This is a genomic window from Pseudescherichia sp. AS216, assembly GCF_037152055.1.
Classification (GTDB): domain Bacteria; phylum Pseudomonadota; class Gammaproteobacteria; order Enterobacterales; family Enterobacteriaceae; genus Pseudescherichia.
In genome coordinates, this window is sequence record NZ_JBBCMV010000008.1 from 1 (window position 1) to 57406 (window position 57406).

The 57406-nt window shown below is 56.9% G+C and carries 52 protein-coding genes and 1 riboswitch; of the genes, 23 read left to right on the forward strand and 29 right to left on the reverse strand.

Translation table 11 applies throughout. The features are described from left to right. Window positions 1–265: 265 nt before the first annotated feature. Entirely contained in the window at window positions 266–1147 is an 882-nt protein-coding gene (murI, locus tag WFN61_RS18865; RefSeq protein WP_257759155.1) for a glutamate racemase, read from the reverse strand. Then, on the reverse strand, window positions 1092–2936 hold the full coding sequence (gene btuB, locus WFN61_RS18870; RefSeq protein ID WP_312273726.1) for a TonB-dependent vitamin B12 receptor BtuB: 1845 nt from the start codon (window positions 2934–2936) through the stop codon (window positions 1092–1094). Before btuB ends, murI begins: the two co-directional genes overlap by 56 nt. Before the next feature lie 65 nt (window positions 2937–3001). Next, window positions 3002–3179, reverse strand: a riboswitch (cobalamin riboswitch). Window positions 3180–3296: 117 nt separating this feature from the next. Between btuB and trmA the strand changes: the two genes are divergently transcribed. Next, on the forward strand, window positions 3297–4397 hold the full coding sequence (gene trmA, locus WFN61_RS18875) for a tRNA (uridine(54)-C5)-methyltransferase TrmA (protein ID WP_337039091.1): 1101 nt from the start codon (window positions 3297–3299) through the stop codon (window positions 4395–4397). Window positions 4398–4468: 71 nt separating this feature from the next. On the opposite strand, the gene WFN61_RS18880 is transcribed toward trmA, so the two are convergent. Together WFN61_RS18880 and fabR are read right to left on the reverse strand one after the other, a co-directional pair. After that, entirely contained in the window at window positions 4469–4828 is a 360-nt protein-coding gene (locus WFN61_RS18880) for a YijD family membrane protein (protein WP_042394669.1), read from the reverse strand. A 10-nt stretch (window positions 4829–4838) separates the two neighbouring features. Further along, window positions 4839–5477, reverse strand: a complete 639-nt coding sequence (gene fabR / locus WFN61_RS18885; protein WP_144818783.1) for an HTH-type transcriptional repressor FabR — start codon at window positions 5475–5477, stop codon at window positions 4839–4841. Between the two features lie 231 nt (window positions 5478–5708). Between fabR and sthA the strand changes: the two genes are divergently transcribed. Then, a complete protein-coding gene (gene sthA / locus WFN61_RS18890; protein ID WP_144818785.1) occupies window positions 5709–7109 on the forward strand; it encodes a Si-specific NAD(P)(+) transhydrogenase in 1401 nt (466 codons plus the stop codon). Here sthA and oxyR read toward each other — a convergent pair. The 4 genes from oxyR to argC all read right to left on the reverse strand — a co-directional run bounded on the left by oxyR (window position 7092) and on the right by argC (window position 11396). After that, window positions 7092–8009 carry a DNA-binding transcriptional regulator OxyR gene (gene oxyR / locus WFN61_RS18895; protein WP_144818787.1) on the reverse strand — a complete coding sequence of 306 codons (918 nt, stop codon included), beginning with the start codon at window positions 8007–8009 and terminating at the stop codon, window positions 7092–7094. The two genes, sthA and oxyR, sit on opposite strands and share 18 nt — an antisense overlap. Window positions 8010–8157: 148 nt before the next feature. Continuing rightward, the gene (gene argH / locus WFN61_RS18900; RefSeq protein ID WP_144818789.1) at window positions 8158–9531 is read right to left on the reverse strand and encodes an argininosuccinate lyase; all 1374 of its coding nucleotides are present in this window, start codon (window positions 9529–9531) and stop codon (window positions 8158–8160) included. 77 nt (window positions 9532–9608) lie between these two features. Further along, a complete protein-coding gene (gene argB, locus WFN61_RS18905) occupies window positions 9609–10385 on the reverse strand; it encodes an acetylglutamate kinase (protein ID WP_257759152.1) in 777 nt (258 codons plus the stop codon). A 6-nt stretch (window positions 10386–10391) separates the two neighbouring features. Further along, complete coding sequence (gene argC, locus WFN61_RS18910) at window positions 10392–11396, reverse strand: N-acetyl-gamma-glutamyl-phosphate reductase (RefSeq protein ID WP_144818793.1); 1005 nt, start codon at window positions 11394–11396, stop codon at window positions 10392–10394. Between the two features lie 88 nt (window positions 11397–11484). Here argC and argE point away from each other — a divergent pair, with 88 nt between their 5' ends. The 3 genes from argE (at window position 11485) to WFN61_RS18925 (ending at window position 17390) form a co-directional block, all read left to right on the forward strand. Next, entirely contained in the window at window positions 11485–12636 is a 1152-nt protein-coding gene (argE, locus tag WFN61_RS18915; protein ID WP_144818795.1) for an acetylornithine deacetylase, read from the forward strand. 237 nt (window positions 12637–12873) lie between these two features. Beyond that, window positions 12874–15525 carry a phosphoenolpyruvate carboxylase gene (gene ppc, locus WFN61_RS18920; RefSeq protein WP_144818797.1) on the forward strand — a complete coding sequence of 884 codons (2652 nt, stop codon included), beginning with the start codon at window positions 12874–12876 and terminating at the stop codon, window positions 15523–15525. A gap of 140 nt (window positions 15526–15665) precedes the next feature. Further along, window positions 15666–17390 (forward strand): phosphoethanolamine transferase CptA, encoded by a 1725-nt coding sequence (locus tag WFN61_RS18925; protein ID WP_337039092.1) that lies wholly within the window; start codon window positions 15666–15668, stop codon window positions 17388–17390. 46 nt (window positions 17391–17436) lie between these two features. On the opposite strand, the gene katG is transcribed toward WFN61_RS18925, so the two are convergent. The 4 genes from katG to metB all read right to left on the reverse strand — a co-directional run bounded on the left by katG (window position 17437) and on the right by metB (window position 24496). Beyond that, the gene (katG, locus tag WFN61_RS18930; RefSeq protein ID WP_312283135.1) at window positions 17437–19617 is read right to left on the reverse strand and encodes a catalase/peroxidase HPI; all 2181 of its coding nucleotides are present in this window, start codon (window positions 19615–19617) and stop codon (window positions 17437–17439) included. A gap of 189 nt (window positions 19618–19806) precedes the next feature. Further along, entirely contained in the window at window positions 19807–20697 is an 891-nt protein-coding gene (metF, locus tag WFN61_RS18935; protein WP_144818803.1) for a methylenetetrahydrofolate reductase, read from the reverse strand. Window positions 20698–20900: 203 nt separating this feature from the next. Beyond that, the gene (locus tag WFN61_RS18940) at window positions 20901–23333 is read right to left on the reverse strand and encodes a bifunctional aspartate kinase/homoserine dehydrogenase II (protein ID WP_312273729.1); all 2433 of its coding nucleotides are present in this window, start codon (window positions 23331–23333) and stop codon (window positions 20901–20903) included. 2 nt (window positions 23334–23335) lie between these two features. Continuing rightward, window positions 23336–24496: a cystathionine gamma-synthase gene (gene metB, locus WFN61_RS18945; RefSeq protein WP_103821662.1), complete on the reverse strand. Its 1161-nt coding sequence runs from the start codon at window positions 24494–24496 to the stop codon at window positions 23336–23338. A gap of 275 nt (window positions 24497–24771) precedes the next feature. Between metB and metJ the strand changes: the two genes are divergently transcribed. After that, window positions 24772–25089 (forward strand): met regulon transcriptional regulator MetJ, encoded by a 318-nt coding sequence (gene metJ, locus WFN61_RS18950; protein ID WP_012133855.1) that lies wholly within the window; start codon window positions 24772–24774, stop codon window positions 25087–25089. A gap of 119 nt (window positions 25090–25208) precedes the next feature. Here the strand turns inward: metJ and WFN61_RS18955 are convergent, their stop codons facing one another. Next, window positions 25209–25793 (reverse strand): TetR/AcrR family transcriptional regulator, encoded by a 585-nt coding sequence (locus WFN61_RS18955; protein WP_312273730.1) that lies wholly within the window; start codon window positions 25791–25793, stop codon window positions 25209–25211. Between the two features lie 89 nt (window positions 25794–25882). Here WFN61_RS18955 and WFN61_RS18960 point away from each other — a divergent pair, with 89 nt between their 5' ends. Further along, window positions 25883–26755, forward strand: a complete 873-nt coding sequence (locus tag WFN61_RS18960; protein ID WP_312273731.1) for an ABC transporter six-transmembrane domain-containing protein — start codon at window positions 25883–25885, stop codon at window positions 26753–26755. Between the two features lie 15 nt (window positions 26756–26770). Here the strand turns inward: WFN61_RS18960 and WFN61_RS18965 are convergent, their stop codons facing one another. The 3 genes from WFN61_RS18965 to rpmE all read right to left on the reverse strand — a co-directional run bounded on the left by WFN61_RS18965 (window position 26771) and on the right by rpmE (window position 28397). Then, complete coding sequence (locus tag WFN61_RS18965) at window positions 26771–27211, reverse strand: WapI family immunity protein (RefSeq protein WP_312273732.1); 441 nt, start codon at window positions 27209–27211, stop codon at window positions 26771–26773. 20 nt (window positions 27212–27231) lie between these two features. After that, the gene (locus WFN61_RS18970; RefSeq protein ID WP_312273733.1) at window positions 27232–27897 is read right to left on the reverse strand and encodes a hypothetical protein; all 666 of its coding nucleotides are present in this window, start codon (window positions 27895–27897) and stop codon (window positions 27232–27234) included. Window positions 27898–28184: 287 nt separating this feature from the next. Beyond that, window positions 28185–28397, reverse strand: coding sequence for a 50S ribosomal protein L31 (gene rpmE, locus WFN61_RS18975; protein WP_042394621.1), 213 nt, complete (start codon window positions 28395–28397; stop codon window positions 28185–28187). Window positions 28398–28603: 206 nt separating this feature from the next. On the opposite strand from rpmE, the gene priA reads away from it, so the two are divergent. The 7 genes from priA to rraA all read left to right on the forward strand — a co-directional run bounded on the left by priA (window position 28604) and on the right by rraA (window position 36599). Beyond that, entirely contained in the window at window positions 28604–30799 is a 2196-nt protein-coding gene (gene priA / locus WFN61_RS18980; protein ID WP_337039093.1) for a primosomal protein N', read from the forward strand. A 158-nt stretch (window positions 30800–30957) separates the two neighbouring features. Next, window positions 30958–31983 (forward strand): DNA-binding transcriptional regulator CytR, encoded by a 1026-nt coding sequence (gene cytR, locus WFN61_RS18985; RefSeq protein ID WP_144818811.1) that lies wholly within the window; start codon window positions 30958–30960, stop codon window positions 31981–31983. A gap of 93 nt (window positions 31984–32076) precedes the next feature. Further along, window positions 32077–33066 (forward strand): cell division protein FtsN, encoded by a 990-nt coding sequence (gene ftsN, locus WFN61_RS18990; protein ID WP_144818813.1) that lies wholly within the window; start codon window positions 32077–32079, stop codon window positions 33064–33066. 89 nt (window positions 33067–33155) lie between these two features. After that, window positions 33156–33686, forward strand: a complete 531-nt coding sequence (hslV, locus tag WFN61_RS18995; RefSeq protein ID WP_061706448.1) for an ATP-dependent protease subunit HslV — start codon at window positions 33156–33158, stop codon at window positions 33684–33686. Between the two features lie 9 nt (window positions 33687–33695). Beyond that, entirely contained in the window at window positions 33696–35027 is a 1332-nt protein-coding gene (gene hslU / locus WFN61_RS19000) for an HslU--HslV peptidase ATPase subunit (RefSeq protein ID WP_144818815.1), read from the forward strand. 67 nt (window positions 35028–35094) lie between these two features. Continuing rightward, window positions 35095–36021, forward strand: a complete 927-nt coding sequence (menA, locus tag WFN61_RS19005; RefSeq protein ID WP_144818817.1) for a 1,4-dihydroxy-2-naphthoate polyprenyltransferase — start codon at window positions 35095–35097, stop codon at window positions 36019–36021. Window positions 36022–36113: 92 nt separating this feature from the next. Then, the gene (gene rraA / locus WFN61_RS19010) at window positions 36114–36599 is read left to right on the forward strand and encodes a ribonuclease E activity regulator RraA (protein WP_042394600.1); all 486 of its coding nucleotides are present in this window, start codon (window positions 36114–36116) and stop codon (window positions 36597–36599) included. A 181-nt stretch (window positions 36600–36780) separates the two neighbouring features. Here the strand turns inward: rraA and zapB are convergent, their stop codons facing one another. Next, window positions 36781–37026, reverse strand: coding sequence for a septal ring assembly protein ZapB (gene zapB / locus WFN61_RS19015; protein ID WP_103821672.1), 246 nt, complete (start codon window positions 37024–37026; stop codon window positions 36781–36783). A gap of 389 nt (window positions 37027–37415) precedes the next feature. Here zapB and WFN61_RS19020 point away from each other — a divergent pair, with 389 nt between their 5' ends. The 4 genes from WFN61_RS19020 to fpr all read left to right on the forward strand — a co-directional run bounded on the left by WFN61_RS19020 (window position 37416) and on the right by fpr (window position 41751). Further along, window positions 37416–38264: an MIP/aquaporin family protein gene (locus WFN61_RS19020; RefSeq protein ID WP_222889131.1), complete on the forward strand. Its 849-nt coding sequence runs from the start codon at window positions 37416–37418 to the stop codon at window positions 38262–38264. 20 nt (window positions 38265–38284) lie between these two features. Further along, window positions 38285–39793 carry a glycerol kinase GlpK gene (gene glpK / locus WFN61_RS19025; protein WP_144818821.1) on the forward strand — a complete coding sequence of 503 codons (1509 nt, stop codon included), beginning with the start codon at window positions 38285–38287 and terminating at the stop codon, window positions 39791–39793. 107 nt (window positions 39794–39900) lie between these two features. Next, window positions 39901–40911: a class II fructose-bisphosphatase gene (gene glpX, locus WFN61_RS19030; protein ID WP_312777729.1), complete on the forward strand. Its 1011-nt coding sequence runs from the start codon at window positions 39901–39903 to the stop codon at window positions 40909–40911. Window positions 40912–41004: 93 nt separating this feature from the next. Continuing rightward, window positions 41005–41751, forward strand: a complete 747-nt coding sequence (gene fpr, locus WFN61_RS19035) for a ferredoxin--NADP(+) reductase (protein WP_312273549.1) — start codon at window positions 41005–41007, stop codon at window positions 41749–41751. Between the two features lie 32 nt (window positions 41752–41783). On the opposite strand, the gene WFN61_RS19040 is transcribed toward fpr, so the two are convergent. After that, window positions 41784–42203, reverse strand: a complete 420-nt coding sequence (locus WFN61_RS19040) for a DUF805 domain-containing protein (protein WP_144818827.1) — start codon at window positions 42201–42203, stop codon at window positions 41784–41786. Between the two features lie 110 nt (window positions 42204–42313). On the opposite strand from WFN61_RS19040, the gene WFN61_RS19045 reads away from it, so the two are divergent. After that, on the forward strand, window positions 42314–42901 hold the full coding sequence (locus WFN61_RS19045) for a DUF1454 family protein (protein WP_144818829.1): 588 nt from the start codon (window positions 42314–42316) through the stop codon (window positions 42899–42901). A 109-nt stretch (window positions 42902–43010) separates the two neighbouring features. Further along, window positions 43011–43778, forward strand: a complete 768-nt coding sequence (gene tpiA, locus WFN61_RS19050; protein WP_042394578.1) for a triose-phosphate isomerase — start codon at window positions 43011–43013, stop codon at window positions 43776–43778. Window positions 43779–43822: 44 nt separating this feature from the next. On the opposite strand, the gene WFN61_RS19055 is transcribed toward tpiA, so the two are convergent. From WFN61_RS19055 to WFN61_RS19080, 6 genes are all read right to left on the reverse strand, one after another. Then, window positions 43823–45295: a DASS family sodium-coupled anion symporter gene (locus WFN61_RS19055; protein ID WP_337039094.1), complete on the reverse strand. Its 1473-nt coding sequence runs from the start codon at window positions 45293–45295 to the stop codon at window positions 43823–43825. A 126-nt stretch (window positions 45296–45421) separates the two neighbouring features. Next, window positions 45422–46726: an SLC13 family permease gene (locus WFN61_RS19060; protein ID WP_337039095.1), complete on the reverse strand. Its 1305-nt coding sequence runs from the start codon at window positions 46724–46726 to the stop codon at window positions 45422–45424. Between the two features lie 101 nt (window positions 46727–46827). Further along, window positions 46828–47817: a sulfate ABC transporter substrate-binding protein gene (locus WFN61_RS19065; RefSeq protein WP_312273552.1), complete on the reverse strand. Its 990-nt coding sequence runs from the start codon at window positions 47815–47817 to the stop codon at window positions 46828–46830. A gap of 214 nt (window positions 47818–48031) precedes the next feature. Further along, the gene (pfkA, locus tag WFN61_RS19070; protein WP_144818837.1) at window positions 48032–48994 is read right to left on the reverse strand and encodes a 6-phosphofructokinase; all 963 of its coding nucleotides are present in this window, start codon (window positions 48992–48994) and stop codon (window positions 48032–48034) included. A gap of 201 nt (window positions 48995–49195) precedes the next feature. After that, complete coding sequence (fieF, locus tag WFN61_RS19075; RefSeq protein WP_257759132.1) at window positions 49196–50077, reverse strand: CDF family cation-efflux transporter FieF; 882 nt, start codon at window positions 50075–50077, stop codon at window positions 49196–49198. Window positions 50078–50235: 158 nt separating this feature from the next. Then, on the reverse strand, window positions 50236–50496 hold the full coding sequence (locus WFN61_RS19080) for a DUF1493 family protein (RefSeq protein WP_257759157.1): 261 nt from the start codon (window positions 50494–50496) through the stop codon (window positions 50236–50238). 85 nt (window positions 50497–50581) lie between these two features. Here WFN61_RS19080 and WFN61_RS19085 point away from each other — a divergent pair, with 85 nt between their 5' ends. Then, entirely contained in the window at window positions 50582–51001 is a 420-nt protein-coding gene (locus WFN61_RS19085; RefSeq protein WP_257759131.1) for a hypothetical protein, read from the forward strand. A gap of 205 nt (window positions 51002–51206) precedes the next feature. Here WFN61_RS19085 and cpxP read toward each other — a convergent pair whose 3' ends face one another. Further along, window positions 51207–51704: a cell-envelope stress modulator CpxP gene (cpxP, locus tag WFN61_RS19090; protein ID WP_144818843.1), complete on the reverse strand. Its 498-nt coding sequence runs from the start codon at window positions 51702–51704 to the stop codon at window positions 51207–51209. 150 nt (window positions 51705–51854) lie between these two features. Here cpxP and cpxR point away from each other — a divergent pair, with 150 nt between their 5' ends. Both cpxR and cpxA read left to right on the forward strand, forming a co-directional pair. Next, a complete protein-coding gene (cpxR, locus tag WFN61_RS19095) occupies window positions 51855–52553 on the forward strand; it encodes an envelope stress response regulator transcription factor CpxR (RefSeq protein WP_042394556.1) in 699 nt (232 codons plus the stop codon). After that, the gene (gene cpxA, locus WFN61_RS19100) at window positions 52550–53923 is read left to right on the forward strand and encodes an envelope stress sensor histidine kinase CpxA (RefSeq protein ID WP_144818845.1); all 1374 of its coding nucleotides are present in this window, start codon (window positions 52550–52552) and stop codon (window positions 53921–53923) included. The genes cpxR and cpxA overlap by 4 nt, the downstream gene beginning before the upstream one ends. Before the next feature lie 42 nt (window positions 53924–53965). On the opposite strand, the gene yiiM is transcribed toward cpxA, so the two are convergent. The 4 genes from yiiM to rhaS form a co-directional block, all read right to left on the reverse strand. Beyond that, window positions 53966–54643: a 6-hydroxyaminopurine reductase gene (gene yiiM / locus WFN61_RS19105; RefSeq protein ID WP_144818847.1), complete on the reverse strand. Its 678-nt coding sequence runs from the start codon at window positions 54641–54643 to the stop codon at window positions 53966–53968. A gap of 69 nt (window positions 54644–54712) precedes the next feature. Next, window positions 54713–55333 carry a superoxide dismutase [Mn] gene (gene sodA / locus WFN61_RS19110; RefSeq protein ID WP_042394546.1) on the reverse strand — a complete coding sequence of 207 codons (621 nt, stop codon included), beginning with the start codon at window positions 55331–55333 and terminating at the stop codon, window positions 54713–54715. A 129-nt stretch (window positions 55334–55462) separates the two neighbouring features. Continuing rightward, window positions 55463–56317 carry an HTH-type transcriptional activator RhaR gene (gene rhaR / locus WFN61_RS19115; protein WP_312176273.1) on the reverse strand — a complete coding sequence of 285 codons (855 nt, stop codon included), beginning with the start codon at window positions 56315–56317 and terminating at the stop codon, window positions 55463–55465. Window positions 56318–56397: 80 nt separating this feature from the next. Then, window positions 56398–57234: an HTH-type transcriptional activator RhaS gene (gene rhaS, locus WFN61_RS19120; protein WP_144818851.1), complete on the reverse strand. Its 837-nt coding sequence runs from the start codon at window positions 57232–57234 to the stop codon at window positions 56398–56400. Window positions 57235–57406: the final 172 nt, after the last annotated feature.

Sequence of the window (57406 nt, forward strand, 5' to 3'; positions counted from 1 at the left end):
TAAGAATCCATGTCTTCGAGTGCCCACACAGATTGTCTGATAAATTGTTAAAGAGCAGTGCAACGCGGCTTTCGCTCACCGTTGCGAGGTCCCGTATAATACGTTTTCCTCATTCAAAGTCAAGCGTTTATTTTTCGCTTTTCTCTGTCAGAACTTCCGGAGAAGTCCCGCTGACCCGGCGGCCTGTATGCCGTTGTTCCGTGTCAGTGGAGGCGCATTATAGGGAGTTATTCCGGGCTGACAAGAGCTAATTTCAAAAAATCTTTCAAGCGTCTCTTTTTTGTGCAAACCCGCTATCTGTTGCGAGTTTTTCAAGCGATTTGAAGCCGTATCGCTGCAAAACGGGCAGTAATTGTACAGTCTCCGGCGTTACGTCCATGCAGTATGCGATGTTTTCATCAGAGGATTTAGCATCGGGTGCATCATGCTCAAGCAGCCATGCGGTTCTACGCGCAATCGCCGCGCCGGAATCCACCAGCCGCGTTCCTTCCGGGAGCACCTGCAGCAGCTCCTCCTGGAGAAGCGGGAAGTGGGTGCAGCCGAGGACAACGGTATCCGGCGGCTCCGGCATCCGTAACCACGGGCGAAGAATACGACGTAGCTTGTCGAGAGAGACCGGTTCGCCATGCAGCTTCGCTTCGGCTATCTCCACCAGCTCAGACGAGCCCAGCAGTTCAAAGTGACATTCATTAGCAAAGCGCTGAATAAGCTCGTGCGTATAAGGACGCTTTACCGTGCCGCGAGTTGCCAGCAGGCCAACGATGCGGTTGGCGGTTAGGCGTGCCGCAGGCTTAATAGCGGGCACAACGCCCACCACCGGGAAGCCGAACTTCTCGCGTAGCGCAGGAAGTGAGACGGTGCTGGCAGTATTACAGGCAATCACCGCCAGAGAGAGCGGATAACGGGCCTGAACGGCGGTGACAATCTCCACCACGCGCTCAACGATAAATGCTTCTGACTTCTCCCCGTACGGGAAGGCAACGTTATCAAACGTATAGATGTAATGGAGGTCCGGCAGGAGACGCCGGATCTCATCATAGACGGATAGCCCACCGACGCCAGAGTCAAACACCAGCACGGTGGGTCTTGGGTCAGAAGGTGTAGCTGCCAGAGACGTTGTATTCTCGTCCTGCAGTATGGTAGCCATAAACTGTCTCGTAATCTTTATCGAACAGGTTAGCTATTTTACCACGAACGGTGAATTGTGAGGTGATCGGATACGATACTGCTGCGTCCCATAAACTGACGCCGCCCATCTTGATCCGCTGATAGGTGGTGTAGTCCGTATCGTAGCGCGTGCCCAGGTAGTGATAGGTTACGCTCCAGTCCAGATCGTAGACCTGCCAGTCGAGCTGATACTTCACCTGCTGCTTCGCACGGCGTGCCAGCGGCTCGTCAGTCACCGCATTACGTGAATCGACGTAGTCGTAGCTCAGGCTGTGTCCCAGCGGGCCGGTATCGAAAGATGCCGTCGCTTCCACGCCTTTAATGCGCGCCTTGCCCACGTTGTAGTACTTCATCGCGCCATCGTCATAATCGATGAGGTTGTCTACGTCGTTACGGTAGCCGGAGACGCGCCAGTTCACGCCCGCCGTCAGGCCTTCAAAAGCGCCTTCCCACTGCTTGCTCTCTTCCGGGTTGAGATCGTCGTTGCCGTAGAAGCCATACAGCTGACCGAGGTTCGGTGCTTTATACGCAGTACCGTAGGAGGCAATAAAGCGATAGCCTTCGATAAACTCCCAGCCGGCGCTGCTCTGCCAGGTACCGTGACGACCAAACTGCGAGTTGTCATCGCTACGCACCGCGCCTTCCAAAGTGAAGTCACCCAGCTGCTGTAGCGCGGTCAGGTAGACGCCGGTGTTGCGCTGATCGTAACCGTCGGTAACGTAGTTGGTGCCCGGCTCGGTGCTCTGCTTCTGCCAGTCGAAGCCCGCCCCGACGTTGCCCTGCCCGACGTCAACGGTATTGGCCCACTGTACGTTGTACTGCTTGATCTCATCCAGCGTGGCGTTAGAGTCATAACGCCCCAGATGCGGATCGTAGTTAAAGTCTTTACTGTGACCATAGCTGGTCAGCAACTGAGAGCGGAAGATATCGCCGTTAAAGCGCAGACCCGCGTCCCAGGTCTGGCTGTAGAGCTGGCGCGTATCTACCAACACGTCCGGCGTGAAGCTGCTGTAGTAGCCTTCGTAGTCGGTACGGTTGTCATAGCCGTAGCCGCGCACAAAGCCGCTCCACTGTTCAGAGAAGCTATGCTCCAGCGCACCGTATAGCGTCTTGCTCATAAACCCGTCGCGGTCAGGCTGCGCCAGGCCACCGGTGTTCCCTTCAGCACCGATATCAAAGCCTTTGGTATAGGTGTAGTCGCCTGCCAGCGTCACACGGGTGCTGTCTCCCAGATCCTGCTGCGTGCTGGCTTCGTAGTTCTGATAGCCTTTCGAGCCGATGCCTGCCGACAGCGTCGTGCCGTTTTTCTCGCGCGTAGTGATAATATTCACCACCCCGCCGATAGCGTCGGAGCCGTACACTGCCGAACGCGGGCCACGAATGTATTCAATGCGCTGTACTAAGGCCAGCGGAAACTGGCTGAGATCGGACGAGCCGCTGACGCCGGCCTGGTTGAGGCGCACGCCGTCGACCAGGATCAGCACATGGCTGGAGTTAGTGCCGCGCACATAAAGAGAAGAGATCTGCCCCAGGCCGCCGTTCTGCGAGATATCTACGCCAGGTAGACGACGCATCACATCGGTTACGGAGGTTGACTGCCAGCGATCGATATCCTGGCGGGTGACAACGCTGACTGGTGCCAGCACCGTTTTTACCGGCTGCTGAAAACGGCTTGCGGTAACGACCAAGGTGTCTGGATTGCTGTCCTGCGCCCAGCCGGAAAATGCTGTGACGGAGAGCGCCGTCATCAGCGAAGCTTTTTTTATCATTGTAAAAGCATCCACAATATAAGAAGGATGCCGCAGGCCCATCAATAGCTCGCGATGATGAAAGCCAAATGCGACGTATACCGGCAGGTCTTCGGGCTTGGAGATTTTCCGGAGTGATGACTTCCCGCCTTGCGGCAGTGTCTGCTTTTGCTATCACTCCAACTCTCCTTACCGCTGCGCGTCAGCCCCAGATTTTCACTGGATTCCCTTTTAACTCACAGGACCGGAGCGTGGATGCTACCTGTAGGTACTTATAGATGTCCAGACTGCTAAGAGAAGAAAAGTAAAAACGCTGGGACTGGACAATACGCACGCAATCCCTACAATCCCCGCGTAATCTATTTTCACTCAGGACGCATCATGACCCCCGAACACCTCCCGATAGAACAGTACGACGCTCAGCTGGCCGAAAAAGTGGTCCGTCTGCAAAAGATGATGACGCCCTTTTCCGCGCCTGCGCCGGAGGTGTTTCGCTCTCCTGTAAGCCATTACCGGATGCGGGCCGAGTTTCGTATCTGGCACGACGGAGATGACCTGTACCACATCATCTTCGATCAGCAGACCAAAAGCCGGATCCGTGTAGATAGTTTCCCAGCCGCCAGCGCTCTGATCAACCAGTTAATGGCTGCAATAATGAACAGCGTGCGGGGTAATAATGTTCTGCGTTTCAAGCTGTTCCAGATCGACTACCTCAGCACCCTTAGCGGTCAGGCTATCGTGACCCTGCTGTACCATAAAAAGCTGGACGAAGCGTGGCATGCCGAGGCGCAGGCTCTGCGCGCTGCGCTGCGGGAGCAGGGACTGGACGTGCATATCATTGGTCGGGCGACCAAAACCAAGGTCATGCTGGATCGGGACTACGTTGACGAGCGTCTGCCGGTAGCGGGCCAGGAGATGATCTATCGTCAGGTAGAGAACAGCTTTACCCAGCCTAACGCGGCGATGAACATTCAGATGCTGGAGTGGGCGCTGAACGTGACCGCAGGGTCAACCGGCGACCTGCTGGAGCTGTACTGCGGTAACGGCAACTTCTCTCTGGCGCTGGCACGCAACTTCGAGCGCGTGCTGGCGACCGAAATCGCCAAACCGTCGGTGGCAGCGGCGCAGTACAACATCGCCGCTAACCAGATCGACAACGTGCAGATTATCCGCATGGCGGCAGAGGAGTTTACCCAGGCGATGAACGGGGTGCGTGAATTTAACCGCCTGCAGGGCGTCGATCTGAAGAGCTATTGCTGTGAAACGATTTTTGTCGATCCGCCGCGCAGCGGCCTGGATAGCGAAACAGAGAAGATGGTGCAGGCCTACCCACGTATTCTGTACATCTCCTGCAACCCGGAGACGCTGTGCCAGAATCTGGAAACCTTCAGCCAGACGCATCAGGTTGAACGCCTGGCGCTGTTTGATCAGTTCCCCTATACGCACCATATGGAGTGCGGGGTGCTGCTGACCAGAAAATAAACCTACTGCCTGCTGAAAACGCCGGATAGCGCTACGCTTATCCGGCCTACTTAATAACCCTGACGCTTCGTCTACTCTGTCAGCTCGTACTTGCGGTTACGCATGCGGTAGCCAATCCAGAATACCAGCACCACCGACAGCACCGCAGGGACAAAGTTAGAGCCAATGGCCGGATACTCGGCCCGCACCACCGCGCTGTAGAGCAGCACGCCTAAGATAAAGCAGGCGGCGGCCAGCGCCGGCAGCCCCAGCGGCATAGTGCGGTTTTGATAGCGTTGATGCAGGCAGTAGACAGCCAGCACCAGCGAGATAACCGGGAACAGCGAAAACGGCACAATCGAGCTAAAAATCGCCGTAAACGTGCCGTTAATCGATAAGCCAGCGATCAGCGCCAGCAGCAACGTACCTTTATCTTGACCTGACTGTTTCATTACTCGTCCTTCACTCTTCGGGTTGGTGCGACATTCTTTCCTGCTCACGGCGATACCAGTAGTAAGCGCCTTTCGAAATCATCCTCAGTTGCAGTACCAGGCGCTCTTCCAGCTGCCTGCGCTGCTCCGGACCGACGTCCAGCGCTTCTGCGCCGGCGCTAAATACAATGGTGACCATCGCTTCGGCCTGTGCCTCGGTGAATGACCGCGGCATATGGCTTTCGAGTTCAAGATAGTCGGCAAGTTCCGCGATGAAGTGCTGGATCTCGCGGGCGACGGCAGCACGAAAAGCGCTGGAGGTACCTGAACGTTCGCGCAGCAGCAGGCGAAACGCGTTGGGGTTATTGCCGATAAACTCCATAAAGGTAGAGACGGAGGTGCGGATCACGCTCCCGCCTTTGGCAATGCGCTGGCGCGCCTGGCGCATCAGCTGGCGCAGCATCAGGCCGCTCTCGTCGACCATGGTCAGGCCGAGCTCATCGACATCGCGGAAGTGGCGATAGAATGACGTGGGGGCAATGCCCGCCTCACGCGCCACTTCGCGCAGGCTCAGGCTGGCAAAACTACGCTCAGCGCTTAGCTGACTAAATGCCGCTTCCACCAGCGAACGCCGGGTTCGTTCTTTTTGTTGCGCTCTAACGCCCATCACGATGTCTGAATCCTTCCAAAGGCCTGCTGGCACTATACCAGAGATAAGCTAATCGGTTTGCCTGGCTTTGTGAATGATTGTTTACATACTGTTGCACCTTTAATGATGTTAATGCGCGCGCCAGCAGAATTAAAAAATAGCACGGCAAAAAAACAGCGCGATAATTGGGTTATCACCCTAACGATGTTAGTATTATGTTGTTTTTATGTATAAGAACAGGTAAGCCCTACCATGCCACACACTTACGATTACGATGCAATAGTGATAGGTTCCGGTCCCGGTGGCGAAGGTGCTGCCATGGGGCTGGTGAAACAAGGTGCCAGGATCGCCGTCCTTGAGCGATACCATAACGTGGGCGGTGGATGCACCCACTGGGGCACCATCCCCTCGAAGGCGCTTCGCCACGCGGTCAGCCGGATTATCGAATTTAATCAAAACCCTCTGTACAGCGATCACTCCCGCCTTCTGCGCTCCTCTTTTGCCGACATCCTTAACCACGCCGACAGCGTTATCAATCAGCAGACGCGCATGCGTCAGGGGTTTTACGAGCGTAACCGCTGTGAAATTCTGCAGGGCGATGCCCACTTTGTTGATGCGCATACCCTGGCGCTGGAGTGCCATGACGGTACGGTAGAGACGCTGACGGCAGAGAAGTTTGTCATTGCCTGCGGCTCCCGCCCCTACCATCCGGCAGACGTCGACTTTTCCCATCCTCGCGTTTATGACAGCGACTCGATCCTAAGCATGCAGCATGAGCCACGCCATGTGATCATCTACGGTGCAGGGGTGATCGGCTGTGAATACGCGTCGATCTTCCGGGGAATGGATGTCAAAGTCGATCTGATCAACACCCGCGATCGTCTGCTGGCGTTCCTCGATCAGGAGATGTCGGACTCGCTCTCTTACCACTTCTGGAACAACGGCGTCGTGATCCGCCACAACGAAGAGTACGAGCAGATTGAGGGTACGGACGACGGGGTGATTATGCACCTGAAGTCAGGCAAAAAGCTTAAGGCCGACTGCCTGCTCTACGCCAACGGACGCACCGGTAATACCGATAGCCTGCAGCTGGCCAACGTTGGCCTGGACGCTGACGGCCGGGGACTGCTCAAGGTTAACAGCATGTACCAGACCGCGCAGCCGCATATCTACGCCGTGGGTGACGTTATCGGCTACCCAAGCCTGGCCTCTGCCGCCTACGATCAGGGGCGCATTGCTGCTCAGGCGATGGTCAAAGGCGAAGCGACGGCGCATCTGGTGGAAGATATTCCCACCGGGATCTACACCATTCCGGAGATCAGCTCGGTCGGTAAAACAGAGCAGCAGCTCACCGCCATGAAGGTGCCCTATGAGGTGGGTCGGGCGCAGTTTAAGCACCTGGCGCGGGCGCAGATTGTGGGGATGAGCGTCGGGACGCTGAAGATCCTGTTCCACCGCGAGACAAAAGAGATTTTGGGGATCCACTGCTTTGGTGAGCGCGCGGCCGAAATTATTCATATCGGCCAGGCGATTATGGAGCAGAAAGGCGGCGGTAACACCATTGAGTACTTTGTTAACACCACCTTTAACTACCCAACCATGGCGGAAGCCTATCGGGTAGCCGCGTTAAATGGCTTAAACCGCCTCTTTTAACGCTCTGTCGAAATGGCCATCCATTGTTGTACGGATGGCCTCAGCCAGCTGCTCATAGCGGCTGCGCAGCGGCGATCCCGGACGGTAAACCAGGCCAATGGTGCGCTTCGGCTCCGGCTTGATGCACGGCAGGTAAACCACCCCGTCGCGCTTGCGTTCAGGCGGCACGGCCAACGCTGGCAGGAGGGTAATCCCGCTGCCTGCAGCAACCATATTACGCAGCGTTTCAAGGCTGGTTGCGCGGAAGTGTGTATCTTCGTCCGCACCCGCCTCAAAGCAGAAGCCCATCGCCTGATCGCGCAGGCAGTGGCCATCTTCCAGCATCAGCAGCTTCTCACCAGCGAGGTCTGCCATCGGCACGCGGTCGCGGTTCGCCCACGGGTGATCCTCATAGATTGCCAGCATCATGGGCTCATCAAACAGCGGCACTTCAATAAAGGCTTCGCTCTCTTTCACCAGCGCCAGAATGGCACAGTCCAGCTTGCCGCTGTCCAACTGGGCCAGCAGCTGTTGCGTCTGCGCTTCGTGCAGATACATCTCCAGCTTAGGGAAAGTTTGGTGCAGCAGCGGAATAATCTGCGGCAGCAGGTAGGGTCCAACGGTCGGGATCAGGCCAATATGCAGCGGTCCAGACATGGCCTCCCCCTGCTGGCTTGCCATCTCCTTGAGCACCTTGACCTCACGCAATACGGTGCGCGCCTGATCTACCAGCAGCAGGCCAGCCTGGGTAAACAGCACTTTACGGCTGGTACGCTCCAGCAGCATCACGCCAAGCTCATCCTCCAGCTTGCGGATCTGCCCGCTGAGCGTGGGCTGGCTAACGTGGCAGGAGTCCGCCGCCCGGCGGAAATGACGGTGTTCGGCTAACGCTACCAGGTATTCAAGATCACGAATATTCATTATTCATCCTCCGACGCCACGATAGTTCATGGCGATAGATAGAATAGCAATCAATGATTATCCCTATCAAGCACTCTCTGACCCTGCATGCCATTTTTTGTACAAAAAAAAGCCGGGCACAGGCCCGGCGTCTCTTGCGATGGCGTGATTAAATCAGGCGAGCTTTAGCATCGTTGATGGCCTGCGCAACCTGCGTTGGCGATACCCCGCCCTTCGCCGCACGCTTATCCAGGCAGGATTGCAGAGAGAGGATTGGATAGACGTCGTCGCTAATCACGCTGCTGAATTTTTGCAGATCGGCGAGAGCCAGATCCTCCAGCGGTTTACCCTGGGCAATCGCTTCTACCACGGCTTCACCCACAATATGGTGCGCCTCACGGAACGGCACGCCCTTCGCGACCAGGTAGTCCGCCAGCTCGGTGGCGTTAGCGTAACCCTGCTGCGCCGCTTCCTGGCAGCGCGGACGTTTCACCTGAATGCCGTCCAGCACCAGCGCGGCCATGTGCAGGCAGTCCAGCCAGGTGTCCAGGGCATCAAACAGCCCCTCTTTGTCTTCCTGCATATCTTTGTTATAGGCCAGCGGCAGACCTTTCAGGGTCATCATCATGCCGGTCAGTGCCCCCTGCACGCGACCGCATTTGCCACGGATTAGCTCCAGCGCATCAGGGTTTTTCTTCTGCGGCATCAGCGAAGAGCCGGAGGTGACGCGGTCAGACAACTCAACGAAGCCTGCTTCACCGGTGTTAAAGAAGATCAGATCTTCGGCAAAGCGCGACAGGTGCACCATGCCGATAGAGGCGTTAGAGAGCAGCTCCAGCACGTGGTCGCGATCGGATACGGTATCGAGGCTGTTACGGGTCGCGCTGGCAAAGCCTAACCAGCCCGCCAGCTGCTCGCGGTCAATTTCATAGGCCGTTCCTGCCAGCGCCCCGCAGCCCAGCGGGCTAACGTCCAGACGCTTCAGCGCATCCTGCAGGCGGCTTTCGTCACGGGCCAGCATCTCAACGTAGGCCAGGCACCAGTGGGCAAAGGTCACCGGCTGCGCACGCTGCAGGTGGGTATACCCTGGCATCACTGCATCCTGGTTAGCCTGCGCGGTCTCAACCAGCGCGCCCTGCAGCTGACGGTTTGCCGCCAGCAGCTCGGCCACGGTCTCTTTACACCACAGCTTCAGATCGGTTGCCACCTGGTCGTTACGGCTCCGGCCGGTGTGCAGTTTTTTACCCAGCGGGCCAACCTTGTCGATCAGCTTGCCTTCCACCCAGCTATGGATGTCTTCGGCATCGCTCTCGAGGATCTGCTCCGGGTTAAGACGCACCTCTTCCAGCAGGTTGTTCAGCGCCGCTTCTAGCTGCACTTGCTCATCGGCGGTCAGTACGCCCACCGTCACCAGCGCTTTGGACCAGGCCACAGAGCCGACGATATCCTGTTCGGCCAGGCGGTAGTCGAAGCGCAAAGAGTCGTTGAACTGTTTGAACCGTTGATCCGCTGCCTGTGTAAAACGCCCACCCCAAAGTGCCATAACATGCTTCCTTAATATCTTTGAATTTCATTGCCCGGTGGCGCTGCGCTTACCGGGCCTACAAAACAATAAATCGATTATGCCAAAATGCGCGTGCCAATCGGCGTGCCGTTGAACAGTGCCGGAAGCTGCTCCGCGTGACGCCAGGAGGCGATATCCACCGGGCGGCCCAGCGTGCGGGCGGCATCCAGCGCGGCGTTGACCTTGACGATCATGCCGTCGGTAATAATGCCCTGATCGATCAGCTGCTCGGCTTTTGCCGCCGTCATCTCGGCGATGCGCTGGCCCTTACCGTCCAGAATGCCGCTCACGTCGGAGAGCAGGATCAGATCCGCACCGAGCGTTGCCGCCAGCGCCGTCGCTGCCTGGTCGGCGTTGACGTTCATCAGCAGACCTTCGTCGGTCACGCCGATGGAGCTGATAACCGGCAGGAAACCACCCGCCAGCAGGGAGTTAATGAGCACCGGCGAACCCGGCTGCACCTGGCCCACGTGGCCCAGATCGTCATCAAGCTGGGTCACTTTGACGCTATCACCGTCGCCGAGGAACAGACCCACCGAGGCAATCTTATGCTTCTTCGCCCAGGCCAGCAGGGTTTTGTTGGCGGTGCCCGCCAGCGCGCCGGTAATAATGTCGATCTGGTCGGCAGGCGTGACGCGCAGGCCGTTTTTCTTGGTCACCGGCAGGTTAAGCTGCTTCATCAGCTCATCCACCACGCAGCCGCCGCCGTGAACGATCACCAGCGGACGCTGATGCGCCTCACGATAGTTAACCAGGGCGGTAAACAGACGCGCCAGCGCCTCTTCGCTATCCAGCAGTACACCACCGAGTTTGATAATTAATGGATTCATCATCACACCTTAAATAAGAGACTGCGTTTCAGGGTAGCCGAAACGAATATTTGCACACTGCATTGCCTGGGCGGCAGCGCCTTTGAGTAAGTTATCTTCTGCGGCGACGATAATCAGGTGCTCATCCTGCACGGCAAAACCGATATCACAGAACGGCAGACCCACCACGTTTTTCAGCGCTGGTACACCTTTATCGTAGAGGCGCACCAGCGGCTTATCGGCGTACGCCTGCAGGAACGTGACCCCAACCTGCTCTTTGGTCACGCCCGGCTTCAGGCGACAGGTAATGGTTTCGAGGATCCCACGCGGAAAGCTACCCAGATGTGGGGTAAAAATCACATCCGTGCCGAGGTGAGTGGTGATCTCTGGATGATGGCGATGGTTAAAGATGCCGTACGGCTGCAGGCTTACTTCACAGAAGCTGTTTGAGATGGCCGCCTTGCGCCCGGCACCGCTGACGCCGCTGGTGGCGTTGATCACCGGCCACTGGTTGAGATCCAGCAGCCCGGCGTCGATCAGCGGCTTCAGCGACAGCTGCGCCGCCGTCGGGTAGCAGCCCGGCACCGCGACTAGCTTCGCCTCTTTCAGTCTGTCAGCGCTCCACTCCGCCAGGCCATATACCGCCTGCTCAAGCAGCTGCGGGTGCTGGTGGGTAAAGCCGTAGAATTTTTCATAGAAAGCGGCATCGTTTACGCGGAACGCGCCGGAGAGGTCGAACACGATGCAGCCCGCGGCTAAAAACTGCGGGGCGAGGTCATGGCTCACCTCATGGGCGGTGGCCAGGAACACTACGTCGACACCTGCAACAAACTCGCTGATATCGGACATTGGCTGCAGGGGCAGGTCGACAATGCCTTTCAGCTGCGGGTGCAGATCGGAGATTAATTTTCCTGCATCATTGCTTTGCGCTGACACGGTCAAAGCGGTTATGGTCATATGAGGATGGCGATTCACGTAGCTTACAAGCTCTGCGCCCGCATAACCGCTAGCGCCTACAATCAGCGTATTCAACATCGGGTTCCTTTATGCTCTACGTTAATGTATTTTTATTCACATTTACTGCATGAATATTGATACTATCACGACCTAAGGTGTGTCAACAATGAAAATGAATTTACCGCCATTTATCGAGATCTACCGCGCCCTGATAGCCACACCGTCCATCAGCGCAACGGAAGAAGCGCTGGATCAGAGCAATGCGTCTTTAATCAATCTGCTTGGCGGATGGTTTGGTGACCTCGGGTTTAACGTAGAGATCCAGCCGGTACCCGACACGCGCAACAAATTTAACATGCTGGCCAGCATTGGCGAGGGCGCAGGCGGCCTGCTGCTGGCCGGACATACTGATACGGTGCCCTTCGATGATGGTCGTTGGACCCGCGATCCCTTTACCCTGACCGAGCATGACAACAAGCTCTACGGCCTCGGCACAGCGGACATGAAAGGCTTTTTCGCCTTTATTCTTGATGCGCTGCGTGACGTGGACGTGACCAGGCTGAAAAAGCCGCTCTATATTCTGGCAACCGCCGATGAAGAGACCAGCATGGCGGGGGCGCGCTACTTCTCTGAGAATGCTGCCATTCGTCCGGACTGCGCGATCATTGGCGAACCGACCTCGCTGCAACCGATCCGCGCCCATAAAGGCCATATCTCTACGGCGGTACGGGTGCTGGGCCAGTCAGGCCACTCCAGCGATCCGGCGCGCGGCGTCAACGCCATTGAACTGATGCATGACGCCATTGGTCGCCTGATGCAGCTGCGCGACGCGCTGAAAGAGCGCTATCACTTTGAGGCCTTTACCGTACCTTATCCGACGCTGAACCTCGGTAGCCTGCACGGCGGCGATGCCTCAAATCGCATCTGCGCCTGCTGCGAGCTGCACATGGATATTCGCCCTCTGCCGGGCATGACGCTGAACGATCTCAACGGTCTGGTGAACGACGCGCTGGCCCCGGTGAGCGAACGTTGGCCGGGACGTCTGAACGTTGCCGAGCTGCATCCGCCGATCCCAGGCTACGAATGCCCGCCGGATCACCAGTTGGTTCAGGTCGTGGAAAAGCTGCTCGGCACCAGGACCGACGTGGTGAACTACTGCACCGAAGCGCCGTTTATTCAGACGCTCTGTCCAACTCTGGTATTAGGTCCAGGGTCGATCAACCAGGCCCACCAGCCGGATGAGTACCTGGAGACACGCTTTATCAAGCCCACCCGGGAGCTGATTACCCAGGTCGTGCACCACTTTTGCTGGCACTAAACACGCTACCCTCTCCTGCGGGAGAGGGTAAAACGCCGCCGTTAACATAAGTTCTACTTATCTGCTTTAAAGCGAATTAAATTTCGTAAATTACGCACGTTTATTCGTTTGCTGAACCGATTTCGCCGCAATTGACGCCCGGGGTTTTACGTGGCTTTATAAAGAACAACTGAGAAAAATGTCCGGCAGGTTTCAGATACAGGACATTTATAATTGAGATGGGGTGTCTGGGTTAACATGAACGAACAATATTCCGCTTTGCGTAGTAATGTCAGTATGCTCGGCAAGCTGCTGGGAGAGACCATCAAAGAGGCGCTGGGCGAGAACATTCTCGACCGCGTCGAAACGATCCGTAAGCTCTCTAAATCCTCACGCGCGGGCAACGAAGCCAACCGCCAGGAGCTGCTTACCACGCTGCAAAATCTGTCAAATGACGAACTGCTGCCGGTCGCCCGCGCCTTTAGCCAGTTTCTGAATCTGGCGAATACCGCCGAGCAGTACCACAGCATTTCGCCGCAGGGCGAAGCGGCCAGCAACCCGGAAGTGATTGCCCGCACCCTCAGAAAGCTGAAAGATCAGCCCGATCTCAATGAAGGCATCATTAAAAAAGCGGTGGAGTCGCTGTCGCTGGAGCTGGTGCTGACCGCGCATCCGACAGAGATCACCCGCCGGACCCTGATCCACAAGATGGTAGAGGTCAACAACTGCCTCAAGCAGCTGGATAATAAAGAGATTGCCGATTACGAACGCCATCAGCTGATGCGCCGTCTGCGCCAGCTGATTGCCCAGTCCTGGCATACCGATGAGATCCGCAAGCACCGTCCCAGCCCGGTTGACGAGGCCAAGTGGGGCTTTGCGGTGGTGGAAAACAGCCTGTGGGAAGGGGTGCCGAACTACCTGCGCGAGCTGAACGAGCAGCTCGACGAAAACCTCGGCTATAAGCTGCCGGTGGATTTTGTCCCGGTGCGTTTCACCTCCTGGATGGGCGGCGACCGCGACGGCAACCCGAACGTCACCGCAGAGATCACCCGCCACGTGCTGCTGCTGAGCCGCTGGAAAGCCACCGATCTGTTCCTGAAAGATATTCAGGTGCTCATCTCCGAGCTGTCGATGGTGGAGTGTACCGATGAGCTGAGCGAGCTGGTTGGCGAAGCCGGCGCAAGCGAGCCGTACCGCTACCTGTTGAAAGGCCTGCGTGGCCAGCTGATGGCGACCCAGGTCTGGCTGGAAGCGCGCCTGAAGGGCCAACGCCTGCCGAAGCCGGCTGGCCTGATCAGCCAGAACGAGCAGCTGTGGGAGCCGCTCTACGCCTGCTATAAATCCCTCCAGGCCTGCGGCATGGGTATTATCGCCAACGGCGAGCTGCTGGACACCCTGCGTCGCGTGAAGTGCTTTGGCGTGCCGCTGGTGCGTATCGACGTTCGCCAGGAGAGCACCCGCCATACCGAAGCGCTGGGCGAACTGACCCGTTATCTCGGCATTGGCGACTACGAAAGCTGGTCCGAAGCCGACAAGCAAGCGTTCCTGATCCGCGAGCTGAACTCGAAGCGTCCCCTGCTGCCGCGCAGCTGGGAGCCAAGTAACGAAACCCGTGAAGTGCTCAACACCTGTAAAGCGATTGTTGATGCACCGCAGGGCTCCGTTGCCGCCTACGTCATCTCCATGGCGAAAACCCCATCCGACGTGCTGGCCGTGCACCTGCTGCTGAAAGAAGCGGGGATCACCTTTGCCCTGCCGGTTGCGCCGCTGTTTGAAACCCTCGACGACCTGAACAACGCCAACGACGTGATGACCCAGCTGCTGAATATCGACTGGTATCGCGGCTTTATTCAGGGCAAGCAGATGGTCATGATCGGCTATTCCGACTCCGCGAAAGACGCGGGCGTGATGGCTGCCTCCTGGGCGCAGTACCAGGCGCAGGATGCGCTGATCAAGACCTGTGAAAAAGCGGGCATTGAGCTGACGCTGTTCCACGGTCGCGGCGGCTCCATTGGCCGCGGCGGTGCCCCGGCCCATGCGGCGCTGCTCTCCCAGCCGCCGGGTAGCCTGAAAGGTGGCCTGCGCGTGACCGAGCAGGGCGAGATGATCCGCTTCAAGTACGGCCTGCCGGAAATCACCGTCAGCAGTCTGTCGCTTTACACCAGCGCCATTCTGGAAGCCAACCTGCTGCCGCCGCCGGAGCCGAAAGAGGAGTGGCGTCACATCATGGACGAGCTGTCGGATATCTCCTGTGAGATGTATCGCGGCTACGTACGTGAAAATGAAGATTTTGTCCCCTACTTCCGTTCCGCCACGCCGGAGCAGGAGCTGGGCAAACTGCCGCTCGGCTCGCGTCCGGCAAAACGTCGCCCTACCGGCGGCGTGGAGTCCCTGCGCGCTATTCCATGGATCTTTGCCTGGACGCAGAACCGCCTGATGCTGCCTGCCTGGTTAGGCGCGGGCGCAGCCCTGCAAAAGGTGATGCAGGAGGGTAAACAGAGCGATCTGGAAACGATGTGCCGCGACTGGCCGTTCTTCTCCACCCGTCTGGGGATGCTGGAGATGGTCTTCGCTAAGGCCGACCTCTGGCTGGCGGACTACTACGACCGCCGTCTGGTTAAACAGGCGCTGTGGCCGCTGGGCAGCGAGCTACGTCAGCTGCTGGAAGATGACATCAAGGTGGTACTGGCCATCGCCAACGACTCGCATCTGATGGCCGATCTGCCGTGGATCGCCGAGTCTATCCAGCTGCGTAACATCTACACCGATCCGCTCAACGTGCTGCAGGCCGAGCTGCTGCACCGCTCGCGTCAGGCGGAAGAGCAAGGTCAGGAGCCCGATCCGCGCGTTGAGCAGGCGCTGATGGTCACCATCGCTGGCGTGGCAGCTGGCATGCGTAACACCGGTTAATCCTGCTCCTCTCCGCTTCCTCCGCAATCGGGCGGGGGAAGCGCTATTTACATTACCCTCGCCTCGTTAAGGTTAACTTAAGCAACCCTGCTTAATCTTTGCGCGCTACTCCAGCGACTTTGATAAGGCACGTTTTTGTTATGCTCTCTACATCTTCTCCGGCGAAGGCCGCTTTTAGCTGGAAGGCCTTATTGTGGGCCTTGCTCTTTGTCTGTTACTTCTCTTCCGTCCTGCAGGTCGCCATTATTGTCACCGGCTACAGCGGCTCCGTGGGCCTGCGCGACTCCTTGCTGTTCAGTTCCCTGTGGCTGATTCCGCTGCTGCTCTTTCCGCAACGTATACGTACAACGGCGGCGATTATCGGCGTTATTCTGTGGCTCCCCTCGCTCGCCGCGCTGGGCTACTACGTTATTTACGGGCAGGAGTTCTCTCAGAGCGTTCTGTACGTCATGTTTGAGTCCAACACCAGCGAGGCCAGTGAATTTCTGAGCCAGTACTTCAGCCTGAAGCTGGTGCTGGTGGCGCTGGGCTATACGGCAGTGGCCATCTTCCTGTGGACGCGCCTGCGTCCGGTCACGGTTCCGAAGCCATCGCGCTGGCTGGTTTGCGTTGCCATCTTCTATGGGCTGATCGTTAACCCGATCGCGCATAAGGTGCTGTTCCAGAAGAAGAGCGTTAAGCGGGCGCTGATCAGTCTCTCAGGTCGCCTTGAGCCCGCCGCCCCGTGGCAGTTTGTCTCGGGCTATGTCGAATATCGCCATCAGCTGGCGAGCCTGACCAAACTGTTAGATAGCAACAGTGCCCTGCCGCCGCTGGCGAACCTGCAGGATAGCTCCGGCAGCGCACCGCGCACGCTGGTACTGGTCATTGGTGAGTCAACGCAGCGTAACCATATGAGCCTCTACGGCTACCCGCGTGAAACCACGCCGGAGCTGGATAAGATGCATAAAACCGACAAGAACCTGACGGTCTTCAACCACGTGGTGACGTCGCGCCCTTACACCATTGAGATTTTGCAGCAGGCGCTGACCTTTGCCGACGAGAAAAACCCGGATCTCTACCTGACCAAACCGTCGCTGATGAACCTGATGAAGCAGGCCGGGTATAAGACGTTCTGGATCACCAACCAGCAGACCATGACCGAACGCAACACCATGCTGACGGTGTTCTCACAGCAGACAGACAAGCAGTTTTATATGAACCAGCAGCGCACTCAGAGCGCTCGCGAGTACGACACCAACGTGCTGGATCCGTTTAAGAAGGTGCTGGCCGATCCCGCGCCGAAGAAGTTCATCATCGTGCATCTGCTGGGTACGCATATCAAATACGCATACCGCTACCCGGAACAGTGGAACACCTTTGATGGCAAAACCGAAGGTGCACCGGCAGGCCTAAGCCCGGATCAGCTGGCATCGTATAATGCCTATGATAACGCTAACCATTTCAATGACCATGTGCTGGCTAGCCTGATTAACGACTACAAAGCCACCGATCCCAACGGCTTCCTGCTCTACTTCTCGGATCATGGGGAAGAGGTCTACGATACACCGCCGCATAATATTCAAGGGCGTAATGAAGAGGCCCCGACGCGGCATATGTATACCATCCCGTTTATTCTGTGGACCTCACCGTCATGGCAGGAGACGCACCCGCGCGACCTGGCCGCCGACGTCGACCGCAAGTACAGCAGCTCACAGCTGATCCATACCTGGTCCGATTTGGCAGGGCTGCGCTACGATGGCTTTGACCCTACCCGGTCAATCACCAGCCCGCAGTTTGTGCAGGCCACGCGCTGGATTGGTAACCCGTACAAGAAAAACGCCCTGCATGACTTTGATGCACTGCCGTTGGACACCGTGCAATAACGTCTAAAAAAATCCCCGCACAAGCGGGGATTTTCATATTTAGCGTTTAGCGCAGATCGAAGCGGTCGAGGTTCATCACCTTCACCCAGGCGGCGACGAAGGCCTTCACAAACCTCTCGTGGCCGTCGTTGCTGGCGTAGACTTCCGCCAGCGCCCGCAGGATGGAGTTAGAGCCAAACACCAGGTCGGCACGGGTGGCGGTATATTTCACCTCGCCGCTCAGGCGATCCCGCCCTGCAAACAGCTCAGCGCTATCATCCGTTGCCTTCCATTCGGTGCGCATATCCAGCAGGTTAACAAAGAAGTCATTGCTGAGTACGCCCACGCGCTGGGTAAAGACGCCGTACTGACTGCCGTCGGCGTTCGCGCCCAGCACGCGCAGGCCACCTACCAGCGCCGTCATTTCCGGTGCGGTCAGCGTCAGCTGCTGCGCTTTATCGATTAGCAGCGACTCGGTGGTCGACGTATCAAGCGCCGTGCGGTAGTTACGGAAACCGTCGGCAATGGGGTTCATCAGCTCAAACATATCGACATCGGTCTGATCCTGACGAGCATCCACGCGACCCGGTGCGAACGGCACATCGATAGCCACGCCCGCCTCTTTCGCCGCCAGCTCAACGCCGACCACCCCAGCCAGAACGATAATGTCCGCCAGCGATGCCTTGTTTGCCGTGCGTTGAATGGCCTCCAGCACCGGCAGAGCGCGAACCGCCGTTGCGTTGACCTCCCAGTCACGTTGCGGAGCCAGCGCCAGCCGTGCCCCGTTCGCGCCGCCACGCTTATCGCCACCGCGGAAGGTAGAGGCAGAAGCCCAGGCAACCGACACCAGCTCGCTTACCGAGAGGCCAGAGGCGGCAATCTCAGCTTTCAGGCTGGCAATATCGTCCTGAGATGGATTAAAGATCGCCTGCGGCAGCGGGTCCTGCCAGATCAGATCCTCTTTTGGCACTTCCGGGCCGATGTAGCGCGCTTTTGGCCCCATATCACGGTGCGTCAGCTTGAACCAGGCCCGGGCAAAGGCTTCGTTGAAAGCCTGCGGATCGTTCAGGAAGCGACGGGAGATCTTCTCGAACTCGGGATCGAAACGCAGCGTCAGATCGGTCACCAGCATGGTGGGCTTACGCTTTTTCGCCGGATCGAAAGGATCGGGGATAATTTCCGGGGCATCAGCCGCTTCGAACTGGATCGCGCCCGCCGGGCTGCGGGTCTGCACCCACTCGTATTTGAACAGGTTCTCAAAGAAGTAGTTGCTCCACTGGGTTGGCGTCTGCGTCCAGACCACTTCCAGCCCGGAGGTGATGGCATCTGCGCCGCTGCCGCTGCCGTAGCTGCTGCTCCAGCCCAGGCCCTGCGCTTCAATAGGCGCGGCCTCAGGATCGACATCAACGTGCGTAGCTGCCGCCGCGCCGTGGGTTTTACCCAGCGTGTGGCCGCCTGCAATCAGCGCCACGGTCTCCTCGTCATTCATCCCCATGTTGCCGAAGGTGGCACGAATGGCGGCAGCGGCAGAGACAGGCTCCCCGCTATGGTCCGGGCCTTCCGGATTAACGTAGATCAGGCCCATCTCGGTTGCGCCCAGCGGCGCTTTTGCCAGCGCTTCAGGATGGCGATGCTTCAGCCAGGTTTTTTCGTCGCCCCAGTTAACGTCCAGATCCGGCTCCCAAACGTCTTCACGTCCGGCACCGAAACCAAAGGTGCGGAAACCAGAGTTCTCCAGCGCCACGTTACCGGCGAGGATAAAGAGATCGGCCCAGGAAATTTTCTGGCCATACTTCTGCTTAACCGGCCACAGTAAACGGCGCGCCTTGTCCAGGCTGACGTTATCGGGCCATGAATTAAGAGGGGCAAAACGCTGCTGACCGCGACCCGCGCCGCCGCGCCCGTCGACAGAGCGGTAGGTCCCTGCACTGTGCCATGCCATACGGATGAAAAGACCGACGTAGCTGCCCCAGTCCGCAGGCCACCAGGGCTGTGAATCGGTAAGCAGCGCTTTGAGATCGCCTTTCAGTGCAGCGTAGTCGAGTTTGCTGAATTCGTTACGGTAGTCAAAATCGTCGCCCAGCGGATTAGAGCGGTTTGAGTGCTGATTTAAGAGGTCAACGCGGAGCTGTTTCGGCCACCAGTCGCGGCTGGTTGTTCCCGCCCCGGCGCTGCGGTCGACGCTGCCCTGGTGAAACGGACATTTGCCTGTGGAAAGTGTGTTATGGATATCGTCTGATGCACTCATCTATCTGCTCCCAATATGGTGTTACCGCTACGATATACACCACTGTTAATGAGAGATAGTTGAATTCATCCACAGATTTGATAGTTAAATCCGTCTGTTTTTATTAGTAATTAAGTGGCAGATATGGGTTCTGACAATGGCATTCATCACCCGAATCAATTGGACAATAAAAAACCGCCGAAGCGGTTTTTACAGCGCTGGACGTACACCCAACGTGTGGCAAATAGCGTAGCTCATTTCAGCGCGGTTCAGAGTATAGAAGTGGAAATCTTTTACCCCTTCGCGGCTCAGGATCTTCACCATGTCCATGGCGATGCTTGCCCCTACCAGCTTACGGGTTTCGGCATCGTCATCGAGGCCGTTAAACATCTGCGACATCCAGGCTGGAATACGCACGTTGGTCATGTCGGCAAACTTTTTCGCCTGCTTGAAGTTAGAGACCGGCAGAATGCCTGGGATAATCTCAACGTCAATGCCGGTCGCCGCGCAGCGGTCGCGAAAACGCAGATAGCTCTCGACGTCAAAAAAGAACTGGGTGATGGCCCGACTCGCACCGGCGTCGACTTTACGCTTCAGGTTGAGCAGATCTGCCTGGGCGCTTTTGGCCTCGGGATGCACTTCAGGATAGGCGGCCACAGAGATATCAAAATCGGCAACATCTTTTAAAAGCGCAACCAGATCGGCAGCGTACATCTCTGGTTTGCCGCCGTTTGCCGGTAGATCGCCGCGCAGGGCTACAATATGGCGAATACCGTTATTCCAGTAATCCTGAGCAATCGCGCGCAGTTCGTTACGGGTCGCGTCGATACAGGTCAGATGCGGCACGGCCTCAAGGCCGGTACGATCTTTAATGCCCTTGATGATGCTGTGAGTGCGGTCGCGCTCGCCGGAGTTCGCCCCGTAGGTGACCGAGACAAACTTCGGCTTCAGGCTACTTAAGCGATCGATGGAGTGCCAGAGGGTTTGTTCCATTTCACTGGTGCGCGGCGGGAAAAATTCAAAGGATACGTTAATCTGCCCCTGCACTTCTGCCAGGCTCTGATTCAGGGCTTCCCGCTGGTTGGCGTGAAAAAAGCTCATACCTTACCTCATCAATCGCGTGTCTTGGTTGTTGTCGTGTGAACTTCTATACGTTTAGACGTCCAGATGCCAAAATGACGTAAAAGCGGGATAACGTCAACAGAAATATCGCGGTTATAGGTGAGGAGTATTCAGGGATGATGAAAAAAGCGCATGTCAGAGGCAGAAGGCCCCTCTCCTGGCAGAGAGGGGATAAATATTAACTACAGCAGCTGCGCCAGGCGGTTGATGTCCGACTGAATAGCGCCCGCGGTGACGTCACGCCCTGCGCCTGGGCCACGGATCACCAGCGGGTTATCGCGGTACCAGCGGCTCTCAATGGCGAAGACGTTATCGCACGGCAGCAGCGCCGCCAGCGGGTGCTCGGGACGCACCGCCTCTACGCCAACGCGCGCTTTGCCGTTGGCATCAAAGCGCGCCACGTAGCGCAGCACCAGCCCCATCTCACGCGCGGCTTCCAGACGCTGAACCATCTGCTCGTTCAGCACATCACCGTTTTCAAAGAAGTGATCCACCGAGCCCTCTTCACACCCGGCGGGTACCAGCGACTCAACGCGTACCTGATCCGGCTCGATGTTATACCCCGCCTCGCGGGCGAGGATCACCAGCTTGCGCATGACATCCTTACCGGCGAGATCCACGCGTGGATCCGGCTCGGTCAGCCCCTGCTGCCAGGCCTGATCGACCAGGTCAGTAAAGGGCACGGTGCCGTCAAACTGCAGGAACAGCCACGACAAGGTTCCAGAGAAGATGCCGCTGATAGAGAGAATTGAGTCACCGCTGTCGATGAGATCGCGTACGGTATGGTTCACCGGCAGGCCCGCGCCCACGGTGGCGTTGTAGAGCCAGCGACGGCCCGTTTTTTCGAAGGCGTCGTGGATCTGGCGATACTTGTCGCTGGTGCTCGCGCCGGCCAGCTTGTTGGCGCTGATAACGTGAAAACCGTGGCTGGCAAAGTCGAGGTACTGATCGGCTAGCTGCTCACTGGCGGTGACGTCGAGCACCACCAGATCGTCATAGGGGTGCGCCCGCATCCACAGGAACAGGGAGTCCTCTTCGTGCTCCACCGCTTCGTCATTAAAGAAGGCCAGCGCGCGGCTGGCGTCCAGCCCCTCGTAGCTCAGCAGGCTGCGACGGCTGTCTACCACCCCCGCCAGCACAAATTCAAAGCCGGTGCGGGCGGAAAGCGCGCTCTGCTCGCGGGCAAACAGCTCCAGCCAGCGCGAACCGATGTTGCCTTTGCCGAACAGCACCAGGCCAATGCGCTTCTCGGCGCGGAACAGCGACTGGTGCAGGCCCTGAATCAGGCTCTCCGTTGGGCCCACGCGCAGCACCGCCACCAGGCTGATGCTGTCGTCGGACTGCCAGATAAACTCTACCGGCTGACCCTTGAGCTGCTGCCAGAAGCGGTGGCTATGGAGTGGATTACGACACACGCCCGCGCCAACCAGCGCTACCAGCGCCAGCCCCTGGCGCAAACGCAGCTCGCCCGGCAGCCCGGCTTCGTCGAGCAGCTTTAGGGCGCTGTCGACAACCTCTGAGGTATAGCAGAGCTGAAGCAGGTTGCGATCGGTATGCACGCCTACCGCCAGGGGACGCAGCTGGGCGCGCTTCAGGATCAGGTCGATCTCTTTATGCGCTAGCTTGAAGTCCTGGCTCGGCGGAACCTGGAACTCAATCAGGCAGACGTCATCGTGGCTGGTGACGATGCGCGCGCCTGTCCCGGAAGCCAACACGCGCTCGATGCGCGTAGAGCCCTGTTCCGGGTTGTAGCTGCAGCGCAGCTGAAGATCGATATCGCTGCCGGAGACCGGCTGTAGCGTGCGGGCGTGCAGCACCGGCGCGGCCAGACGGGCCAGCTCGCTGGCTTCGTCGAGACGCAGCAGCGGCAGCAGGCAGGCATCTTTTACCTTACGCGGGTCGGCGCTGTAGACCCCGGCCACGTCGCTCCAGATGGTCACCCGAGAGACGCCGCCCAGGGCGCCAATCTGCGTTGCCGAGTAGTCAGAGCCGTTACGCCCCAGCAGTACGGTCTCTCCCGCATCGTTGCGGCAGATAAAACCGGTCACCACCAGCCGTTTACCAGGGTGCTGCACCATCAGCTGTTGCAGCAGCGGATAAGAAAGCCCTTCGTTAACCTGGGGTTGGGCAGAGCGCTCGGCGCGTAAAAATTCCCGCGCGTCCAGCCAGGCGGCGTTCAGCCCCTGCAGATTAAGTACGGCGGACATCAATCGCGCGGACCAGATCTCGCCGTGGCCTACCACCTCGGCATAGACCGCATCGGTAACGCCGCTGTCGAGCAGGCCGGCGAGACGCTCCAGATCGTGAATAAATTCGCTGATTAATCCATCGGCTGTCTCAGGGGGAAGTAATCCACTGATAAGCTCGGACTGGTAGCGGCGCAGCGCCTGTTGAACCTGATGCGCAGAGAGCCTGTCGGTCTGGCTGAGCTTCAGCCAGCTGATCAACTGGTTGGTGGTGCTGCCGGCGGCCGAGACCACCATCATATCGCCAGGCTGCGAATACTCCGCCATGATACCGGCGACACGCAGGTAACACTTCACATCCGCCAGACTACTCCCACCAAACTTATGCAGTTGACGACTCTTCGTCCCTGCCTGCGCAATCACACTCATGTTTACCCCTTCGCTGCGATCCGGAATGCATTTTCCAGATCGGCAATTAAATCTTCACCATCTTCAATACCGGTCGAGATGCGTAGCAGCGTCTCGGAGATGCCGGCGGCAGCGCGCGCTTCGGCGGCCATGCCCGCGTGCGTCATGGTGGCCGCATGGGAGATCAAACTTTCCACCCCGCCCAGCGACTCTGCCAGCGTAAACAGCGACAGGCCGCTTAAGAAACGACGCAGGGTCTGCTCATCACCGTCCAGCTCAAAGCTCAGCATCGCGCCGAAGCCTTTTTGCTGGCGGGCAGCAATCTCATGGCCCTGGTTTTCCGGCAGCGACGGGTGATAAAGCTTCTTCACCAGCGGCTGCGTCTTCAGAAACGCAACGATCGCCTGGGCATTACGCTGGGCCACTTCCATACGCGGCGACAGCGTACGCAGGCCGCGCAGCAGCAGGTAGCTATCAAACGCGCTGCCGGTTACACCAATATTATTCGCCCACCATGCCAGTTCGGTGACGGTCGCTTCCTCTTTGGCAATCACCACACCTGCAACCACGTCGGAGTGACCGTTGAGGTACTTGGTGCAGGAGTGCAGCACCAGATCCGCCCCCAGGGCCAGCGGGTTTTGCAGCGCCGGGCTGAGGAAGGTGTTATCCACCACGCTCACGGCACCGGCTTCGCGGGCCAGCTGACAGATTTTCGCAATATCCACGACGCGCAACAATGGATTACTTGGACTTTCGATCAGCACCAGCTTCGGTTGTTCAGCCAGCGCCGCCTTCAGAGCCTGCTCATCGTTTTGATCGACAAAGAGAACGCGATAGCAGCCGCGCTTCGCCAGGCTGTCAAACAGACGGTAGCTGCCGCCGTAGCAGTCGTGCGGGGCCACCAGCAGATCGCCAGGCTTCAGGTAAACCGTGGTCACCAGGTGGATAGCGGACATGCCGGTATTGGTCAGCACGGCCCCCGCCCCGCCTTCCAGCTCCGCCAGCGCACGCTGGACCACATCACGCGTCGGATTACCGCGGCGGGAGTAGTCATGCGCGCGCGGCTCGTTAAAATCGGTGAAGTTATAGGTGCTGGAGAGATGGATCGGCGGGACAACGCAGCCGTACTGCTCGTCATCATTCAATCCGCTACGCACTGCAATGGTGGCCTGTTTACGCGTCATGTGAAGGCTTCCTGGCTTAATGGATGAAAAATCAGGCCACAGAATAGCATTGTGACAATAGACGTCAATACATCTGGACATCTAAACTTCTTTGCGTATAGATTGAGCAAACCGCGAATAACCGTTAAAATTATCTGCATTAGCGCACATCCCCGGAGCCAATACTCCGTGTCACGGTGGCGTCTCTACGGTAAACTACGCGAGATTACGGCCCTGTCCCTGCGGTAAGTCGGGTTTTGGCCATTTATTAATGAGAAAGAGGATTAAGGTATCTCATGGCTGAATGGAGCGGCGAATATATCAGCCCCTACGCTGAGCACGGTAAGAAGAGTGAGCAAGTAAAAAAAATTACGGTTTCCATTCCTCTGAAGGTGTTAAAGATCCTCACCGATGAACGTACCCGTCGTCAGGTCAATAACCTGCGTCACGCCACAAACAGCGAGCTGCTGTGCGAAGCGTTCCTGCATGCGTTCACCGGCCAGCCTTTGCCGAACGATGAAGACCTGCGCAAAGAGCGCAGCGACGAAATCCCTGAAGAGGCGAAGATTATCATGCGCGAGCTGGGCATCGACCCGGACACATGGGAATACTAATGGAAAAGGGGCTGCGGCCCCTTTTTGCTGGACGTGATACGCCGGATGGCGGCTGTCGCCTTACCCGGCCTACCAAATCGCTCTATCCCGTAGGCCCGGCAAGTGGAACGCCGCCGGGCTTATGTCAGCTGCAACAACACCTTGATTAAGGTATCGATATCCGCCAGCGCCTGCTGTCGGCTGTGGCCGCTGGGTTCGAGAGAGACCATATCGGCATAGCCATTGATCGTTCCGCCAAGTAGCCGGGCGGTCTGCGCGACATCTTTACAGCGGAACACGTCCGTCTGGCATCCTCGCGTAATGACCTGCTCAATCAAACCATTCCACTCCACCGTCACTTTCTGCGCTAGCGCCTTGTACGCCTCATCCCGAGCCGCAATTTGCCAGGCATCGGCATAGATCAGCCAGTCTGGATCCACCTCGTCCGGCAAAAACCACTCGGTCAGCCGTTTCAGCGCGGCCTCCGGCTCCATCTCCGCCAGTTCATCTCTCGCTTCCTGCCAGTCCTGCTGCATGTAGTACTCCAGCGCGGCCACGCACAGCGCCTGCCAGTTAGGGAAGTAGTGATAGATATGGCTGCGTGAGATCCCCAGCGCTTCGGTCAGGTCCCGGGTCGATGTTTGCAGCAATCCCTTGGTACGAAAAAGCGCGATAGCCGTAGATAAGATTGCCTCACGCCGCTGTTCAGATGGTTGTCGGGTCATACTCACCTTATTGACTTTGAGCGACTGCTCAAGTAAATTCATCGCAAATAGAGCGATCGCTCTATTTCCTATATTATCTGAGAAATACCATGCTGCAAACATCATCCTCAACGGCCTGGGGCACCCTGCGCCAGCTCACCGTTCTCCATGCGAAAAAGCTGATCTGGACCTTTTCCTTGGTGCTCGCCGAGAACATTCTGCTCATTACCTATCCGCTATTTGCTGGCTTTGCCATCAACGCCATGATGGCGGGCAATCTGCATAAGGCGCTGGTCTATGCCCTGATTGTGCTTGGTATGTGGGCAGTGGGCGCAGCCCGACGCAGCGTCGATACGCGCACTTTCTCACGCATCTATGCCCAGCTTGCCGTGCCGGTCATACTGCACCAGCGCAGCCATCAGCAGGCGCACTCCACCGTGGCGGCTCGCGTCACCCTCTCCCGTGAGTTTGTGGATTTCTTTGAGACCCATATGCCGGTGCTGGTGACCTCATCGATCTCCATCGTCGGTGCGGCGCTGATGCTGTTCGCTCTGGAGCCGGTTGTCGGCGCGGGCGCGCTGCTGATGGTCGTGTTTTTTGCCGCCCTGCTTCCCCGCTACGTGAAGGTCAATGATGCGCTCTGGTTCCGGCTTAATAACCGGCTCGAGAAAGAGGTGGGATTTGTTGGCGTGGCGAGAGAGCAAACGCTGACGCGCCACTACTTGCTGATGGCCCGGCTGCGCATTCGTCTTTCTGACCGTGAGGCGTGGGGCTACCTTGCCATCGGTATCGGCAGTGCAATGCTGTTTGGCATAGCGATAACCATGTTAACCCTCAGACCCCATCTTGAAGCGGGCCACATCTACTCGGTAATAACTTACCTGTGGATGTTCGTGATGAGCCTGGACGATGCGCCGCAGCTGCTTGAGAAGTACTCAAAGCTTAGCGATATTGGCAAGCGGGTGAATACGGGGCTGGTGTAAACCCGCAGTATTCATCTAAGAAACCCATGCAATCATTTCATCCAACCGCTTCAAAATATCGGCGAAATAGCTCTCGTTAATACTAAAATCACCTTTGACCTGAACACTATCAGCATGTGCTTCCGGTCGAAGCTCATATTCGATAATCACACTGTCAGTGCCAGCCATTTTTCTGATTATCATATTCAGCTGACACCGTTCGCTGCGAAACTCAAAGGGCTTTATTTCACGTCGGGTGATGAGTGCATCATAATGAGCAGAAAACTGCTTACGCAGCGTCTGTAACTCACCTACTGTAAACTCAGTCTGGAATTGTGCGGTGAGGCCCGGAACTGAAAATTCAATAAAAGACTTAATCCAATCCCAACGATGATGCTCGGGGTCAATTTCGTTATCAATAACTCTCTCAAAAGGAGATACTGTAAAAGTAAGCTCTTCATTTTTAATATCGAACATCGATAGACTCCTATCATCATTCAAAAATACATGAAATGGGTAATCGTCCAGTCAGACTCCCTTACCACAACTTCCAGGGTGTATTTTTTATACTCAGTAGCGGCTTTTTTACGATATAGCTTGTACATCTCAATTTCGTATCTGTACAGTCCTTTAATCTTACGAGGATCGGCCATGCGCTTACCGTAGCGAATAGCTTTTTCTTGAATATACAAAGGAACATACCGACCCGGTTCCAACATGTGCCTGGCAGCCGTTTCGGTCATTTTCAAATTACGTGCTGACAAGCCAAGCTTAAATCTGGTTCGTAAAAATAAAATGGTGCTTTGGCTAAGTTTAGCTGTAATAGCGGTTTTTGTGCCAGCCTCAAATAAGGCGCTGCCAGTACGGAAAATGCGGAAGACACCAAAGGCGAGCAGCGCAATATCTGTTGGATCAATTAAGGGGGTTTCAAGCGGGGCCTCTTCAAGCCGAACAAAATGACCGTGAGTGTCATAAACTTGCCAAAGGCCAGGAGATTGGACCACAGTGTATCCAATACAAATGCCGCTTGTCTCATCTAATATTGGTTGAGCATTACGCGGTAAATGATGTGGTCGAAGCTCAAAGAACTCCCCTTGGGGTAATCTTGACTCAAAAGTGTAATACCGTCCTGGTTCATGCCTTTCTGCCGCTCCTAAAATCATTCGCATTCCCTCTTTGTATGTTAGCTCTTTTAGTGCACAGGAAGATAAAACGAGCGCTCTCGCTAACTCCCTGTCCATCTGTCAGCAAACTGCAATCTGACGTACTACTCATTCTGAGTGTAATCCTGTTCACTGAAAAATTTTTTGAGGGAAAGTGCTTATGCTCATGATTAGCCAGCCCAGCAAATGGGTGAACACCGAGCAGATTAAATTATGGGTAATAATGATGGGCAACATTCAGGCACAAAAAAACCGCCCGAAGGCGGTTTTTTCTAAGCAGCGGATTCTTACTTGCTGCCTGGGATGCTGAAGCGCTTGTTGAAGCGGTCAACACGGCCACCGGTAGCAACGTCACGCTGCTTGCCAGTGTAGAACGGGTGGCAAGCGCCGCACACGTCCAGGTTCAGATCGTGACCCACGGTTGAATGGGTTTTGATCACGTTACCGCAAGAACAGGTTGCAGTAATCGCAGTGTAATTCGGGTGAATACCTTTTTTCATGGGAGAAACCTCAGTTAAGGCCGCATCGCTCTTCCAGCCCTAACGCCGGACACCATGCGAGATAATTAATTTAAGCTCTGGCGGCAGAATGCAACACCAAAGGCGGCGAATCATACAGAAATTAACCGCCGTATGCAAACAGATCCGCATCTGCCTTCTTACAATGTGTATACTATCCCGCCAATTTCAAGTGCATGGATAAAAAAATGCCCGTTGCTCACGTTGCCCTACCCGTCCCGCTGCCCCGCACCTTTGACTATCTGCTGCCCGCCGATCTGTCTGCCCGTGCGGGCTGCCGCGTGCGCGTGCCGTTCGGCAAGCAGCAGCGGGTGGGCATCGTGGTCGCGGTAAGCGACGAGAGCGAGCTGCCTCTGGCCGAGCTTAAGAGCGTGGCGGAGGTGCTGGACAGTGAGCCCGTGTTCTCCCCCTCGGTCTGGCGACTGCTGCTGTGGGCAGCGGAGTATTACCACCATCCGCTGGGCGACGTGCTGTTTCACGCCCTGCCCGTGCTGCTGCGCCAGGGGAAGCCCGCCAGCGCCGCACCGCTCTGGTACTGGTTCGCCACTGAACAGGGCCAGGCGGTGGATATCAACAGCCTGAAGCGCTCGCCAAAGCAGCAGCAGGCGCTCTCTGCTCTGCGCCAGGGGAAGATCTGGCGACATCAGGTAGCGGATCTGGAATTTAACGATGCGGCGCTCCAGGCGCTGCGCAACAAAGGCCTGTGCGAGTTGAACAGCGAAGCGCCCGTCCCCCGCGACTGGCGCGAAGGCTACGCCGTCAGCGGCGAGCGCCTGCGGCTCAACACCGAGCAGGCCACGGCCGTGGGGGCGATTCACAGCGAGGCCAATACGTTCTCCGCCTGGCTGCTGGCGGGCGTGACCGGCTCCGGGAAGACCGAGGTCTACCTGAGCGTGCTGGAGAATATTCTGGCCCAGGGCAAGCAGGCGCTGGTGATGGTGCCGGAGATTGGCCTGACGCCGCAGACCATCGCCCGCTTCCGGGAGCGGTTTAACGCCCCGGTAGAGGTGCTCCACTCCGGGCTGAACGACAGCGAGCGCCTGAGCAGCTGGCTGAAGGCCAGGAACGGCGAGGCGGCGATTGTGATTGGTACCCGCTCGTCGCTGTTTACCCCGTTTAAAAACCTCGGCGTCATTGTGATCGACGAGGAGCATGACAGCTCCTATAAACAGCAGGAGGGGTGGCGCTACCACGCTCGCGATCTGGCGGTCTACCGCGCCCACAGCGAGCAGATCCCGATTATCCTCGGCTCGGCCACGCCTGCGCTGGAGACCCTGCACAACGTACGGCAGAAGAAGTATCGCCTGCTGCGCCTCACTCGACGGGCAGGCAACGCGCGACCGGCTAACCAGCACGTGCTCGATCTCAAAGGTCAGCAGCTGCAGGCGGGTCTCTCCCCGGCATTAATCAGCCGGATGCGCCAGCATCTGCAGGCCAATAACCAGGTGATCCTGTTTCTCAACCGTCGCGGCTTTGCTCCGGCGCTGCTGTGCCACGACTGCGGCTGGATTGCCGAGTGCCCGCGCTGCGATCACTACTACACCCTACACCAGGCCCAGCACCAGCTGCGCTGCCACCACTGTGACAGCCAGCGCCCGGTGCCGCGCCAGTGCCCCGCCTGCGGCTCCACGCATATGGTCCCGGTGGGACTGGGCACGGAGCAGCTTGAGCAGGCGCTCACGCCTCTCTTTCCTGGCGTGGCTATTTCGCGTATCGATCGTGACACCACCAGCCGCAAAGGGGCGCTGGAGCAGCATCTGGCAGAGGTGCATCGTGGCGGCGCGCGTATTCTGATCGGCACGCAGATGCTGGCGAAGGGGCATCACTTCCCGGACGTCACCCTGGTGGCGCTGCTGGACGTCGACGGAGCGCTGTTCTCGGCTGACTTCCGCGCCGCCGAGCGTTTTGCCCAACTCTACACCCAGGTCTCCGGCCGTGCCGGACGCGCGGGCAAACAGGGGGAGGTGATTTTACAGACCCACCACCCTGAGCACCCGCTTCTGCAAACCCTGCTCTATAAAGGCTATGATGCTTTTGCCGAAGAGGCGCTGGCAGAGCGGCAGACGCTACAGCTGCCGCCGTGGACCAGCCATGTCATCATCCGCGCAGAGGATCATAACAACCAGCAGGCCCCGCTCTTTCTGCAGCAGCTGCGCAATCTGCTGCAGGCCAGCCCGCTGGTGGATAGCCATCTCTGGCTACTCGGCCCGGTGCCTGCCCTTGCTCCGAAACGCGGTGGTCGCTATCGCTGGCAGCTGCTGCTTCAGCACCCCTCGCGTATTCGCCTGCAGCATATCGTCAGCGGCACGCTGGCGCTGATTAATACCCTGCCGGAGGCGCGCAAGGTGAAGTGGGTGCTGGACGTGGATCCGATTGAGGGTTAGCGAGGCCAGGGATGCGAGTCGGATCGAAAAATTCAACCTCCATCACAATTTTCCTGAAAATAGTGTAACCGTACTGATAAACGATCTGCTAAAAATGTGGGTAATGTCGCACATAAGGGATGCGCCTGCGCTTATGCCAGGCATGCGAGGAGAAAGAGTTGAAGGTTAAGAAAGAGGTTGCTGCGGCGACCATGAAAGATGTGGCCCAGAAAGCGAAGGTTTCTACGGCAACCGTGTCCAGGGCATTGATGAACCCAGATAAAGTCTCCCAGGCGACCCGCAATCGCGTTGAGCAGGCGGCGCTGGAGGTGGGCTATTTGCCACAGGCGATGGGCCGCAACATTAAACGCAACGAATCGCGCACGCTGCTGGTCATCGTGCCGGATATCTGCGATCCCTTTTTCAGCGAAATCATTCGCGGTATTGAAGTGACCGCCGCCGAGCAGGGCTATCTGGTACTGATTGGCGACTGCGCCCACCAGAACCAGCAGGAGAAGACGTTCATCGATCTGATCATCACCAAGCAGATTGACGGTATGCTGCTGCTCGGCTCGCGTCTGCCCTTTGACGCCAGCATTGAGGAGCAGCGCAACCTGCCGCCGATGGTGATGGCCAACGAGTTCGCGCCGGAGCTGGAGCTGCCCACGGTGCACATCGATAACCTGACGGCGGCCTTTAACGCCGTTAACTACCTGCTGGAGCAGGGGCATCAGCGGATTGGCTGTATTGCCGGGCCGGAAGAGATGCCGCTGTGCCACTACCGCCTGCAGGGCTACGTCCAGGCGCTGCGCCGATCCGGCATCACCGTTGACCCGCACTATATCGCCCGCGGCAACTTCACCTACGAGGCGGGGAGCAGTGCCATGGAGCAATTGCTGGCGCTGCCGAAGCCGCCTACGGCGGTATTCTGCCACAGCGACGTCATGGCCCTTGGCGCACTCTCCTGCGCGAAACGGCAGGGTCTTAAAATTCCGCAGGATCTGTCTATTATTGGTTTCGATAATATTTCACTCGCCCAGTTCTGCGATCCGCCGCTGACGACGGTCGCCCAGCCGCGCTTTGAGATTGGCCGTGAGGCGATGCTATTGCTGTTGGATCAGCTACATGGCCAGGTAGTCAGCAGCGGATCGCGCCTGCTGGATTGCGAATTAATCGTGCGCGGGTCGACACAGGCGCTTACGTAACAGCGCCTGCTTTCGGACTTCCGCGTCTGGTCAAAGTCCCGTCGCTTAAGTAACATGACGGCCCAATAAACGAATGAATACAGCGAAACGATAGTGGCCCAACGAGATTATGTACGCCGCAGCCAATCGGCTCCTTCGCGGCGAAAAACGAGCACCTCAAGGAAGAAGCAACGTAATACGCCTGCTGTCTCGCCTGCTATGGTGGCGATTGCAGCCGCCGTGCTGGTGGCCTTTCTCGGTGGCCTTTACTTTATTACCCATCATAAAAAAGAGGAGTCCGAGACCCTGCAGAGCCAGAAGGTCACGGGCAACGGGCTACCGCCGAAGCCGGAAGAGCGCTGGCGTTATATTAAAGAGCTGGAGAGCCGTCAGCCGGGCGTACGTGCGCCAACTGAACCGTCAGCGGGCGGGGAAGTGATGAACCCGGATCAGCTGACCAACGAGCAGCGTCAGCTGTTAGAGCAGATGCAGGCCGATATGCGCCAGCAGCCTACCCAGCTTAACGAAGTGCCGTGGAACGAGCAGACGCCTGCTCAACGCCAGCAGACTCTGCAGCGCCAGCGTCAGGTGCAGCAGTTGCAACAGCAGCAAACTCAGCAGCAGACCCAGCAGCAATGGGCCGCCGCTGCGCCAAAAACCCAGCCGCGCCTGACGGAGCAGCCGCAGACTCGCACGGTGCAGAGCGCGCAGGCACCACGCCAGACGCAGCAGCCGAAGCCCGCAGCAAACAGCCAGCCGTATCAGGATCTGCTGCAAACGCCGGCGCATACCGCTGCCGCCGCGCCGAAAACGCAGCAGGCTGCCCCGATCACCCGTGAGCCGGAAGCGGCGAAGCCTGCCGCTGAGAAAAAAGATGAGCGTCGCTGGATGGTGCAGTGCGGTTCGTTTAAAGGCGCAGAGCAGGCGGAGACCGTCCGCGCCCAGCTGGCGTTTGAAGGCTTTGACTCACGGATCACCACCAACAACGGCTGGAATCGCGTGGTAATTGGCCCGGTCAAAGGCAAAGATAACGCCGATGGTACTATCAACCGCCTGAAGCTGGCTGGTCACGCAAACTGCATTCGTCTCGCCTCCGGGGGTTGAAACCCCCAAAATCTCCCCCATCTATAATTGCATTCTGCCCCGTACACCGTGCGGGGCGACTCATCTGATTGCAACAAAGGGGTCTGCTCGTGACAACAATTGTAAGTGTTCGCCGTAACGGCCAGGTCGTGATTGCCGGTGATGGCCAGGCCACGCTGGGCAATACCGTAATGAAAGGCAACGTCAAAAAAGTGCGTCGCCTGTATAACGACAAAGTGATCGCCGGTTTTGCAGGCGGTACCGCAGATGCCTTCACGCTGTTCGAACTGTTTGAGCGCAAGCTGGAGATGCACCAGGGCCACCTGGTAAAAGCCGCCGTTGAGCTGGCCAAAGACTGGCGTACCGATCGTATGCTGCGCAAGCTCGAAGCGCTGCTGGCAGTAGCGGATGAAAACGCCTCGCTGATTATCACCGGTAACGGCGACGTTGTGCAGCCGGAAAACGACCTGATTGCTATCGGCTCTGGTGGCCCGTACGCCCAGGCCGCCGCCCGCGCCCTGTTAGAAAACACCGACATGAACGCGCGCGACATTGCGGTGAAGGCGTTGGATATTGCAGGTGATATCTGCATCTATACCAACCATAACCACACCATCGAAGAATTAAACTCTAAAGCGTAAGGATCTCCCATGTCTGAAATGACCCCACGCGAAATTGTCAGCGAACTGAACAAACACATTATCGGTCAGGACAATGCCAAGCGCTCTGTTGCTATTGCCCTGCGTAACCGCTGGCGTCGTATGCAGCTCGACGAAGAGCTGCGCCACGAAGTGACGCCGAAAAACATTCTGATGATCGGTCCAACCGGCGTCGGTAAAACCGAAATCGCCCGTCGTCTGGCGAAGCTGGCCAATGCGCCCTTCATCAAAGTAGAAGCGACTAAATTCACCGAAGTGGGCTATGTCGGTAAAGAAGTTGACTCGATTATCCGCGATCTGACCGATGCCGCTGTGAAAATGGTGCGTATGCAGTCGATCGAGAAAAACCGCTACCGTGCGGAAGAGATGGCGGAAGAGCGCATTCTCGACGTGCTGATCCCACCGGCGAAAGATAACTGGGGCCAGGCTGAACAGTCCCAGGAGCCCTCTGCTGCCCGCCAGGCGTTCCGCAAAAAGCTGCGTGAAGGCCAGCTGGATGACAAAGAGGTAGAGATCAACCTCGCCGCTGCGCCGATGGGCGTAGAGATCATGGCACCTCCAGGCATGGAAGAGATGACCAGCCAGCTGCAGTCGATGTTCCAGAACCTGGGCGGTCAGAAGCAGAAGCCGCGCAAGCTGAAGATCAAAGACGCCATGAAGCTACTGATCGAAGAGGAAGCGGCCAAGCTGGTGAACCCGGAAGAGCTGAAGCAGGACGCCATCGACGCCGTTGAGCAGCACGGTATCGTGTTTATCGATGAGATCGATAAAATCTGTAAGCGCGGTGAATCCTCTGGCCCGGACGTCTCCCGTGAGGGTGTCCAGCGCGACCTGCTGCCGCTGGTAGAAGGCTGCACCGTCTCCACCAAGCACGGCATGGTGAAAACTGACCACATCCTGTTTATCGCCTCCGGCGCATTCCAGGTGGCGAAGCCGTCGGATCTGATCCCGGAACTGCAGGGTCGTCTGCCGATCCGCGTTGAGCTGCAGCCGCTGACCACGGAAGATTTTGAGCGCATCTTGACCGAGCCAAATGCTTCCGTCACCGTACAGTACAAGGCGCTGATGGCTACCGAGGGCGTAAACATCGACTTTACCGATGACGGTATCAAACGCATTGCCCAGGCCGCATGGCAGGTGAACGAGACCACCGAAAACATCGGTGCGCGTCGTCTGCACACCGTTCTGGAGCGTCTGATGGAGGATATCTCCTATGACGCCAGCGATCTGAACGGTGAATCGGTGACAATCGACGCCGCTTATGTGAGCAAGCACCTGGATGAGCTAGTAGCAGATGAAGATTTGAGCCGTTTTATCTTATAATCGCGCTCAGCACGTTTTCATTACTGTTGATGGGGCTATATAGCCCCATTTTTATTGGCTGAATCCTATGACTGAATATACCCTGACGCGTACCCAGGCCTGGCTGGAAAGCCTGCGTCCAAAGACCCTTCCCCTTGCGTTTGCCGCGATTGTGGTGGGCACCGCGCTTGCCTGGTGGCAGGGCCACTTTGATCTGCGGGTCGCGGTGCTGGCGCTCACCACCGCCGGGCTGCTGCAAATCCTCTCTAACCTGGCTAACGACTACGGCGACGCGGTGAAGGGCAGCGACAAACCGGACCGTATCGGGCCGCTACGTGGCATGCAGAAAGGGGCTATCAGCCTGGCGCAGATGAAACGCGCTCTGCTGGTTACCGTCGCCCTCAGCTGCCTCTCTGGATTGACGCTGGTGCTGGTTGCGTATCAAACGGTCGGGGATTTTATCGGCTTCATGATACTGGGCGGATTATCGATCGTCGCCGCTATTACCTACACCATTGGCCGCCGCCCGTATGGCTATCTCGGCCTGGGGGATATTTCGGTGCTGCTCTTTTTTGGCTGGCTCAGCGTGATGGGCAGCGGCTATCTCCAGACGCATACCCTGATCCCGGCGATGTTCTTACCGGCTACCGCCTGCGGCCTGCTGGCAACGGCGGTGCTAAACGTCAACAACCTGCGGGATATCGACAGCGATCGCGCCAACGGTAAAAACACGCTGGTGGTGCGCCTGGGGCCGGTAAACGCCCGCCGCTATCACGCCTGTCTGCTGCTGGGCGCGCTGCTCTGCTTTGGGCTGTTCAATCTGCTCTACCTGCATAGCCTGTGGGGCTGGCTGTTCATTCTGGCCGCTCCGCTGCTGGTGCGCCAGGCGCGCTTTATCCTGCGTGAGCAGGATCCCGCTGCCATGCCGCCGATGCTGGAACGCACTGTAAAAGGCACGCTTTTAACTAACCTGCTGTTTGTTGTCGGGATTGTGCTCAGCAAGACGCTGCTTTAGCTGACAAATATCAATTAACAATTGATGATTTTGCCAACAATGCATTATGCGCGATATACTGACAGTTCTCGCAGCAACTAAACGTAAATCCTATGAAATACGATACTTCCGAGCTTTGTGACATCTACCAGGAAGATGTCAACGTCGTGGAACCGCTGTTCTCCAACTTTGGTGGGCGGTCGTCGTTTGGCGGACAGATCATCACGGTGAAATGTTTCGAGGATAACGGGTTGCTTTACGATCTGCTCGAACAGAATGGCCGTGGTCGCGTCCTGCTGATTGACGGCGGTGGTTCCGTTCGTCGCGCACTGATTGATGCCGAGCTGGCACGCCTTGCCGCCCAGAATGAGTGGGAAGGGCTGGTGGTCTACGGCGCGGTGCGCCAGGTGGACGATCTTGAAGAGCTGGACATCGGTATCCAGGCGATTGCCGCGATCCCGGTGGGTGCCGCAGGTGATGGCATTGGCGAAAGCGATATCCGCGTGAACTTTGGCGGCGTCACCTTCTTCTCCGGCGACCACCTCTATGCCGATAACACCGGCATTATCCTCTCTGAAGATCCGCTCGATATTGAGTAATAAAAAGCCGGGTGGCGCTTCGCTTACCCGGCCTACTTACCGCTCAAAATTGCTGATTACGCGAAAGATTTCGTGTTGTAGCAAGGCGGCAAACGAAGGCATCCCCAGGAGCGTAGTAAACTACGTGACTGGGGTGGCAGAGTGCAGCCAACACCGCTACGGCGCGAAAGATAAAGCGTAATTAGACTTCTTCCATGCGACCTAGCAGCGCCTGCAGGCGATCCTGCCAGCCGTTCTGCTGTTCGCGCAGCTGATGATTTTCACGCTCCAGCTCTTCGCGATGGTGGTGCGCATTCTGCACTTCCTGCGACAGGCCGTTGTTTTTCTCTTTCAGCTCTTCGATTTCCATCTGCAGTAACGTGATGGTGTCAATCGCCTGCTGTACTTTTGCTTCCAGTTTCTCAAACACTTCTAATGACATGGTCATACCTCTCCTGAATTGCAAGGCGACGCTTTAATATAAACGCGCACAACATAGCCCCGATTGTATGAAGCCCCGTCGCCCCTGTCCAGCGCCAGGGCGCGTAGTTTGCGGTTTGCAACACTTTTCATCCTTCGCCTGGTTTACACCCTGCCGTGCCGTATGATTTGTTAATCGATTCGTTAATGAAATGATTCAGCCTCAAATTATCTTCCGGAGCAAATATGTGCTCCATAGCGCGAAAACGCTCATTTTGTTGACGCAGTACACACATTTTAATTTCGATATTTCTCGTTTTTGCTCGTTAACGATAAATTAACACTGTGTCTACAGACATCATGGTTGTCTCTGTTCGCCATGATAACAATAACCATTACACACTTCAGGATCCGATTATGAGTCAAACATCGACCTTAAAAGGCCAGTGCATCGCCGAGTTTCTCGGTACCGGGTTGTTGATTTTCTTCGGGGTTGGCTGTGTTGCGGCGCTGAAGGTGGCGGGTGCCTCCTTCGGCCAGTGGGAGATCAGTATTATCTGGGGTCTGGGCGTGGCGATGGCCATCTACCTGACCGCCGGGGTCTCCGGTGCGCATCTCAACCCGGCGGTAACCATTGCGCTGTGGCTATTCGCCTGCTTTGACAAGCGCAAAGTCGCGCCGTTTATCGCCTCGCAGTTTGCAGGCGCGTTTTGTGCCGCCGCGCTGGTCTACGGCCTCTACTACAACCTGTTTTATGATTTTGAACAGACCCACCACATGGTACGCGGCAGCGTTGAAAGCCTGGATCTTGCCGGGATATTTTCAACCTACCCCAACCCACACATCAATTTTGTGCAGGCCTTCGCGGTTGAAATGGTGATTACCGCTATCCTGATGGGCGTGATCATGGCGCTCGGCGATGATGGCAACGGTATTCCACGCGGCCCGCTGGCTCCGCTGCTCATTGGCCTGCTGATCGCGGTAATTGGCGCCTCGATGGGGCCGTTGACCGGTTTTGCGATGAACCCGGCGCGTGATATTGGGCCAAAAGCCTTCGCCTGGCTTGCAGGCTGGGGCGACATCGCCTTTACCGGCGGTAAGGATATCCCCTACTTCCTGGTGCCGCTGTTCGGGCCGGTAGCAGGTGCAGCGCTCGGCGCGTTTGGTTATCGTAAGTTGATTGGCCGCCATCTGCCCTGCGACACCTGCGAGGAAGAGGTGAAAGAGCCAGCTGCCACTGCCGCACAACACAAAGCGTCGCTGTAATGTGACTACGGGAAAAAAAGATGACTGAGAAAAAATATATCGTTGCGCTGGACCAGGGTACAACCAGCTCTCGCGCCGTGGTAATGGATCACGACGCCAATATCATCAGCGTTTCACAGCGCGAATTCGAACAAATCTACCCTAAACCAGGCTGGGTTGAGCACGATCCGATGGAGATCTGGGCCAGCCAAAGCTCAACGCTGGTAGAAGTGTTAGCGAAAGCCGACATCAGCTCCGATCAGATTGCCGCTATCGGCATTACCAACCAGCGTGAAACCGTGGTGATCTGGGATAAAGAGACCGGTAAGCCCATTCACAATGCCATCGTCTGGCAGTGCCGTCGCACCGCCGACATCTGCGAGCATCTGAAGCGCGACGGCCTGGAAGACTATATCCGCGCCACCACCGGCCTTGTCATCGACCCCTACTTCTCCGGTACTAAGGTGAAGTGGATCCTCGACCATGTAGACGGCTCCCGTGAACGCGCTAAGCGCGGCGAACTGCTGTTCGGCACCGTCGACAGCTGGCTGATCTGGAAGATGACCCAGGGACGCGTTCACGTCACCGACTACACCAACGCCTCCCGTACCATGCTGTTTAACATCCACACCCTGGAGTGGGATGACAAAATGCTGGAGGTGCTGGATATTCCGCGCGCCATGCTGCCAGAGGTGCGTAAATCCTCCGAGGTTTACGGTCAGACCAACATCGGCGGCAAGGGCGGCACGCGTATTCCTATCGCCGGGATCGCCGGTGACCAGCAGGCGGCGCTCTTTGGTCAGCTCTGCGTCAAGCAGGGGATGGCGAAGAACACCTACGGCACCGGCTGCTTTATGCTGATGAACACCGGCGAGAAGGCGGTAGCCTCCGAGCACGGCCTGCTGACCACCATCGCCTGCGGCCCGCGTGGCGAGGTGAACTACGCCCTGGAAGGCGCGGTATTTATGGCGGGCGCATCCATTCAGTGGCTGCGCGACGAGATGAAGCTGATCAGCGACGCGTTCGACTCGGAATACTTTGCCACCAAGGTGAAAGATACCAACGGCGTGTACGTGGTGCCGGCCTTTACCGGCCTCGGCGCGCCCTACTGGGATCCCTATGCCCGCGGTGCAATCTTCGGCCTGACCCGTGGCGTCAACTCGAACCACATCATCCGCGCGACGCTGGAATCCATTGCCTATCAGACCCGCGACGTGCTGGAGGCCATGCAGGCCGACTCCGGCATTCGTCTGCACGCCCTGCGTGTGGACGGTGGTGCGGTAGCCAATAACTTCCTGATGCAGTTCCAGTCCGATATTCTCGGCACCCGCGTTGAGCGGCCGGAAGTTCGCGAAGTGACGGCCCTGGGCGCTGCTTACCTGGCAGGCCTGGCGGTCGGTTTCTGGCAGAACCTCGACGAGCTGCAGGAGAAAGCGGTTATCGAGCGCGAGTTCCGTCCGGGTATCGAAACCACCGAGCGTAACTACCGCTACAGCGGCTGGAAAAAGGCCGTGAAACGCGCCATGGCGTGGGAAGAGCACGACGAGTAATCATCACCCCGCTCCCCTCTCCGTCCGGAGAGGGGGCATACCGCCTCTCTCTCTGTGTTAAACTTTGCACAATTTCTTTAATGACGTTCTTTAACGACGAGTGTGCAATGAAACGAGAGCTTGCGATTGAATTTTCCCGCGTGACGGAAGCGGCCGCGCTGGCCGGTTACAAATGGCTGGGCCGGGGCGATAAAAACGTTGCCGACGGCGCAGCGGTTAACGCCATGCGCATTGTGCTCAATCAGGTCAACATTGACGGGACCATCGTGATTGGCGAGGGTGAGATCGATGAAGCACCGATGCTCTATATCGGCGAGCGCGTCGGTACCGGCCAGGGCGATGCGGTAGATATTGCCGTCGACCCTATCGAAGGCACCCGCATGACAGCGATGGGCCAGGCCAATGCGCTGGCAGTGCTGGCAGTGGGCGACAAGGGCAGCTTCCTGAATGCGCCAGATATGTATATGGAGAAGCTGATTGTTGGTCCTGGCGCAAAGGGCGCTATCGATCTTAACCTACCCCTGGAAGAGAACCTGCGTAACGTGGCCGCCGCGCTCGATAAGCCCCTCGACGAGCTGACCGTGACCATCCTGGCGAAGCCGCGCCACGATGCGGTCATCGCCCAGATGCAGCAGCTCGGCGTGCGCGTGTTTGCCATTCCCGACGGCGACGTGGCCGCCTCCATTCTGACCTGCATGCCAGACAGCGAAGTGGACGTGCTCTACGGCATCGGCGGTGCGCCAGAGGGCGTGGTCTCCGCCGCCGCCATCCGCGCGCTGGACGGTGATATGCAGGGCCGCCTGCTGGCACGTCATCACGTGAAGGGCGACAGCGAAGAGAATCGCCGCATCGGCGAGCAGGAGCTGGCGCGCTGTAAAGAGATGGGTATTGAGGCAGACAGCGTGCTGCAGCTGGATGATATGGCCCGCAACGATAACGTGATTTTTTCTGCCACCGGCATCACTAAGGGCGATCTGCTCGACGGCATTAGCCGCAAGGGCAATATGGCCACTACCGAAACCCTGTTGATCCGCGGTAAATCTCGCACTATCCGCCGGATCCAGTCCATTCATTACCTCGATCGCAAAGATACGGACGTACAGCGCCACATTCTTTAAGGTCATTTGATCAATCGAGCTTTCCGGCCCGCTCGGGCTGGAAAAGTTCGCTTTAAGCGACGAAGATAAGGTTATACAGAACAGGAGACGATCATGGCGGATTGGGTTACAGGAAAAGTTACGAAGGTTGAATTCTGGACCGACGCGCTCTTTAGTCTCACCGTTCATGCTCCCATCCACCCCTTCAAGGCGGGCCAGTTTGCCAAGCTGGGTCTGGAGATTGACGGCGAGCGCGTCCAGCGCGCCTACTCCTACGTTAACGCCCCCAGCGATCCTAATCTGGAGTTTTACCTGGTCACCGTCCCGGACGGCAAGCTCAGTCCGCGCCTTGCGGCGCTAAAGCCAGGTGATGAGGTGCTGATCGTGAGCGAGGCCGCAGGGTTCTTTGTACTTGAGGAGATCCCTGAGTGTGACACCCTGTGGATGCTGGCAACCGGGACGGCCATCGGCCCCTATCTGTCGATTTTGCAGGAAGGAAAAGACCTGGAGCGCTTTAAAAACCTGGTGCTGGTCCATGCCGCGCGCTATGCCGAGGATCTCAGCTATCTGCCGCTGATGCTGGAGCTGCAAAAGCGCTATGAGGGTAAACTGCGGATCCAGACGGTCGTCAGTCGCGAAACGGTAGCGGGCTCACTGCACGGGCGCGTACCGGCGTTGATTGAGAGCGGAGAGTTAGAGCGCGCCGTCGGGCTGACAATGCGCGCGGAAGATAGCCATGTGATGCTGTGTGGCAATCCGCAGATGGTACGTGATACTCAGCAGCTGCTGAAAGAGACCCGGCAGATGGCCAAACACCTGCGCCGCCGTCCGGGCCATATGACCGCTGAGCACTATTGGTAATTAACAGACCTGGTAATTAACGGACCTGGTAATTAACGGAATTTAACGTCCAGCGCCGTTTTACCAAACTTGTTTTCGCCCGGCGTGCCGAGAAACGCGCCGAGGTCCACCAGCAGCATGACCATAATCAGCGTCGGGATAAAGCGCCCCACTGCCCACGTCCAGACGCCGCCTAGCACATCCCAGCGCCCGGCCAGCAACACCCACGCCAGCACTAGCAGCAAGGCCCAGTAGCCAGACTTACCGCGATCGTGCAGCCGTTTTACCACCACGCAGGTGGTGGGCCAGAGCAGACTGACCAGCGCAAAGGCTGCCAGCTGCAGATCCACCAGCCCGCTTCCCGCCAGCGAAAAGAGTGCCACCATCGACAGCGCCCAGAGCGCTATCCAGATCCAGAAGTCACGACGTCCAATACGTCCTTTAAATGAGAATAACCACTGCTGTATGGTCATGTAAGGTTCCTTATAATCGTAGTGCTGCGTAGTTTACCTTAGTCGGGTCAGCTTTTGACAAGCCAGACGGTTATCGTTTTAATCGGGATAGCTAAACAGAGGGAGAGATCATGAAAAGATGGAGCGTATTGCTGGCGTGGCTGGCGTGTTGCCTGCCTGCTCTGGCGGTAGAGGTTCCCCTGGCGGCCACGGCCCCCTATCTGCTGGCGGGTGCGCCAACCTTCGATCAATCTATTAGTCAGTTCCGGGAGAAGTTTAACGCTGATAACCCTGGGCTGGCGCTCAACGAGTTTCGCGCCATCGAATCTCGCAACGATCGGGCGAACCTGACGCGGGCCGCCAGCAAAATCAACGAGTCGCTCTACGCCTCTACGGCTCTTGAGCGTGGTACGCTGAAGATCAAGTCGATGCAGATTACCTGGCTTCCTGTTCAGGGGCCGGAGCTGAAAGCGTCGAAAGCCAAAGCGCAGGAGTATATGGCGGCGGTATTACGCGCCTTTTCGCCGCAGCTGAGCAAAGCCAATAGCCTGCAAAAACTGCAGAAACTGCTGAACAGAGGCAAAGGCAAAGCCTGGTATGCCGAGACCGAGGGTGCGTTGCGCTATGTTGCAGCAGATAACGGTGAAAAAGGGCTGACCTTCGCTGTTGAACCGATTAAGCTGACGCTATCTGATAGTGCTGAAGGTAACAATAAATGATAAAAAGCAAAGCCTTTGCAGGGATGAATCTCTATACTGTTTGACAACCATGCTGCCTGCAAACGGCAGCCATATTCCTTGATTCGCTGACAAAGCGTGGAGAATAAAAATGCGACATCCTTTAGTGATGGGTAACTGGAAACTGAACGGCAGCCGCCACATGGTAAACGAGCTGGTAGCTAACCTGCGTAAAGAGCTGGCTGGCGTCACCGGCTGCGGCGTGGCCATCGCGCCGCCGGCAATGTATCTGGACCTGGCAAAACAGGCCGCAGCGGGCAGCCACATTATCCTCGGCGCGCAGAACGTTGACGTGAACCTCTCCGGTGCCTTCACCGGTGAAACCTCCGCTGAGATGCTGAAAGACGTGGGCGCGCAGTACATCATTATCGGTCACTCTGAGCGTCGCACCTACCACGCCGAGTCTGACGAGCTGATCGCGAAAAAATTCGCCGTACTGAAAGAGCAGGGTCTGATCCCGGTTCTGTGCATCGGTGAAACCGAAGAAGAGAACGAAGCGGGTAAAACCGAAGAAGTGTGCGCGCGTCAGATTGACGCCGTGCTGAAAACCCAGGGCGCAGCAGCGTTCGAAGGCGTAGTGATTGCCTACGAACCGGTATGGGCTATCGGTACCGGCAAATCAGCGACCCCGGCGCAGGCGCAGGCGGTGCATAAGTTTATCCGTGACCACATTGCAAAAGCTGACGCGAAAGTGGCTGAGCAGGTGATCATTCAGTACGGCGGCTCGGTTAACGCCTCTAACGCGGCTGAACTGTTCACCCAGCCGGATATCGACGGCGCGCTGGTTGGCGGTGCTTCCCTGAAAGCTGATGCGTTTGCAGTGATTGTGAAAGCAGCGGAAGCGGCTAAGCAGGCGTAATGCTGTTATGACGGGGGCCTCCCCCGTCATACTCTCTTCTCGCATTACCAGTATCCCAGCCAGTGCCACCAGAAGGCACCGATAACCCCCCAAATCAGCAGATTAACGATACTCATCACCAGCCCCGCTTTCCACCACTCCGCAAGCGTAACGTAGCCGGAACCAAAAATAATGGGTGCCGTTCCCGTCCCATAGTGCGTCAGCGACATCATTAGCGACGAAGAAAAGCCGAGCATCAGCCCAAGCAGCGCGGGCGGCGCGCCCAAACCCAGCCCCGCAGCGAAGAACGCAGCAAACATGGCGGTAATATGGGCAGTGGTGCTGGCGAAAAAGTAGTGCGCATAGACGTAGAGCAGAACCAACAGCAGCGTCGCGATGCTCCAGTGCAGGCCTAACTGACTGATAACGCTGCCGACGCTGGTTGCCAGCCAGCTCACCAGACCCAGCTTGTTCAGGAAATCTGCCATCATGACCAGCGCCGCGAACCAGACGATAGTATCCCAGGCACCGCGGCACTTAAGGATATCCTCCCAGTTGAGTACCCCAGTGAGTAACAGAATTGACAGGCCGATTAACGCTGCGCTGGTTGGGTTAACGGCCCAGCCTCCCCCCATTACCATCTCTGGCACCCCGGCCCACAGGCAGAGCAGTAAAATGAAAACCGTCAGGGTAATCTTCTCGGCAAGGGATAAGGGACCCAGCGCATCCAGCCGTTGCCGGGCAAAACGTGGCGCATCCGGCGTACGCGTAATCGCGGGTGGATAGAGCCACCAGATAACAACCGGCATGACAACCAGCGAGACTGCCGCCGGAAGCAAAGCGGCAACGGCCCACATTCCCCAGGTCATCGTTAGTACGCCATCGCTGCCTTTGGTCAAAAAGCTGACAATCAGCGGATTTGGCGCGGTCGCGGTGATAAACATGGCCGAACTGATGGGGTTAATATTGTAATTCACCAGGGCCAGGTAGCGCCCCGTTGAGCCGTTTTCGCGGCTGCCAGGCTGCGAGCCAAGGCTTTCTGCAATCGCTCGCATAATAGGGTGGATAATGCCGCCACCGCGTGCGGTATTGCTTGGCGTCACCGGTGCAATCAGCGTTTCCGCCAGGGTTAAGGCCCAGGCGATGCCGAGAGTCCGCTTGCCGAACAGGGCAATAAATCCGTAGCCAATACGCGCTCCCAGCCCGGTTTTAAGCAAACTTTGCGAGAGCATAATCGACAGCCCAATCAGCCAGATCAGCTGATTGGAGAAGCCGCTCAGCGCATCGTTAAGCGCCGCAGAAGGCTTACCGGGATTGGTGACGCCGGTCATTGCCACCAGCATAATCGCCACTATCGCAATCGCGCCAATAGGCATGGCTTTACCGATGATCGCCGCGATAGTGCCGATAAACAGCGCCAGCAGCTGCCACGCCTCAGGCGTCACATCGGCAGGTACGGGGATAATAAACGAGATGGTCAGAGTGATAGCAATAGCAATGATGGCGGGCCAACATCGTACAGGGGTTAATCTGTCCATAAATCCATCCTTGAATGTTCAGCGCGCTGATGCGCGCCGTGGTATTAACCAGCATCATCAAGGATAAATCCCTCTATCACCTCACAAAAACAAAGGATTAAGATAACGACGTTCACAGACGGAGGGCTAGAGTTTTCCCAATGCCTGATACCACAGATAGTCCAGCGGCAGCAGCAGCAGATAGGTCGCTATCGCCAGCGCCAGACAGAGCAGCATTCCCGCCCGCGCAGGCACCTTGCCTAACGCCATGGCCACTACGATCGGCGAGGCCTGATATGGCAGCAGCGGCGTCGAGTAACCCAGCACCTGAATCATAATCGTCGACAGCAGCGGGAAACCGGTGGCGTCAGAAAAGCTTTGCGCCAGGCTGGTATAGAGCGCCGGCACGCCGTTAGCGGTCATGATAAAGTTAAGCGCGGTGGTAATGCCGGTCAGGGCCACAAAGCTGGTGAACGGGTTTTGTGGATCCAGCGGCATAACGTGCAGCAGCGCATCCCCTACGGCGCGGCCAATACCGGTTTGCGTCACCGTGATCGCCAGACCCAGAATGCCCGCCACGTAGATACAGGTGCGGATATTTACCCCGGCGGCGAACTCCTCGCCGTTAATAAAGCCGATGCGCGGCAGCAGCGTAACGCAGGCCGCCGCCAGACCGGTCCAGGCCGGGCCGATGCCATGCCAGCTCTCGGTCACCCATAAAGTGAGTACCACCGCCAGCATCCAGGCGAGCCGCTTCTCATCCCGGCTCATCGGCGTAGCAGGTTCAAGATCGCGCGCCGCATGCGGTTTGCCGGGAAAGAGCCAGCAGATAAGGGCAATCAGGATCAGCCCCTTTAAAATGCCCAGCACCGGCGTGTGCAGCAGCAGATAGGGAACATAGTTGAGATGGATACCAAAGGCCCCTTCTGCCGCGCCGCTCATCACCAAATTCGGCACGTTAGCGGGCAGAATGGTCGCGGAAAGCTGGAAGGTGCCAAAGCCCACCGCCAGCGCCAGGCCAAACCATGCCCGCGATCCCTCGTGGATCCCGGCTCGCGCCGCCATCGCGGCAACGATAGGCATTAACAGCGCGATGCGTCCCATGTTGGACGGCATGACAAACGCCAGGGCGTAGCTCAACAGCACCACGCTGCCCACCATCAGTAGCCACGAATCGGTCAGCCTTGCTGAGAGAGCCCTCGCCGCCCGGTCCGCCAGGCCGGTTTTGCGGATCGCCACGCCCAGCACAAAGCCGCTAAAGACCAGCCAGAACGCCGACGAAGCAAAGCCGCCAAAGATAACATCCGCCGGGGCGATTTTGGCCACCATGGCGGCAGCAAAGAAGAGCAGCGCGGTAATAAACTCCGGCAGCAGAGAGGTCGCCCACAGCACGATGGTGACGCCGATTATCAGTGAGGGAAGGAACAGAGGGTGCGTTAACCAGAGTGACATACCTGTCTCCTGCTATTTTTTCACCGAGTCTACGGCGACAGGAAGGTTCAGTAAACGCCATTAATGGTGGGACAAAAAACGGCCCCGCAGGGCCGTTCTTCTTAACGCTTGCTGATCTGGTCGAAGGTACCACCGTTGGAGAAGTGCTCTTTCTGGGCTTTTGTCCAGCCGCCAAACTCCTTATCGATGGTGAACAGCTTCAGTTTCGGGAACTCGCTGTCATATTTCTTCGCTACGTCCGGGTTACGCGGACGGTAGAAGTTTTTCGCGGCGATCTCCTGTCCTTCCGGAGAGTACAGATACTTCAGATAGGCCTCGGCCACGGCTTTGGTCTCTTTCTTCTCAACCACTTTGTCGACCACAGAGACGGTCGGCTCGGCGAGGATAGATTCGCTCGGAGTGACAATTTCAAACTTGTCTTTGCCCAGCTCGTTGGTTGCCAGCAGCGCCTCGTTCTCCCAGGCGATCAGCACGTCACCGATGCCGCGCTCAACGAAGGTATTGGTCGCACCGCGTGCGCCGGAGTCCAGCACTTCTACGTTCTTAAACAGCGCCTTCACGAAGTCCTGTGCTTTAGCCTGGTCATTGTTGTTGTGGTGCAGAGCGTAGCCCCACGCCGCCAGGTAGTTCCAGCGTGCGCCGCCGGAGCTTTTCGGGTTCGGTGTGATCACCGAGACGCCCGGCTTAATCAGATCGTTCCAGTCGTGGATCTGTTTCGGGTTGCCTTTACGCACCAGGAAAACGATGGTCGATGTATAGGGCGCTGAGTTATCCGGCAGGCGTTTGATCCAGTTTTTATCGATGCGCCCACGCTCGGCGATAGCATCAACGTCATAGGCCAGCGCCAGCGTCACCACATCGGCTTCAATACCGTTGATAACAGAGGTCGCCTGCTTGCCTGAGCCACCGTGCGACTGGCGGATGGTGACGTTATCACCGGTTTCCTGCTTCCAGTGCGCGCTGAACGCCTTGTTGTACTGCTCGTACAGCTCACGCGTTGGATCGTATGAGACGTTTAAAAGCTGAATGTCCTTTGCCAGAATGCTGCCGGAGGCCAGCAGCAACGTTAACCCTACACCCCATTTGTTCATCGCTCACTCGCTTATAGATTGAATTGTGTTGTGATGAATGCAGCGTGCCAGAAAGCGAATCAATGATTAAAGAATAAAAAAAGATTGGCTATAACCTTGGGGAATAAAGATGTCGTTGGATGAAAAAAAGCCGGGTGGCGGCTGTGCCTTACCCGGCCTACAGGAGCGAGACGGTAGGCCCGGTAAGCTCAGCGCCACCGGGCGAAAATCCCTGCTAGTAAAGTTTCTTAGCGCAGTCCAGCCAGTCGCCTTTGAACGGACGCTTCATATTTTCGATAGCGTCGATGATGTCATGGTGCACCATCTTCTCGTTCTGGATACCGACGCAGCGGCCGCCATAGCCCTGCAGCAGCAGTTCAATGGCGTAGGCCCCCATACGGGAAGCCAGAATACGGTCATAAGGAACCGGAGAGCCGCCGCGCTGGATATGGCCGAGAACGGTCGCGCGGGTTTCACGCTGGGTCTCAGATTCAATGTACTTCGCCAGTTCGTCGATATCGCAGATGTGCTCGGTAATCGCAACGATGGCATGCTTTTTACCCTTCGCGATCCCGGCCTTGATTTCGCTCACCAGATCTTCACGGTTAAACTCCACTTCCGGCAGGACGATGAACTCGCAGCCGCCGGCAATAGCCGCCGCCAGGGTCAGATCGCCACAGTAACGGCCCATCACTTCAACGATGGAGATACGCTGGTGGGAAGAGGAGGTATCACGCAGGCGGTCAATCGCTTCAACAACGGTATGCAGCGCGGTGAAGTAGCCGATGGTGTAGTCGGTCCCGGCAACGTCGTTATCGATGGTGCCCGGCAGGCCGATGCACGGGAAGCCCATCTCGGTCAGGCGTTTCGCCCCCATATAGGAGCCATCGCCGCCGATGACCACCAGCGCGTCGATGCCGCGTTTTTTCATGTTTTCGATAGCCACGGCACGGATGTGCTCTTCACGGAACTCCGGAAAACGAGCCGAGCCGAGGAACGTACCACCACGGTTGATCATGTCAGAGACGCTGTAGCGGTCGAGCTGCACCATGCGATCTTCATACAGGCCAAGATAGCCGTCGTAAATGCCGCAAACTTCCAGACCTTCAGTCAATGCTGCACGAACTACGCCACGAATTGCAGCGTTCATGCCAGGCGCATCACCGCCACTTGTCAACACACCGATTTTCTTAATCATGACTACCTCTGAACTTAGGAATGCAAAATAAATTCTTGCCCGAAGCGACGCCCCTGGGAGTGAATGGCTATGCTGCGCATAGTATATCAATCTCCCTTGGCTGAATTGATTCAGGTCAGACCAAATGGCGGTAATTTATCCACAAAATGCTGGTCTGCTTCACCTTTTTACACCTTGTAACCTGGGCTTACGCCAGGAAATTCATCCTTGGGATACTACGGAACAAGGGTCCTGATGGATGATCACATCGGAACCCGGGAAACGCCGCAAAATCGCCTTTTCAACCTGCTCGGCTACAAGATGCGCCTGAACAAGCGGGAGATTGTCGTCCATTTCCAAATGAATCTGAATAAAGCGAGTCGGCCCTGACTGCCGCGTGCGAAGATCGTGTGCTCCGCTGACCCCCGGCCAACGAGTAACGATAGCGATTATTTCCTGTTGCTCTACATCGGGTAGCGCACGATCCAGCAGCGACTGAACCGCTTCATACCCCATACGCAGCGCGCTGTAGAGGATATAGGCTCCGATACCCAACGCAAAGAGCGCATCGGCCCGGTGCCAGCCGTACCACGACAGCCCCAGCGCGATGAGAATAGCGCCATTCATCATAACATCAGACTGATAATGAAGCATATCGGCGCGCACGGCCTGACTTTGCGTTTTTCGTACCACCCAACGCTGAAAAGTGACGAGGATCACAGTACACACCAGCGCAACCAACGTCACGATGATACCGATCTGCGGCGCTTTCATTGGCTCAGGACTAACAAGGTGCTGAATACCGGTTAAAAAGAGGAACAGCGCCGAGCCGGAGATAAACATGCTCTGGGCCAGCGCCGCCAGCGACTCGGCCTTGCCGTGCCCGAAAGTATGCTCATCATCCGCTGGCTGGAGGGAATAACGCACCACCAGCAGGTTGGTTAAAGAGGCGGCAATATCCACCAGCGAATCGACCAGCGCCGCCAGCACGCTCACCGATCCGGTGTACCACCATGCAAAAATTTTAATTACCAGCAGCAACGAGGCCATTACCGTCGCGGCAATAGCTGCCCGGCTCACCAGCTGCCCATACATTTGATTCATACGCACTCCTACCCGGACATGGGGAGTAGTATAACGGATGATAAATCAGGCAATGTGACAAAAAACGGGGCGGATGCCAGGGGTTTAACTGCTATTAAGCCTTAGCGGGTGGCTATGGCCTTAACCAGGCCATCTTCAACAGAAAATTAGCTGAACCACTAAAATAACCAGCGGCCAGCCTCGGCCGACTCAATAAGCATGCTGACAGTGAGGGGTTCGGGTACGTGATGATCTGTTTTTAGATAGCGCGGAAGTATGGCATTGGGCAGGAAACGAATGCCTGCGTTGGGAAAATAGCGGTTAAAATTGAAGCCAGACATATCTACGCCCAGCGTCTCTCTGTACTCGTCGATAAACTCAGCTGCATCTTCAGGCAGGACAAGCTTACTTCCCGTACTGATGGAAGTATCATCAGCCATCGCCCAGAAATGCTTTTTAATCAGCGCTCTTACCTGTGCCGCTTCATGCACTTTCACTACGATTAAGCCTCAGCGAGCCACGTTTATGTTTGAGATAAAAACCGATGACGCACTTTTCCGATTTTCCTTTGTTGAAAGGGTTGAAGAGCCGGAAGACAGGCGTCAGGATTTGATTATATGCTGGTTGGAAGTACAAGGTTCGGGCGTAAACCTGGGGTGCGAATGTGAATTTAGCCTTTTTGATCTTGATGAACTCCGGGACAAGCTGACCCAATTCTGGCACTGCTTATCTGATCATCGGGCTCCAGCGCCTGTAGTCTATGCACCTCGCGTTAATACCTTTCAATTTGATATTCACCATGCAATAGACGCTTACGCTATTGGGTTCAATTTCAAAATCACGCCGAATAGGCTAACTCTTTGGACGCTGGAAGGTGGCATGCTCATTGATCAAAGCTACTTTCCTGAACTTATACATGGCATAAACTCAATTCTTACTAACTGAGATCAAAGCCCTTTAACTGACCTACCTGGCTTTACGGGATCGGTCCACATAACGCGATATCCTCCTTGCAACTACTTATGGCTGTTGCACGGATGATTGATTTATAAGCCATTTTTCTAAGTGACTGACAAAAAAAACCCCCTCATCATGAGGGGGAAGACAGGGATGGTGTCTATGGCAAGGAAAACAGGGTTGTTACTGGTTACTACTTACTACCGGTACTGCTACTCGATAACGTTAGCGGCGATTCCTGCTGCATTTTTGCAACGTCGCGCAGCTGGTTAATTCGCTGTTGGTGCTTGTCGTGTAAAACCGCCTGTTGCTCGGGCGTGAGCAGGTGATACATCTGGTTGCGAACCCGGGCCATTTCGACCTGGCGGGCAACCTGCTCCTGCGCCATTTTTTCTGCCTGAGCGCGTACGGCGCTTTCATTAAATTTTTCTGCGGTCACGAGGCCGTGCATCGTCTCGATTTCGCTAACATTAACAGGTGGCAACTTGTGCCTCGCCTGCTGCATCAAATCACGCAGTTGCTGGCGCTGTTGTTCAGTTAAACTAATACCGTCAAACATATGGCTCTGGGTGCTACGCGGTGCCAGCTCTTCAGAGCCGTGCCAGCTCTCGCCTGTTACACCTTCAGCTGCGTGGCCAACGGTATTTAACGTCAGCGTTGAGGCCATGACGGCAGCGGTAACAATGCGCATCACTTGCTCCCAAAATCGTTTGTGTCGCCAATCAACTGAACTCAGTCTACGATTCAGGCTGCAAACTAGCGTCAGGGGGTGTAAAACAACGTAAAGTCATGGATTAGCGAGCCTTGATGACGTAATTTCTGCCTCGGAGGTATTTAAATAATGAATAAAATTTTGTTAGTTGACGATGACCGAGAGCTTACTTCCCTTTTAAAGGAGCTGCTCGACATGGAAGGCTTCAATGTGCAGGTTGCCCATGACGGGGAGCAGGCGCTCGACCTCCTGGACGACAGCATCGATCTGCTTTTGCTCGACGTAATGATGCCAAAGAAGAATGGTATCGACACCCTTAAAGAGCTACGCCAGACACACCAGACACCCGTCATTATGCTGACGGCACGCGGTAGCGAGCTGGATCGCGTTCTCGGCCTTGAGCTGGGCGCGGACGACTATCTGCCTAAACCCTTTAACGATCGCGAGCTGGTGGCCCGTATTCGCGCTATTCTGCGCCGTTCACACTGGAGTGAGCAGCAGCAGAACAGCGATAACGGTTCACCGACCCTGGAAGTGGACGCCCTGAGCCTGAATCCAGGCCGTCAGGAGGCCAGTTTTGATGGCCAGTCGCTGGAGCTGACCGGCACCGAGTTCACCCTGCTCTACCTGCTGGCGCAGCATCTCGGCCAGGTGGTCTCCAGGGAGCATCTTAGCCAGGAGGTTTTGGGTAAACGCCTGACGCCGTTCGATCGCGCGATCGATATGCATATCTCTAACCTGCGCCGTAAGCTGCCGGAGCGTAAAGATGGCCATCCGTGGTTTAAAACGCTGCGCGGACGCGGCTATCTGATGGTTGCGGCTTCATGATAGGAAGTTTGACGGCACGCATCTTTGCCATTTTTTGGCTAACGCTGGCACTGGTGCTAATGCTGGTCTTAATGGTGCCCAAGCTGGACTCCCGGCAAATGACGGAGCTGCTGGATAGCGAGCAGCGCCAGGGCATTATGATTGAGCAGCACGTTGAGGCGGAGCTGGCCCTTGATCCACCGAACGATTTGATGTGGTGGCGGCGGCTGTTTCGCGCAATTGATAAGTGGGCCCCGCCGGGGCAGCGCCTGCTGTTGGTGACCAGTGAAGGCCGGGTGATCGGCGCTGAACGTAGCGAAATGCAGATCATTCGTAACTTTATTGGCCAGGCGGATAACTCCGATCATCCGCAGAAGAAAAAATATGGACGGGTAGAGCTGGTAGGGCCGTTTTCCATCCGCGACGGGGAAGATAACTACCAGCTCTACCTTATCCGTCCGGCGAGCAACTCCCAGTCCGATTTTATCAACCTGCTGTTTGACCGACCGCTCCTGCTGCTGATTGTGACGATGTTGATCAGCTCTCCGCTGCTGCTCTGGCTGGCGTGGAGCCTGGCCAAACCGGCGCGTAAGCTGAAAAACGCGGCGGACGAAGTAGCTCAGGGCAACCTGCGCCAGCATCCAGAGCTGGAAGCCGGGCCGCAGGAGTTTCTTGCTGCCGGGGCCAGCTTTAACCAGATGGTCACGGCACTTGAACGCATGATGACCACTCAGCAGCGCCTGCTCTCTGACATCTCTCACGAGCTGCGCACGCCGCTTACGCGTTTACAGCTGGGCACCGCCCTGCTGCGCCGCCGCAGCGGTGAGAGCAAGGAGCTGGCCCGCATTGAGACCGAAGCGCAGCGTCTCGACAGCATGATTAACGATCTGCTGGTGATGTCGCGTAATCAGCAGAAAAATGCGCTGGTGAGCGAAACCGTTAAGGCCAATCACCTGTGGAATGACGTGCTGGATAACGCCGCCTTTGAAGCCGAGCAGATGGGCAAATCACTGACCGTCAACTTCCCGCCGGGACCGTGGCCGCTGTACGGCAACCCGAGTGCGCTGGAGAGTGCGCTGGAAAATATCGTGCGTAACGCCCTGCGCTACTCGCATACGAAGATTGAGGTGAGTTTTGCGGTGGATAAAGAGGGCGTGACGGTTAACGTGGATGACGACGGTCCGGGCGTCAGTGCGGAAGATCGCGAGCAGATTTTCCGCCCATTCTATCGTACCGACGAAGCGCGTGACCGAGAGTCCGGCGGCAGCGGGCTCGGGTTGGCGATTGTCGAGACGGCTATCCAGCAGCACCGCGGCTGGGTGAAGGCCGACGACAGCCCGTTAGGCGGGTTACGCTTAACGATGTGGCTACCGCTGCATAAGCGTTCATAGTTTAAACGTGTAGAGTCTCCAGGCCGGGCAACCCCCGGCCTGCTATTTCCTGCCCCACAGTCTGGGCGCAAAGCTTTCAATCTTGCCGCTCAGGCGTCGTTTCTGCATGGTTCTGGCCCAGCTCACTGAGAGGCCAGCGGCAGAGAGCAGGCGGTGGTACTGCTCGTCGTCAAACGGCAGATGCCAGGCGATGGCGGCGGCCTCATAGACGCTCACGTCGCTACAGCGGGAAACCAGCTCAAGAGGCGCATCGCTGGAGACGCTGCCCGGGGCAATTACCCGGTAGAGCCAGCCCGTGCGGCCGCTCTCCTGCATCAGGGAGGAGAGATCATGAATGGCAAAATGGTAGTTAACTTTGAAACAGGGCGAACGCGGCTGGGTCACCTGAATCAGCGCTTCACCCCAGCGAAAAATATCCCCGATATAGACGTTTTGCTCGGTCATTCCCTCGGTGGAGAGGTTCTCGCCGAACGCTGGCGCGACAAAGCGCTCCGCCTGTTCAGGAAATGCGCTTGCCCAGTAGCGATAGTGCTCGCGTGGATAGTGACACAGGGCACGATCTGGCCCGCCGTGGATCTTCTTCTCGGCCTGCTCATCCCCCGCAAGCCCCCGTTCGGTTAACGTCAGCTCGCCGTCAACCTGCACTTTGGCAATAGCGCTTGGCCGACTGCCTGCGTAATCGCTTACTTTACCAGTAAAAACGTTAACCTGATGATGCATCACCGCGCCTTATCCAGATACAAAAAAAGCGAGTCATAAGACTCGCTTTTCACTGGTCACAATGCAACCTTATTTTTTAGCAGCGAAACGGGCAGCAGCTTCGTCCCAGTTCACAACTTCCCAGAATGCCTTGATGTAGTCCGGGCGTTTGTTCTGGTATTTCAGGTAGTAAGCGTGTTCCCACACGTCCAGGCCCAGGATCGGGAAGCCGGATGCGCCAGAAACCGCTTCACCCATCAGTGGGCTATCCTGGTTTGCGGTAGAGACAACGGCCAGCTTGTCGCCTTTCAGTACCAGCCATGCCCAGCCGGAGCCAAAGCGGGTTGCCGCTGCTTTCTCGAACTCTTCTTTGAATTTCTCAACGGAGCCGAAGTCGCGCTCGATGGCGGCTTTCAGATCGCCCTGCAGGGTAGTGCCGGTTTTCAGGCCTTTCCAGAACAGGCTGTGGTTAGCGTGACCGCCAGCGTTGTTACGCAGGACAGTTTTTTTGTCGGCCGGAACCTGATCCAGCTTAGCGATCAGCTCTTCTACCGGCAGGTTAGCCAGCTCAGGCAGGCTTTCCAGTGCGGCGTTAGCGTTGTTAACGTAGGTCTGGTGATGTTTAGTGTGATGGATTTCCATCGTCTGCTTATCGAAGTGTGGTTCCAGTGCATCATAAGCGTACGGCAGTGATGGCAGTGTGTAACTCATAATCATCTCCATTAATTGTCGGGCGGCGATACTGTTAACGCCGCGTAAGCAGTTGGTTCATTATAGTTAATTAAGTAGTATTGAAAATGTTTATCAATGCCGTAGTTTTTATATGGTTATAACCTTTTGTTATGTACCCGTGAGCGTCCTGCTGCGGTGCCGCCACTGACTCGGTGCCACGCCGGTTTCACGGGTAAAAACTACGGAAAAATAGTTGCTGTCTTCAAAACCACAGCGTGTGGCAATTTCACCGATCATCAGCTCGCTGTGCTGGAGCAGATACTGGGCGTGACAGATGCGCAGCTGGCGCAGATAGTGGTTGATTGTCATGCCGGTCTGGGTACGAAACTGCTGGCGTAGTGTACGCTCACTGCACTGATTTTGCTCGCAAAATTGCTCAAGCAAAAAGGCGCGGTTGAGGCTGCTGGCCAGGGCGGTGATGAGTTTATCCAGCAACGCTTCGCTACGGGTCGCCGAAAGATTATTGGTGGCGTAGCGATGGCGCTTCAGGGTTAATACCAGTTGGGCAAACAGCGTTTCTGCCAGCGGATCGGAGAGCGGATCCGCTTTGGTGCTCTCATGCTCAAGCTGGCTAATCACCTGCCGGGCCTGGGCCATACCGCTGCTGCCCATGCGCCAGTAGGGTATCGGCTCTCCGCCGTCCAGGCCGGGGATATGCGCAGCCCAGTCAAGGTTGAGCGTCAGCCGCTCCGGGCAGTAGATGATGTTTTGCAGCACCAGATCGTTTACCGAGGCGTAGGCGTGACGGTCCTCGGCGCGGATATAGAAGAGATCGCCCCGGGTAATACGATACGGGCGATCGTTAAGAATATGCAGGCCGTTGCCGCGCCAGACCAGCACCAGCTCGTTGAACTCATGGGTGTGTTCAGCAAAGACGTTTTGCGGATAGCGATCGGCCACCGCGACCGCCTGCCCGGGCCTGGCAAAAAAATCATCCCTCCGCAGAATTAACTGACCTGCCACAGCGTCACCTCAACAGCCTTCAACCTTCTATATTTAGCTGTTTTTTAGCAAAAAAACGGTGACTCTCTTCTCGTTTACGGCTATTGCAGCGGAGCATCCCGCCCCTGACGGATATCCCGCGGTGACCAGCTAAATTCGCGGCGAAAAAGCGTCGAAAAGTGGTTGCTGTCGCCGAAACCGCAGCGAAACGCAATGTCGGTAACGCTTTCATCGCTGTGGCGCAGCAGGTGGCGGGCCTTAATCAGGCGCAGGCGGTTGAGGTAGCGCTGCGGGGTCATGCCCGTGTGCTGCTTCAGCTGACGGTGCAGCGTACGCAGCGAGAGAGAGAAACGGTCAGCCAGCGACGCCCAGCAAACCTCATCCGCGAAGTGATCCTCCAGCCACGCCATCATCTGATTCAGGCGGGCATCGTTGTTAACGGCCCCCTCCTCAAGACTGCTCTTCCGCAGCAGCACTAGCAGCTGCATAAACAGGATCTCCCGGCTGGCAAGAGCGGCGGTGCTCTCCTCCTCGGCGCTCTGCTCCATCTGGCCGACGATCTGCCGCACCTGCTGTAGCGCCCCCTGGTTAACCCGCCAGTGGGAGGCATAGTGTCCGTCCTGCTCCTGAGGCAGCAGCTGGTTCAGCCCCGTCAGGAACTGGAAAGCCTCCGGCGAGCGGTAGAGCACGTTAGTCAGACAGAGATTATCCGTGTGTTCGTAGAGATGGCGATCGTGGTCACGGATGAAACAGACGCTGCCCCCGCTGATGGAGTAGGGCTGACCGTTAAAAACATGAATGCCCGTACCATGCTCAACAATAACAATCTCATGGAAATCATGGTGATGCTCAGGAAACGCCGACTGGGGAAGGCGCGGCTCAATAGCCACAGGCGTTTTACCTGACGGAAAAAAATCTACGCTGTGGAGTACGGTCATGACGGCTTCCTGAAATGGAGAACATGCCAAAAAGAGTAATGAAAGGCTGGCAATCCCACCTTGAATTTTTGACATCAAAGCGCGCAAACCCGGTCGCTTTTTCAAGAAACGGTGGGAAAGATCCGGAAATGCGGCTGGCGTCACACCAGTGATAAGAGGCGCTATTACTGGA

Excerpts from the sequence above, each read along its gene's own strand:
- murI (WP_257759155.1), bottom strand. The coding sequence starts at position 1,147 with ATGGCTACCATACTGCAGGACGAGAATACAACGTCTCTGGCAGCTACA.
- btuB (WP_312273726.1), bottom strand. The coding sequence starts at position 2,936 with ATGATAAAAAAAGCTTCGCTGATGACGGCGCTCTCCGTCACAGCATTT.
- trmA (WP_337039091.1), top strand. The coding sequence starts at position 3,297 with ATGACCCCCGAACACCTCCCGATAGAACAGTACGACGCTCAGCTGGCC.
- WFN61_RS18880 (WP_042394669.1), bottom strand. The coding sequence starts at position 4,828 with ATGAAACAGTCAGGTCAAGATAAAGGTACGTTGCTGCTGGCGCTGATC.
- sthA (WP_144818785.1), top strand. The coding sequence starts at position 5,709 with ATGCCACACACTTACGATTACGATGCAATAGTGATAGGTTCCGGTCCC.
- oxyR (WP_144818787.1), bottom strand. The coding sequence starts at position 8,009 with ATGAATATTCGTGATCTTGAATACCTGGTAGCGTTAGCCGAACACCGT.
- argH (WP_144818789.1), bottom strand. The coding sequence starts at position 9,531 with ATGGCACTTTGGGGTGGGCGTTTTACACAGGCAGCGGATCAACGGTTC.
- argB (WP_257759152.1), bottom strand. The coding sequence starts at position 10,385 with ATGATGAATCCATTAATTATCAAACTCGGTGGTGTACTGCTGGATAGC.
- argC (WP_144818793.1), bottom strand. The coding sequence starts at position 11,396 with ATGTTGAATACGCTGATTGTAGGCGCTAGCGGTTATGCGGGCGCAGAG.
- argE (WP_144818795.1), top strand. The coding sequence starts at position 11,485 with ATGAAAATGAATTTACCGCCATTTATCGAGATCTACCGCGCCCTGATA.
- ppc (WP_144818797.1), top strand. The coding sequence starts at position 12,874 with ATGAACGAACAATATTCCGCTTTGCGTAGTAATGTCAGTATGCTCGGC.
- WFN61_RS18925 (WP_337039092.1), top strand. The coding sequence starts at position 15,666 with ATGCTCTCTACATCTTCTCCGGCGAAGGCCGCTTTTAGCTGGAAGGCC.
- katG (WP_312283135.1), bottom strand. The coding sequence starts at position 19,617 with ATGAGTGCATCAGACGATATCCATAACACACTTTCCACAGGCAAATGT.
- metF (WP_144818803.1), bottom strand. The coding sequence starts at position 20,697 with ATGAGCTTTTTTCACGCCAACCAGCGGGAAGCCCTGAATCAGAGCCTG.
- WFN61_RS18940 (WP_312273729.1), bottom strand. The coding sequence starts at position 23,333 with ATGAGTGTGATTGCGCAGGCAGGGACGAAGAGTCGTCAACTGCATAAG.
- metB (WP_103821662.1), bottom strand. The coding sequence starts at position 24,496 with ATGACGCGTAAACAGGCCACCATTGCAGTGCGTAGCGGATTGAATGAT.
- metJ (WP_012133855.1), top strand. The coding sequence starts at position 24,772 with ATGGCTGAATGGAGCGGCGAATATATCAGCCCCTACGCTGAGCACGGT.
- WFN61_RS18955 (WP_312273730.1), bottom strand. The coding sequence starts at position 25,793 with ATGACCCGACAACCATCTGAACAGCGGCGTGAGGCAATCTTATCTACG.
- WFN61_RS18960 (WP_312273731.1), top strand. The coding sequence starts at position 25,883 with ATGCTGCAAACATCATCCTCAACGGCCTGGGGCACCCTGCGCCAGCTC.
- WFN61_RS18965 (WP_312273732.1), bottom strand. The coding sequence starts at position 27,211 with ATGTTCGATATTAAAAATGAAGAGCTTACTTTTACAGTATCTCCTTTT.
- WFN61_RS18970 (WP_312273733.1), bottom strand. The coding sequence starts at position 27,897 with ATGATTTTAGGAGCGGCAGAAAGGCATGAACCAGGACGGTATTACACT.
- rpmE (WP_042394621.1), bottom strand. The coding sequence starts at position 28,397 with ATGAAAAAAGGTATTCACCCGAATTACACTGCGATTACTGCAACCTGT.
- priA (WP_337039093.1), top strand. The coding sequence starts at position 28,604 with ATGCCCGTTGCTCACGTTGCCCTACCCGTCCCGCTGCCCCGCACCTTT.
- hslU (WP_144818815.1), top strand. The coding sequence starts at position 33,696 with ATGTCTGAAATGACCCCACGCGAAATTGTCAGCGAACTGAACAAACAC.
- menA (WP_144818817.1), top strand. The coding sequence starts at position 35,095 with ATGACTGAATATACCCTGACGCGTACCCAGGCCTGGCTGGAAAGCCTG.
- rraA (WP_042394600.1), top strand. The coding sequence starts at position 36,114 with ATGAAATACGATACTTCCGAGCTTTGTGACATCTACCAGGAAGATGTC.
- zapB (WP_103821672.1), bottom strand. The coding sequence starts at position 37,026 with ATGACCATGTCATTAGAAGTGTTTGAGAAACTGGAAGCAAAAGTACAG.
- WFN61_RS19020 (WP_222889131.1), top strand. The coding sequence starts at position 37,416 with ATGAGTCAAACATCGACCTTAAAAGGCCAGTGCATCGCCGAGTTTCTC.
- glpK (WP_144818821.1), top strand. The coding sequence starts at position 38,285 with ATGACTGAGAAAAAATATATCGTTGCGCTGGACCAGGGTACAACCAGC.
- glpX (WP_312777729.1), top strand. The coding sequence starts at position 39,901 with ATGAAACGAGAGCTTGCGATTGAATTTTCCCGCGTGACGGAAGCGGCC.
- fpr (WP_312273549.1), top strand. The coding sequence starts at position 41,005 with ATGGCGGATTGGGTTACAGGAAAAGTTACGAAGGTTGAATTCTGGACC.
- WFN61_RS19040 (WP_144818827.1), bottom strand. The coding sequence starts at position 42,203 with ATGACCATACAGCAGTGGTTATTCTCATTTAAAGGACGTATTGGACGT.
- WFN61_RS19045 (WP_144818829.1), top strand. The coding sequence starts at position 42,314 with ATGAAAAGATGGAGCGTATTGCTGGCGTGGCTGGCGTGTTGCCTGCCT.
- tpiA (WP_042394578.1), top strand. The coding sequence starts at position 43,011 with ATGCGACATCCTTTAGTGATGGGTAACTGGAAACTGAACGGCAGCCGC.
- WFN61_RS19055 (WP_337039094.1), bottom strand. The coding sequence starts at position 45,295 with ATGGACAGATTAACCCCTGTACGATGTTGGCCCGCCATCATTGCTATT.
- WFN61_RS19060 (WP_337039095.1), bottom strand. The coding sequence starts at position 46,726 with ATGTCACTCTGGTTAACGCACCCTCTGTTCCTTCCCTCACTGATAATC.
- WFN61_RS19065 (WP_312273552.1), bottom strand. The coding sequence starts at position 47,817 with ATGAACAAATGGGGTGTAGGGTTAACGTTGCTGCTGGCCTCCGGCAGC.
- pfkA (WP_144818837.1), bottom strand. The coding sequence starts at position 48,994 with ATGATTAAGAAAATCGGTGTGTTGACAAGTGGCGGTGATGCGCCTGGC.
- fieF (WP_257759132.1), bottom strand. The coding sequence starts at position 50,077 with ATGAATCAAATGTATGGGCAGCTGGTGAGCCGGGCAGCTATTGCCGCG.
- WFN61_RS19080 (WP_257759157.1), bottom strand. The coding sequence starts at position 50,496 with ATGGCTGATGATACTTCCATCAGTACGGGAAGTAAGCTTGTCCTGCCT.
- WFN61_RS19085 (WP_257759131.1), top strand. The coding sequence starts at position 50,582 with ATGTTTGAGATAAAAACCGATGACGCACTTTTCCGATTTTCCTTTGTT.
- cpxP (WP_144818843.1), bottom strand. The coding sequence starts at position 51,704 with ATGCGCATTGTTACCGCTGCCGTCATGGCCTCAACGCTGACGTTAAAT.
- cpxR (WP_042394556.1), top strand. The coding sequence starts at position 51,855 with ATGAATAAAATTTTGTTAGTTGACGATGACCGAGAGCTTACTTCCCTT.
- cpxA (WP_144818845.1), top strand. The coding sequence starts at position 52,550 with ATGATAGGAAGTTTGACGGCACGCATCTTTGCCATTTTTTGGCTAACG.
- yiiM (WP_144818847.1), bottom strand. The coding sequence starts at position 54,643 with ATGCATCATCAGGTTAACGTTTTTACTGGTAAAGTAAGCGATTACGCA.
- sodA (WP_042394546.1), bottom strand. The coding sequence starts at position 55,333 with ATGAGTTACACACTGCCATCACTGCCGTACGCTTATGATGCACTGGAA.
- rhaS (WP_144818851.1), bottom strand. The coding sequence starts at position 57,234 with ATGACCGTACTCCACAGCGTAGATTTTTTTCCGTCAGGTAAAACGCCT.